Origin of the sequence: Dyella sp. S184 (assembly GCF_009766065.1) — a bacterium.
Classification (GTDB): domain Bacteria; phylum Pseudomonadota; class Gammaproteobacteria; order Xanthomonadales; family Rhodanobacteraceae; genus Rhodanobacter.
The window spans coordinates 287644-345314 of the sequence record NZ_LMUE01000012.1; the positions used below are offsets into that span (position 1 = coordinate 287644).

Below are 57671 nucleotides of genomic sequence, written 5' to 3' on the forward strand. Positions count from 1 at the left end.
TCGAGCATACCGGCGCCGGCCAGCCGACGGGCCGCCTCACGCCAGCCGGGCAGGCGTTCGGTCAGTTCCTGCGCGCTCATCGAGCCGGTGGCCAATTGCGCCAGCAGTGCCTTGCTGCCACCGCGGCGGCTGCCGGCATCGTGGGCGCTGAGACCGGTGCTGCTCAGCGACCAGTATTCGTCGCCAAGTACCGGCAGCGGCTTCGCTTCGCGTAGTGCCAGCGGCAATGCATTCGCGTACGCCTCGCCCGGTGCACCGAGCCAGTAGTCGGCGGCCCAGGCCAGCGACTGCATCAGTTCGTGGTCGAGCAGCGGTGTGTCGTCGAGCAGCCGGATCACCTGCTTCAGGCGGCTGCCACTGACCGCGGTTTCGGCCTCGACCGCCACCACCACGCCGACCTGTTTGCCGCGGCCGAATGGCACCAGCACCCGGCAGCCCGCGCGCGCCTCGCCAGCCGTGGGCGGCAGGTAGTCGAACAGGGTCGGCAGGGGAACTGGCAGGGCAACGCGAAGGACGGCGGGCATGGCTACCTCGTGAGCGGGCCAGTGTAACTGTGCGGCCTGCGGGGCCTGCATACAGATAGCTGCGCAGTCAGGCAAAGCCTTGCGCATGAGTTGCGCACACTTTCTCTTCGATTATCGAGAAACCGGGGGTAAGTAGCTCACCCCGGGAGGTTTTTATGCTTATCCACAAGAGCTGTGGATAAGTCTGTGGATGCAGAGGGGAGCGGGGGCTCCAAAGCGCGTCGTGGCGCCTTTCACGACAATCTGACGAAGTTTTGGTCAGGCAAAAATCATGTTGATTTTCAGCTATTTATAAATTTCGATCAGCAGGCATTCACACAATTGACAAATGTCCCCCGGTCGCCTTGACAGGCTGATGACGCTGTGCAAAACCCCACCGTACGGCCTGCCCGGAGCGGGCCTCAATGAGCCATACCCAGCAATGCCGCGACGGTCAGTGCGATGGTCAACAACCAGAAATAACACCAGCCGATGCACCAGAATTTCAGCACGGTCATTGGCCAGCCTTGGCGGTATATGCGTTTCTGCATGATCAGCAGGTAGATGGGTATCCACAGCATCAGCGCTCCCTGCAACAGGCCCAGCGCGTAGCCGGTCCAGGCGGCATGGGGGCGCAGCCAGGTCGACAGCATGCCTGTCACGGTGATCAACAGCAGGCTGAGGAACATGAATGCATGGCTGTGCAGGGCGACGATCAGGTGCTCCATGTACAGCCGCCGGCGGAATACGTAGAACAGCTTGAGCAGGATCGCGAACACCGGAATCAGCACGAACATGGTCGGTGGCAAGGTGCTGAAGGCCCCGCTGATCATCCGTTGCTGGGCCTCCTGGCGGGCCACGGGATCGCCTCGCTTGAGGGCGTGCATGTTGTCCTGGATGTGTTTGCCAAGCTCGGTCAGGCGGGCGTTGACCATGTCCGGCAGCCAGGCGATCTGCACGGGCGTCGATTCCTGCCCGCTGGCCTTGCCCCCGACATCGTCCGGCACGATGGCAGTCGCCCCCGTGGCGTCCGCGGGCTTCACCGTCACGCTGGGAAGGGGCTCCGCGATGGATGCGGCCGATATCGGTGCAGCACCGAGTTCGAGCAGGCGCCGACTGGCTTTCTGGCGCAGATCACGTGCGGCGACACTGGTCTGATCCAGCAGGCTCGGTGAAAGCAGGCCGGTTGCGCGGGCGGTCTGCAATCCGTCCAGCTGCTTCTGCAGCGCCTTCCGCACCTGCACCGGGCTGTGGGCATTCTCGATCGCGCTGCCATTTACGCTCACCAATGGAAAGCCGCCTGTGCCGATCTTGCCGCTGATCTGATCGATCGCCAGGTGGAACACGAAGAACGACAGCACACACAGCACGAACATCAGCCGGAACGGCGCGATGTAACGCACCCGCCGACCACTGAAGAATTCCAGCGTGAGGAAGCCGGGCTTGAGCAGCAGCGGCGGCAACGTATGCACGATGCGGCCGTCGATGTGCAGCACGGTCTCGAGCGTCTCCTCGGCCATCGCGTGCACCGGCTTCAGCACGCTATGGATCGACTGGCCGCACTCGTGGCAGAACTCGCCCTGCAATGGCGTGCCGCAATTGGCGCAATGCAGGCCTTCGTGGCTGGTCAACGACTTCATTGGCGATCCCCGTTCGGTGCAGCGAGCGATCTTCGCACAGAGCTACATAGAGCGGAGCGTGACGAATGGCTAAGAGCCTGCTCATGGTTTCCAAGTGGCCCGCGCCGGGATCTGTTTGCGCGCAGGCCAAGGAAGAACGAGGGAACGTACGTCCGTACACGACCGAGTGATGACGCGGCCTGCGCGCAAACAGATCCCGGCCCCAAGGGGTTGAGCCGTGGTGACCGTCATGCGGCAGCGCGCGGCTTGACCTGGCGGCCACCACGGCTCAACGCGAGCTACTTGGAAACCATGAGCAGGCTCTCGAGTAGAATGACCGGCCCTGGAGTCTGCTGTGTCGATGAAACCGTTCCGTCCCGAGCGCGCCCACCTGGCGCACGAGATGCGCGCCACCGTGCGTCTCGCGTTGCCGTTGATCTGCGCCCAGCTCGCGGCGATCGGCAGCAATGTGATCGATGCCGTCCTAGCCGGCCATGTCAGTGCGCACGTGCTCGGCGCGGTGGCGGTGGGTGCCAGCATCTGGTCGCTGGCGATCGTCAGTGGCATCGGCATGATGATGGCGGTACCGCCGTCGGTGGCGCAGCTCGACGGTGCGGGGCGCCGCCATGAGGTCGGTGCAGTGTTCCGTCAGGCGCTGTGGCTGGCATTGGGGATGGGCGTGGTGCTGTGGTTCGCGGTGCGCCATGCGGCGCCGCTGATCGACCTGATTGGGGTGACGCCGAGCCTGCGCGACGACGTGCAGAGATTCCTGCAGGCGATCAGCTGGGGTGCGCCAGCGCTGACCTGTTACTTCGCGCTGCGCGGCCTGTCCGAAGGACTGTCGCTGACCCGGCCCTCGATGTACTTCAGCCTGGGTGGACTGGTGTTGCTGGTGCCGCTCGGCTACGTGCTGATGTTCGGCAAGCTGGGCATTCCACCGCAGGGTGCGCACGGCTGCGGCGTCGCCACCGCCATCGTGCTGTGGCTGGAGATGCTGGCGTTCGGCATCTATGTGATCTTCCGGCGCAACTATCGCGGGCTGGGTCTGTTCGATCATTTTGAATGGCCGAACCTGCGCCGCATCGGTGCACTGGCGCATATTGGCCTGCCGATGGCGGTGACCCTGCTGGCCGAGGCGGGCCTGTTCGTGGCGACCGCGTTGATCATTGCCACGTTGGGCGAGGACGTGATCGCCAGTCATCAGGTGGCGATCAATATCGCCTCGCTGTTCTTCATGATCCCGCTCGGGCTGGCGATGGCGATCACCGTGCGTGTCGGCAATGCCGTGGGCCGTGGCGACGAGCGCGGCGTGCGCTACGCCGGTTTCTGCGGGATCGGCCTGACCCTGCTGACGCAGCTGTTGTCGGCCGGGCTGATGCTGGGCATGCCGTATTTCATCGCCAGGCTGTATACGCATGATCCCAAGGTGATCGCGCTGGCGGCGCAGCTGATCATGTTGGCCGGCCTGTTCCAGTTTTCCGATGGCATCCAGGTCGCGGCCAACGGCGCGCTGCGCGGCCTCAAGGACACCCGCGTGCCGATGGCGATCACCCTGTTCGCGTACTGGATCGTCGGCATGCCGGTGGGCTGGTGGCTGGCATTCCATCACGGCCTGGGTGCGCGTGGCATGTGGATGGGCCTGATCGCCGGCCTTACGGTGGCGGCGGTGATGTTGTTCACCCGTTTCTGGCGCAGTGCGTGGAAGCAGCGTTGGCGGCGTACGCCCATCAGCATGTCGGCACCGGCCTGACCGGTTACGCTAGCTACCATCACCCTGGAAGAACCACGCATGACACCACCGCTCCCGCCGCCTCGCCGCAATGGCTTCTGGGTCTTCCTGTGCACGTTTGGGCGTGGCATAAACGTGGTCAGGCTGATCATCCTCAACCTGGTGTTTTTCAGCCTGCTGTTCATGCTGTTGCTGCTGTTGACTGCTGGCATGGCTGGCAGCCGGATGCAGCGCACGCTGCAGAACGACAGCGTGCTGGTGATCAAGCCGCAAGGCCAGCTGGTCGAGCAGTACAGCATCGATCCGTTGCAGCGCGCGATGGCAAGCTTGTCCGGCGACGAACCGAAACAAGTGCAGCTGCGTGACCTCGTCCGTGCGATCGATGCGGCCGCAAATGACAAGCGGATCACCCGCATCCTGCTGTTGCCGGGTGATCTGCAGGGCGGAGGCTTTGCCGCGTTGCGCGAAGTGGGCGCGGCGCTGGACCGCTTCCGCGCCGCGGGCAAGCCGGTGATCGCGTGGGCCGCCAACCTGGATCAGGGCCAGTACTACCTGGCCGCGCATGCTGACCGCCTGCTGGTCGATCCGCAGGGTGGCGTGATGATTACCGGGTTGGCCAACTACCGCCTCTTCTACAAGGATCTGCTCGACAAGCTGGGTGTCGACGTGCACCTGTTCCGCGTCGGCGAATTCAAGAGCGCCGCCGAGCCATACATCCTCGAGCACGCCTCGCCGGAAGCCAAGGAAGCGGACAGCTACTGGATGGGTGGGTTGTGGGACAGTTATCTCACCGAGACCGCCAAACTGCGGAAACTCGACCCGGCCGCGCTGCGCGCCGACATCGACAACTTGCCGCAGACCATCGCCAGCACCCAGGGTGATCTGGCCCAGCTGGCTCTGAACGAACACCTCGTCGATGGCCTGGCGACCACGGCCGATCTGGTCACGATGATGCGCAAGGAAGGCGTGCCCGCTGACGACAAGGGCCACACTTTCCGCCAGGTCGATCTGACCCGTTATGTCGCCAGTATCCCGAGCGACGGCAAGCTGTTCGCGCCGGGTGTGGCGATCGTGGTGGCCGAGGGCGAGATTGCCAGCGGCAAGCAGTCGCCTGGTTCGATCGGTGGCGAATCCACCGCGGCGCTGATCCGCACCGCGCGCGAGGACCGCAAGACCAAGGCGCTGGTGTTGCGGGTCAATTCCCCTGGTGGCGAAGTGTATGCGGCCGAGCAGATCCGCCGCGAAGTGGAGCTGACCCGCGAAGCCGGTATCCCGGTGGTGGTGTCGATGGGCGACGTGGCAGCCAGTGGCGGTTACTGGATCTCGATGAATGCGAACAGCATCTTCGCCGAGCCGAATACCATTACCGGCTCGATCGGCATCTTCGGCATGTATTACTCGTTGCCGAACACGCTGGCCAAGTTCGGCATCCAGAGCGATGGTGTCGGCACCGGGCCGATGGCCGGTGCATTCGACATCACCCGCCCGCTGGATCCGAAAGTCGGCGCGGTAATCCAGGCGATCATCAACAAGGGTTACCGCGACTTCGTCGGCAACGTGGCCAAGGCGCGCGGCAAGAACTTCGATGCGATCGATGCGATTGCACAGGGTCGCGTATGGACCGGACAGCAGGCGCTCGATCGTGGTCTGGTCGACCAGCTGGGTGGTCTTGGCGATGCGGTTGCCGCCGCCGCCAACGTGGCCAAGCTGGGCAAGGACTATCCAGTGCGTTACCAGGAAGCCCCGCTGGGTGGTTTCGAGCGATTCCTGATCGGCCTCAACCAAAGCGCCAGTGTGCAGGTGATGCAGTCCTGGGGCATCCGCCTGCCGAGCTGGTTCGCCCAGTTGCCCGCGCTGGCACCGGAACTGCAGTTGCTGCGCAACGCGAAGGCAGGTACGCCCAACATCTATGCCGATTGCCTGTGCAGCCTGCACTAGGCGGCGATCAACGAACTCTATAGGACCACCCCCGGATCGAGTCCGGGGCAGGCCTGTGGGCGAGGGCTCTTCGGTATGTCACCACCGGAAAGCATCGCGCACACGGTGCGTTCCTACTGCGTCTGTGCCTCGACCTGCTTGCGCTGTTCCTCGGCCTGCTTGTCGACGACTTTCTGCACGTCTTTGGCGCGTTGTTCATCCGCTTTCATCGCATCCCATGGGGTGGTGACCTGGGACGGTTGGGCTATGGGTGGCGGCGGCTTGTCAGAGCAGGCGGCAAGGGCCAGGACGCAGAGCAGGATCGGCAGCGGCTTCATGGCGGTTCTCGCGCGTGGTGTAGTGGCGAGTGTCTCGCCACACATCGGCACAGGCAAGAACCGCGTCGGCCGATCTGCCATGCAAGCTATGCGTACCGTCAGGGACGTTTTAAGCTGCGCGGATGAACGCCCGCATCGATGCTTGGCAGCTGCAAGGCCATACCGCCCTGATCACCGGTGCCAGCAAGGGCATCGGTTACGCCACCGCACGCGAACTGGCCGCGCTGGGCGCCAACCTGCTGCTGGTGGCGCGCGACGAGGACAACCTCGAACAGGTGCGCACGGAACTGGCCGATGATTTCGCCGGGATCGAGGTACTGGCGTTCGGCGCGGATCTGACCGAGGCGGAGGAGCGCTTGGCGGTGTTCGACTGGATCGCCGACCTGGGCGCACCGCTGTCGTTGCTGGTCAACAACGCCGGCGGCAACCAGCCCAAGGCCACGCTCGACTATGCCGAGGACGAATACCGCGCGGTGTTCGAGCAGAACCTGTTCTCGGCGTTCGAGATGTGCCGGCTGGCGCATCCGAATCTGGCACAACATGCCAACGCCGCCATCGTTAACGTGGGCTCGGTTTCCGGCGTCACGCATGTGCGTACCGGTTCGCCGTACGGCATGAGCAAGGCCGCACTGCATCAACTCACCCGCAACCTGGCGGCAGAGTGGGCGGTGGACGGCATCCGCGTCAACGCGGTGGCGCCTTGGTACATCCGTACCCAACGTTCGGAGCCGGCGCTGGCGGACGACGACTATCTGGACGAAGTACTCGATCACACGCCGCTGCGGCGAATCGGCGAGCCGGAGGAAGTGGCGGCGGCGATCGCGTTCCTGTGCCTACCGGCGGCCAGCTATATCACTGGCCAGGTGCTGGCGGTGGATGGCGGATTCCTCAACTACGGCTTCTGAGCGGGTGACGCTCAGCAGTTGGCTAGTTGCGCACGCAACTCGTCTTCGCGCTGCTGCAGCGGCGGCTGGTCACTCTGGAATGCGCGCCGCAGCTTCTCGGCATTCTTTTCGTATTCGTCGCGCAATTCGTGGCAGATCTCCGGCACGCTCAGCGGGCGGCATTGATCCTGCACCTGGACATAGTTGCTGGCGATCAGCCCGGCGGTGACCTTGCCACGACTCACTTCCGGTGCCGAGACGCCGGCGCCCCCTGGCCCGTATGCTTGGGCCAATGGCGCCTGTATCGTGCCGAGCACGCCCATCGGCGCCATGAACGGTTGCGGATTGCCGTTGCTGCTGACATAGGCGCTGCCATCGATGGCATGCACACAGCCGTATAACTGGGGTAGCGGCACGTTTGGAACGAATGGCGGCGGTGCCGGCGCATTGTCGACCGCGGCGGTCGTACTGGCTGGGGTAGGGACGGCGGGCGATGGCGCAGCCGTGCTGTCCGACAGTTGCAGGGTTTCTTGCGTCTGCGTCTTTGGACAAAGTGCATCCTGATAAGTCACCTGTCCGCCCGCACTGCTGCACTTGTAGACCGTGCCGGCTGTGGCAGGCGCTGTGATGGCGAACAACAGCAGCAGGGCATCCAGGCGGCGCATGACAGGAGAGTCCCTCAGAATTCGGCGACGTGTTCCTCGGCGGCAAAACCCAGCGTCAAGGAGCCCTCGCCCACATTGACCATGCCGGTAATGCTCATCGGTGCTTCCATCAGCTCGACGTCGCATTCCTCGCAGGCCGCACGCAGGCCTGCATAGCCAGGCAGGTTCGACAGTACGGCCAGGTCACCGCCATAGCTGACGCACACCATCGGCACCAGCAAGCCCGCGCGTACTCGCTGCGCCGCATAGTTGAACAGCATCTCCGCACCGTGATCAAAGCCACGTACCTTCCCCACCGGGCCGGTTTCGCCGCGATAGCAGCGCAGCAGCGGCTTGATATCCAGCGCCGTGCCGACCATCGCACTGAAAAGGCTGACACTGCGATCTCCCCTTTTCTTGACGCGGTTGCGCAGGTGGATCAGGTCACGAGGCAACATGTAGCCATAACTGTTGTTGGCGATGTGGGTGAGGCGCTCGCGGATCGCTGCTGGTTGTGCATCGGTGGCGAGCAACCGTGTCGCTTCGTAAATGGTCGGGGCTGTTCCCGCAAAGACGTTGCGGGTGTCGACGACGCGCATCATGAACGGGCCGGGGATGTGGGCCTGTTCGCGCACCTGCCTGTAGTTCTTGAGTATCGCGAAGCTGGCGCGGTTCACGTGCTCGTTGATTGGACTGCGCGTGGCGGTGATGGTCAGGCAGAACACGCAGTCGTAGTCCAGCACCAGCTTGTCGAGAAACAGCTTCTGCACTTCTTCCACCGGGCACGGTTCGGTTTCCGCCGAGTGGCTGCGGCTGCCGAGCCGGCGGTCGACGTAGCGCTGGAGCTCCTCCGGTCGGCGGTCATCCAAGAAGGTTTCGCTATCGATCTTCACCGTGACCGGCATGATCGCGACTTTGTGTTTCTCCAGGAACGCCTGCGACAGGTCGCAGGAAGCATCAATCGCCAAGCCCATCCGCATCACGTTTCCCCCGTCATGAATGGCAAATCGAACATAACACGCAATAAGGGACTGCGGCGTCAACCGAAAGTTGCCTGGGCCGGGCCGTTTCGCTGACTGGTCGCCGATCCCGCGGACTGTCAACAGCCACTAATATGAGAGGCGACTATCTGGCATCCAGCCGGCGTGGCGTCGCCGGTAACGCAGCACGAGTACTACCTCACTCATGAAGAGCAAGCAGGAAATCGTCTCCAACTGGCTGCCGCGTTACACCGGCACGGCGCTCGAACAATTCGGCGAACACATCCTCCTGACCAATTTCGGTCATTACGTGGAACTGTTCGCGCAATGGCACGGAGTGGAAGTGCAGGGTCGCGACCGGCCGATGCCGAACGCCACAGCCGACGGCATCACCCTGATCAATTTCGGCATGGGCAGCCCCAACGCCGCCACAGTGATGGATCTACTGAGCGCGATCGAGCCGAAGGCCGCGCTGTTCCTGGGCAAATGCGGCGGCCTCAAGAAGAAGAACCAGCTCGGCGACCTGGTACTGCCGATCGCGGCGATCCGCGGTGAGGGCACCAGCAACGATTATTTGCCGCCGGAAGTGCCAGCGTTGCCGGCTTTTCAGCTGCAGCGCGCAGTCTCCACCATGATCCGCGACCTTGGCCACGACTACTGGACGGGTACGGTCTACACCACCAACCGCCGGGTGTGGGAGCACGACGACACGTTCAAGGAGTATCTGCGGCGCACCCGCTGCATGGCGGTGGACATGGAAACCGCCACCATCTTCGCCGCTGGCTTCGCCAACCGGATTCCCTGCGGCGCACTCTTGCTCGTCTCCGACCAGCCGATGATTCCGGAAGGGGTGAAGACTGAAGCCAGCGACCGCAGCGTTACCTCACAGTTTGTCGAGGCGCACATCCGGGTTGGCATCGAGGCGCTGAAACTGGTGCGCCGCAACGGTCGTAGCGTGAAGCACCTGCGCTTCGAGGAAGACGCGGAAGCGGAATGATCCGGCTCGAGGAAGTTTGAGTTCCGCGATCAAGCCGATCTCCCCAGGAGAGCTTTAAACGCAAGAACATGCCATAGCGTAAGGAAACACACACATCCTGCGCGGCCGTATACCAGCGCAGGCAACGGCATCGACCCGGTTTTCCGATTCCCTCTGGGTCAGAAGTAAGCCAGAATTCGTTCGGCATCGAAAGTTCTTGCTTGTACAAATTTTGTTGACAATATGTAAAAGAGGCATGATAAAGGGACATCGCGCTTGGAAGAGTTGCGTGTCTTGATGGCAGGGCGTGAACGCCACAGCACATTTCAATGGCATTGATACACCCGCCACGGAAAGTATGCTGCGTGTTCACGTCGCGTTATTTGCCTGTTAGTATCGGTTGGGATTCGGGAGTTCGTGGGTCTGAAGTTCATCGGCCTGGGAGATCGGGCCAAGTCGCAGTTTTTGGGCAGAACGTTTTCTGACCCATGGCAAAAATTAATCGGAGGGTGTCTTTATGAAACTTGGGGTCACAAAACTTTCTTCGGCAGTCCGCCTGGCGCTTTCGCTGGGTGCTGTCATTGGTGCTGGCGCATCGGGTACGGCATTTGCCCAGGACACCAGCAGCCAGTCCACAACAACAACCACCACAACCAATAGCAATCAGCCCGACCAGCAGAAGGCGAAATCGCTGCAGACGGTCGTGGTCACCGGCTCGCTGATCCGCCGCGTGGATCTGGAAACGTCCAATCCGGTGGTCACCATTGACCGCGCGCAGATTGAGGCGACCGGCAAGATGACGCTGGGCGACTTGGTCCAGCAGCTGCCGGCCATGACTGGCGGCAACGTCAACCCGCAGGTGAACAACGGCGGTGGTACCGGCGGCTCCAGCATCAACCTGCGCGGTCTGGGTTCGGTTCGCACCCTGATCCTGGTCGACGGTCAGCGCGTGCTGAACACTGACCCGAACTCGATCCCCGCCAACATGATTGAGCGCATCGAAGTTCTGACCGACGGCGCCTCGGCGACCTACGGTTCCGACGCGATCGGCGGCGTGGTGAACTTCATCCTGCGCAAGGACTACCAGGGCGCGCAGTTCACCACCAACGTCGGCGAATCCGACCACAACGACGGCGACCAGTCGGGCTACAGCTTCACTTTCGGACAGACGTCCGACAAGGGAAGCATCATGGGCGGCATCGAATACAACAAGCAGGATGGCGTGGAAGCCCAGAACCGCAAGTTCTCCAAGAACTCGGTTTCGGTCTACGGCACCAATGGCACTGGCCCATCCGCACCGCAGCCGGTCACGGCGAACGTCGGCGGCTCGTCCTCCTCGCCGTACGGTCACATCCAGCTGCCCGGTAGCACGACGGATCCAACAACCTTGGCCGGACAGTTCGGTTGCGGCTACGTGGCGCTGAACCCGGGTGCCAACAGCCAGGTGGTGAGCACGGCCAATTACCACTGCTACCAGAACAACGGCGCGCATAGCGACAAGTACAACTACGCGGCGGTCAATCTGATCATGACCCCGCAGGAACGCACCAACGGGTTCGTGATGGGCACCTACAACCTGAGCGACAACGTTCAGGCCTACATGAATGCCTACTTCAACAAGACCACCTCCGAATTCCAGCTGGCGCCGGCCGTGTACGGCAGCCCCTATGGCGCGGACATCTCGGCGAACAACTACTACAACCCGTTCGGCGTGGAATTCGCCCAGGGCGCGAACACCTTCAATGCGCGTCTTGCATCGCTGGGCAATCGCTCCTCGGCGTTCGGCGCCAACAACGGCCAGTTCAACACCGGTATCAAGGGCAGCTTCACGGTCCTCGACCAGAGCTGGAACTGGGATGTTGGCCTCGACTACGGCCATTCGGATACGGTCACCACCACCCGTGGCCTGCCCAACGGCAACAAGTTGTACACAGGCCCGTCGTACATGGGCACAGGCGGCCTGGCCTGCGTGCCGGGAGCCACGACCGCAGGTCAGGGTTGCCCGACCGGTGTGACGCCGGCCATGCTGCAGTTCAATCCATTCGACCTGTACTCGCCCGGTTCCGTGGCGGCGCTGCAGAATGCCGGCGTGCCCGCGGTCAGCGATTCGTACAGCCAGGAAAAGGTCTGGCATGCCGGCGTCAACGGTGGGCTGTTCGAGCTGCCGGCCGGCACGGTGCAGTTGGCCGCTGGTGCCGACTATCGCCAGGAACATGCCACCACGGTCGTCGACCCGCTGCTGAACATCGATCCGGCCACCGGCACCTGTACGCTGGGCAGCCAGTGCGGTTCCAGCCTGGCAGGCGGTTACAACGTGAAGGAAGTCTATGCGGAATCCTTCATTCCGGTGTTGTCCAACCTGCCTGGCGTGAAGTCGCTGAACGTCACGATCGGTGATCGTTACTCGCGCTTCAGCACCTTCGGCAGCACGAACGACTTCAAGTTCGCGCTGGAGTACAAGCCGATCGACGACCTGCTGCTGCGTGGCACGATGTCGCAGGTGTTCCGTGCCCCGAACATCGGTGAACTCTATGGCGCCCCGGCCAGTTCGGCGCCGCGAATCAGCTCCGATCCCTGCACGGGTTATACCGGTTCCCCGGTTGACCCGGCTTGCGTGAATGTGCCCACCAACGGCACCTTCGTGAACAACAACGTGGCCACGGGTACGCAGCTCAACGCGATCACTTCCGGTTCCCTCTACGCGGGCTTCCCGATCAAGCCGGAGCAGGGCAAGTCGTTCGACCTGGGCGCGGTGTACAGCCCGTCGTGGGCACCGGGCCTGTCGGCGACCGTCGACGTATGGCACCTGTACCTGAACAATGACATCACCAGCGTCAATGCGCAGGAAGTGCTGAACCTGTGCAGTTCGGGTCAGACCGAATACTGCCCCGATATCACCCGCGCGGCTTCCGGCACCAGTCAGGGTCAGATCATCTCGATCCTGCAGCCGACAGCCAACCTCGGTACCCTGAGCACCGGCGGCGTCGACTTCTCGCTGAACTACAAGCTGCCGCAGTTCGCGTTCGGCCAGTTCAACGTCGGCCTCCAATCCACCTACCTGAAGTACTACAACCAGGATACCGCGCCGGGTACGGTTGGCGATGTCACCTTCCACGATGCGGGTCACTTCCTGTCGTACGGTTCGGCGCCGGAAGCTTCGTGCCCGGGTGCCGGTACCTGCCTGTTCCCCCGTTGGCGTGCACAGGCCTTCCTGGACTGGCAGCTGGGTAACTGGAGCGCTTCGTGGCGTCTGCGTTACATCGGTCGCTTCCAGATGGGCTCGCAGTCGCCGACGCAGGACGTGCACCCGGATGGTTCGTGCTACTACCAGGGCCAGCCGAACCCGGCTGGTGGCACGTATGCGTGCACCATCCAAGGTGCCGTCTACAAGTATGGTGCGACCGTGTACAACGACGTGTCGTTCGGCTACAACATCGAGCCGCTCAACACGCGTATCGACTTCGGCGTCAACAACGCGTTCGACAAGCAGCCGCCGGTCATGTACGCGAACAACACGCTCAACGCCGATACCGATCCGAGCGATTTCGACCTGATGGGCCGCTACTTCTGGGCTCGCGTGACGGTCAAGTTCTAATCCATCGGAACCTGCGTTAACCTTAAAGGCCGCGTGACGTGATCACGCGGCCTTTTTTTCATGCCATGACCCCAGAATCTACCCAATTGATTGTCGCCTCGATCACGGCAGGTGATCCGCTCGAGGCGGAGCGCCTGTGTCGTGCACAGCTGCGCGCGCAGCCGCAGGATGAAAATGTACTGGTATTGCTGGCGCTGAGCCTGCAACACCAGGGTCGCCTGGGCGAGGCGTTAGCCATCTACGCCCGTTTGACCGAGTTGTTTCCGGACAGCAGCCTGCATTGCTGCAATTACGCCACGGCATTGCGGGCTGCCGGCTCGCTGCCGGAAGCGGAGGCTGCCTATGTGGCGGCGATCCAGCGGGAGCCACAAAACATCGAACCGAAAATCCAGCTGGGCTTGATGCTGCTGGATCGGCATGAATATCTGGCGGCTCGGGAGATGCTGCTCGACGCTTTCGAACTCGACCGCGATCTGCCACGGGCCCGTATCCATGCCGCGCGCGCCTGCAGTCTGTGCCAGGACTTCCAAGGTGCCACGGACCTGCTGAAGCCGTGGCCTAACTGGTTGCCGCTGAATGACGATACCCTGCAGCTGGAATTGGCCCGGCAGCTGAACCTCTTGAGCGACGCCCCGGCGTCGGGGGCGTTGCTGGAAGATCTGGTCGGTAGGAATCCGTCCCTGCCCGAGGCCCGATTGCTGCTGGCCGGCATATATGAGCGACTGAATCGGGTGGCCGATGCAGAGGCGATGTTGCAGTCGGTCGCCGCTGCCGCTGCGACGACATCCAGCAAGACACTTCACAACGAGGTCGATCACATGAGGGCCACGCTGGCCCTGCGCAGCGGTGATGTGGTTGCGGCACGGTCACTGCTGGAGTCTGGTGGCCCGCGGCATGCGAACGATTACACCCACTATTTCGACCTGGCCAAGGTTCACGACAAACTGGGCGAGACGCAACTCGCGATGCAGACCCTGCAGTGCGCGCATGCGATCCAGGTAGAGGAACTCAAGCACGCCTCGCCGGAACATTTCGAAGCCGGTGCCTTGGCCCTGCCAGCGGCGATACCCAGAACAAGTGCCGAAGACCGTGCTCGCTGGCCGCAGTTGATCGCGCCGGATGCGCGCAATTCGCCGGTATTCATTGTGGGATTTCCGCGTTCCGGCACGACCTTGCTCGAGCAGATGCTGGATGCGCATCCGGACCTGCAGTCGATGGACGAGAATCCGTTCTTCAACCGACTGGCCGACAAGCTGCGCAACCACCATCCGGGCATCCTGTCGAATCTCGACCTGCTCCAGCAGCGTGATTGCGACGAATTGCGCAAACGCTATCTGATCATGGTTTCCGAGACGATCCAACGACGCTGGAGTTCGCAGCTGGTCGACAAGAACCCGCTGAACATGATGTGGGTACCCTTGATCACCCGGCTCTTTCCCGAGGCGAAGTTCGTCCTGGCCTTGCGCCATCCGTGCGACGTGATCCTGAGCTGCTACATGCAGAATTTCCGCTCCAGCATCCTGGGGGCGGCATGTTCCAGTCTCGAGCGGCTGGCCGGGGCCTACGTGCAGGCGATGGAATGCTGGCTGGAGGACGAACGGATTTTCCGGCCGCAGGTGCTGGTATCGCGCTACGAGGAACTCGTGACGGATTTTCCCGAACAGACCCGGCGCATCGCGAACTTCCTCGAACTGGAGGACGCCATCCCGATGCTGCAGTTCGACCAGCGTGCACGTGACAAGGGCTATATCGCGACGCCTAGCTACAGCCAGGTCATCGAGCCGGTAAACCGGAAGGGCCTGAACCGCTGGACCCGCTACCGCCACGAATTCGAGCCAGTGCTGCCGATACTCGAGCCGATGCTGAGACATTGGGGGTATTCAGCGGATGCGGCGTCTTGATTAATATCACCTGCATTATCGCTACCTGTGGCACCGACGTCTTTGCCAAGTCATTCTCAGGTAGCGTGCCGTTTGCCACCATATGATGAAGAAGCCCGCGCCGGACCTAGCTCGATGAATGATTCCACCGTTCGCCGCTGGAGCCGGGCGCAGCGTTATCTTGCCGATGGGCAGATTGCAGCGGCACGGGTTGCCCTGGAATCCCTGTTGCAACGCGACCCGGGGCACACCCAGTCGTTGTTGGCGCTGAGCGGTGTCGCTCGGGCCGAGGGCCATGTTCGTGATGCCACGGAATACGCGCTGGCCGTAGCGCGGAACCTGCCGACTGATGGCAGCCTGATCGCGGAGGTGGCCGAAGTATTGCGACAGCTCGGCGAAACGGTGGCAGCGCGCCGCTGCCTGGATCATCCAGTGCTGGCGGAAACGAGCGATGGTTCCGTCCTGACGCAAATGGCCATCACGCGCAAGTTGCTTGGCGAGCATCCGGAGGCGTTGACGTTGCTCAATCGAGCCGCTGCCGTGGGCATGGGTACGGTCGACTTCCGGTTCGAGCGCGCGCAGGAGTTGATGTTCAATGGGCATATGGACGAGGCAGAAGCCGAGCTGCGTACGTGCCTGCGTTTGGCGCCATGTCACGGGCAGGCGGCGTTGACGCTGTCCCGCGCGCGCAGACAGACACTTCAGGGCAATCACCTGCATGACTTGAGACAACGCCTGCAGGAAGTTGAACAGGGCACGGAGGATCATGGTGCACTCGAGTTTGCGCTTTACAAGGAGCTGGAAGACCTTGCTCGTTATGACGAGGCTTGGAGCTCGTTGGCTCGCGCCAATGCCATCATGTATGCGCGACAGCAGCATGATCCGAGGCATGCGTGGCGTCTGTTCGATAGCCTGATCGATCGCTGCACACCAGAATTCCTGCAAGCCGGCGATATGGCCCATGACGGGCCCCAACCGATTTTCATCATCGGCATGCCTCGCTCGGGAACCACCTTGCTGGAGCGTGTGCTCAGCAATCATTCGCAGGTGACATCGGCCGGTGAGCTCAGCGAGTTCGGCCTGCAGTTGCGCTGGGTGGCCGATCACCGCATCACCCTGGATGAGCACATCGTGCAACGACTGCCCGATCTGGACTATGCCAAGATCGGGCGCCGTTATCTGGAGCAAACCCAGTGGCGCGCGCAAGGTGCGCGATTCTTCATCGACAAGATGCCACGCAACTGGATGGTCGCTGGGCTGATTCATCGTGCGTTGCCCCAGGCCCGCATCCTGAATCTGGTACGCGATCCGATGGATGTGTGCTTCTCCAACTTCCGTACGCTGGTGATGGGTGACCTGTTGCCATGGGGTTACGACTTGCACGCGCTGGCCGAGCATTATCTGCAGTATCGCCGCGTGCTTGATCATTGGCATGCGGCCATGCCCGGGCAGATTTTCGATGTGTCATACAGCGATTTGACGCGCGATCCGGAAGCGATGACACGCAAGGTGCTAGCCCACTGTGGACTGGAATGGGAAGCGGGTTGCGTCGACATAACCCGCAACGAGGCCGCGGTAGCCACACTCAGCCTGTCGCAGGTGCGCGAGCCCATTCATACGCGTTTCTTCGAGGAATGGCGGAATTACGAACAACAGCTGCAGCCGTTACGCCAGGCGATTACCAGATAGTGTATTTATGAAAGAAGACGGTCGTTTCATTCTTGAGTGGCTGGAGCGCGCATTCCAGCTGTGGTGATGAAATCGTCGACTACCATGCAGCTGCTACGACAAAGAAGCTCATTCAATTCCGCGCCTGTGGCGTGCGGCTCAATCAATTCGAGTGGATACAAAAAGTGAAACTGCCCGTCCCATTTATCCAGTTGCCACTGCAATTCGATGCCAAGGTGCTCGCGCAGGAGATCGCCGCGTTTGGCGAAGACGCCTGGCACGAGCATCCGCAGAAATATCCCGGCAATCTGTGGTTGCCCTTGATTGCGGCCAATGGCGACCCTGACAACGAATCCTTTTTGGGTGTGATGCGACCAACTCCGTATCTTTTGCAGTGTCCATACCTGATGCAGGTATTGTCGCGAATTGGTGCCGTATGGGGGCGGACTCGCCTGATGAAGCTTACGGGTCAGGCCGAGGTCACTCCGCATTTCGATATCAACTACTACTGGCGTGCACGCGCACGCGTGCACGTGCCCATTTTGACCAAGCCGACAGTGCGGTTCATCTGCGGAGAAGGCGAGGTGAATATGGGGCCGGGCGAGTGCTGGATTTTCGATACCTGGCGCCAGCATCAAGTGATCAATGGTGACGACGACGAACGGATTCATCTCGTGGCTGACACTGTCGGCAGCGATGAGTTCGGGGAGCTGGTAAGGGACGGGCAGATGCCGGGCAACCATGTGCCGGAGGGTTGGCAGGCAGAGGCCGTTGCACCGACTGACGAACTGCGACCCGCATTACGTTATGAATCGGTCAATCTGCCTGCGGTCATGACGCCCTGGGAGATGCGTGAGCACATCACCTTTCTCCTCAGCGAGGTGCGTCCGCATCCAGAACTTGAACCAGCGAAGCAGGTTACGTCGCGCTTTCTTGCCGCCTGGCAGGCGTTATGGTCGGAATATGGTACCGATCCGGCTGGTGTGCCTGCCTATCGCAAAGCGTTGAACTCATACGAACAGTGGCTGAAGAATTTTGCAGCGTCGCTGCAATTGATCAATGACTCGCCGTTTGTGGTCGCGCTGCGTCTGATGGTCCTGTCGGTGGCGATTGCCGACAACGATCGCGCCTCCAGTGGCGATGAATTACGCCAGAATGCCATCCACGGAATGCCGAGTGCGCGCTTGGAAGAGAGTGGTCGCGATCCACTCTATGATCGCCCGATATTCATCATTTCGCCACCCCGTTCCGGCTCCACCTTGTTGTTTGAGACCCTGGCGAAGGCTCGGGGGCTTTACACGATTGGCCGCGAAAGTCATGCACTGATCGAAGGTACACCTGGCCTCAGCGCAAGCGAGCTGGGTTATGACTCCAACAGACTTGATGCAACTGCAGCGACGCCAGGGCTGATCGAAGCATTGCGCAGCCGGTTTTTCGCGGAACTGGCGGACAGGGATGGCCACGCACCGGGGCAGCGCCCGATCCGGATGCTCGAGAAAACACCCAAGAACGCATTGCGCATACCTTTCCTGGCAAAGGTTTTCCCGGAGGCGCAGTTCATTTACCTGCATCGCGATCCGCGCGAAACCTTGAGTAGCATGATCGAGGCTTGGCAATCCGGCGGATTCCGCACTTATGCGAACCTTCCCGGCTGGACTGGTTTGCCGTGGTCCCTGTTGCTGGTGCCCGGTTGGCGCGAACTGATTGGGCGGCCGTTGCCTGAGATCGTGGCAGCACAGTGGGATACCACTACACGCATCCTGCTCGACGATCTTGCTGCGCTTCCGCCGGAACGTTGTCATGTTGTGCGCTATGACGCGTTCATTGCAGATCCAGAAACAGAGATGTCTCGACTGTGCGGTGTGCTCGGACTTGACTGGGATCGTTCACTCGACGCCGCGCTGCCACTTTCGCGTTACACCGTGACCGAGCCTGCTCCAGGCAAGTGGCGTCGGCATGCGGATCTGATCAACCAGGTTCTTCCCGGTTTGCAGGCTACCCTTGATCGCGCCGAACGGTTTATTCGCGTTGGATGACCCCCGAACGGTGGCCTGGCGTTTGATGCGTGGCCGTCAGCCGTGTGGTCACACGGCCCGTTCACGACACAACCCGGCACGGGGCGACGAGTCGGCCAGAAGGTGACTCAGAATCGCGTCAGCTCCGGCACGTAGGGGAAGTAATTCTTCCAGCGTCCCACCGACGAGTTGTATATCGGCTGGCGGGCCTGCCATACGCTGGCCGTGGTGATCGCCGCGGTCGAGATGGCGGTTGTCCCTGGTGCGACGACTGTTGGCAGGTCGACAAAAGCTCGCAGTGTTCCAAGGGTCGATTCGGGATCGGCAACCATCGCTTCGTAGTCGAGGCTGTGCACCGGCACGCGCAGACGTTGCTGCCAATGTTGCATCAGTCTGTCATGGCTGCGCATGAAGTCGGCGATGTCGTCGAGATCGCTGGCAAAACCGTACTGCGGATGCGCGAAACTCTGCGACCAGATGGACAACGCGGTATCGCGCGGGTCGCGTCGGCAGTGGATGATACGGGCCTGCGGGAACAGCGTTGCGATCAGGTCGAGGTAACGGAAGTTGTTCGGGTTCTTGTCGATGTACCAGCGCACGCGGGGATCATCCTGGACGGCGTGCACCCGGTACAGCTCAGCGGCCTGACGCAATGCGCCGGCATCGCGCATGAGGTTACCCGACTGCAGCTGTTCGGCGATGAAGCCGAGCATCGGCAGCTCGCCACGGTCGCGGACATCCGGATGCCCGGCGAGTCGCGTCGCCGCCAGGGTGGTGCCGCTGCGCGGCAGGCCGACGATGAAGATCGGCACGAAATCAGACGTCGACGGCAAGGGCGTCTCGAGCGTGCGCAGCTGCATGCGGGCGTCCAGCCATTGCGCCCATGCCTCGCGTGACCACGGTTGTGCCTGCCCCGATAGCTGGTTGGCGCCGCGCAGGGTCTGTGCGGCGTTGGCATAGTCCGCGATGTCGTCGTACGCCTTGGCGAGGCCGAAGCCGGTCACCGCGCGGGCATGCAGGGAATAGGCGGAGTTTCCGAAATGGGCGATGAGACGCGCAAAGTCCGGATCGGCGCGATCGGTGTAGCGCCGGGTGGCGGCCAGCGCACCAAGTACAAACCAGTTATCGAGGTCGACGCCGCCCTCCAGCGCTGTGTAGTAATGCGTGCGCGCGAGCTCGAACTCGCCCAGTTCGCGCGCCAGGTTGCCAGCCAGTACATGTAGTCCGGCGTCGGCGTGGCCGAGCGCGATGGATTCCTCGCAAAGGGCCGCGGCTAGCGCCTGGCGTTGGCATTGCTGGATGAACTGGGCGCATCGCATCGTGATCGCCGGCTGCAGGCCCGCGTGGCGGCACCAATCCGCCATCAACTGACTGGCGGCATTGAGCTGACCCTGGCTTTGCAGCAGCTGGGCGAGCAGCGGTGTCGCATCGGGGTGCATCGGATGATGCGCGAGGATGTCGTCCAGCAGCGTGCGGGCAGGTTCCACCAGCCCCTGCTGCCAGAGTGCCTGGGCGGTGCGAAAGCGCTCGGCTTCGTCGGGTGGGAACGTCGTCGGCGTCACGTCAGCGGAAGTCAGCCAGTGGTCAATGAGAGAGTATCGCGGCTGCAGCCCGTCGTGCGCCAGAGCGGTGTGTCGGCGGCCAAGGAATGCGGTGATCGCACGCTCACTTGTCTGGAATACGCAGCAGTTCCGGAACATGGGATGCGTAGAAACGCCAGCGCGCCACCGAGTGCTGATGGATCGGCTGGCGCGCCTGCCATGCGCTGGCGGTGCTGATTGCATGGTCGCGACTCGGGCTGCCGAGCAGGTCGTGCTCGGGCAGTCCGAGCCAGCGTGCCAGTTCGCCCAGACAGGAGGCCGGATCGGCGATGAGTTCCTCGTAACGTACGGTACGGATCGACGCGGCGTGGCGCACGCGTGAATGCGCATGCAGGCGCTCACAACCCTGGATGAGCGCTGCGATATCGCCGAAGTCGTAGGCGTAGTCGTGTGCGTGGTCATGAAACGACTGCGACCACAGCGAAAGTGCGGTGTCGCGCGGGTTACGTCGACAATGGATGATGCGCGCGTTCGGCCACAACGTGAGGATCAGATCGATATGCAGCAGGTTCAGTGGCTGCTTGTCGATGAACCAGCGTGCGCTGGAGTCGTCCTGGCGCAGCTGCGCCGCATAGGTGCTTGCGGCTTGCTCGAACGCGGCCGGCTCCCTGGTGCCGGTCTGTTCGAACCGTCGGGCCAGTGTCGCCAGCCAGCCCAACTCGCCGCGATTGCAGACCAGCGGATGGCGCGCGAGCAGCTCGGCCAGCAGCGTGGTGCCGGAGCGTGGCACGCCGACAATGAACAGCGGCGTCCATTCGCTCGTGGCGGCCAGTTGGAATGGGGACGGTCTGGCTGCCAGGCGTGCCTCGACGAGGCGCCGCCAGTGCTTGCGCGACCAGGTCGAGCGCACATGTGCGAGAGCGTTGGCCTGGTGCAGATAGTGTGCGGCCTGCGCATAGTCGGCGATGTCGTCGTGAGCCTTGCCCAGGGCGAATAGCGTCGTGATGCGTGTTTTCTCGCTCAAGTCCGGTCGTTGCAGCACGTCCCGGAACAACTGGAAATCCGGATGGCCGCCGTCCTTGTAACGCTGCAGACCCGACAGGCCGATCGGAATATTCCATTCCACGGCTTGCGAGCTGTGCGCGAGCGAGAAGGCATACCGCTCGCGCACGCGTTCGAATTGACCGAGCTGGATACCCAGCATGCCGGCATAGGCATGAATCCGCGGATCGGTGCAGCCTGCCATGATCTCTGCCTCGCAGATGGCCGCGGCATCCGATGTCCGCTGGATATCGTCGAGCATTTCCACGGCCTGGATGACCGTGTCGGCATCCAGTCGCGCATGTCCAAACAGATGGCGAATGGCACCGGCCGCACCATGCATGCGGCCTTGCTGGCACAGCAGAGTTGCCAGCAGGAAGGTAGCGGCCGCGTGCGTCGGCTGTTGTGCGAGCAACTCGTGCAGCAGCGCTTCGGCTGCCGCCGATTCACCGCGTTGCTGCAGGTTGCCCGCCAGCGCGAAACGCAGGTCGACCGAGCCGGGATGCGCGACGAGTGCTGCGGACAGCACGACCTGCGCCGTATCGGTGTCGGAGCGCAGCACCAGTGCGCGCGCGCAGGCCAGCCACTCCGCTTCGGACGCACCAGCGAGGGCATCCAGCAGTACGCGTCGAGCAGCCTGTGTGCGACCTTGCGCGCGCTGTAGTTCGTAGACGGCCAGATGGCGGCCGCTGGTATCGGGTGTCGGGGTGAAGGCCCCGTTCATGGACTGTCGCCTTGCTGCCACGGCAGCAGCCCGAGTGCCATCCGCAGCGGATCGAGCAGGGCGCCGTAGCGTGGTGCGCGCGCCGTGTCGTGCAGCGGCTGGCGCACTTGGGTGGCGCTGGGCGAACGCACTTCGCGCTGGTTCTCATGAAAGCTCAGACAGGCCGGCTCGAACGGCAGGCTGCAGAAATCCAGCAAGCGACGGATGTGGACTTCCGGATCGGCCAACAATTGCTCGTATTCGTGCTCGAACACCTGCGACGGATGCAGCGTATGCCAGTGGCAAACGCTGCGGTCGAAGTCGCGCCAGAAGGCCGCCAGATCGTCGAACGTGCGCGTGTACTCGTTGCCGGCCAGATACTGGCGATAGCACGAGAAGCAGGTCTCCAGCGGGTCACGCCGGCACGCGATGATGCGCGCCCCCGGCAGCATGGCGCGGATCGCGCCGATGTACATCCAGTTGTTCGGTAGCTTGTCGGTGAAGACAGGACGCTGCCGACGCCAGTGCGCGGTGCGCTCCAGATAGCGCCGTCCCAAGCGCTCCCAGTCAGCTGGCTGCATCGCGTGCACCCATTGCGGAAACGGTTGGCCGCGGCGACGCGATTCCTCGCCCAGCACCTGTGGCAGGTCAGGCAGTTCGCCGGCACCCTCGACCGAGCTATGCGAGGCGAGGATCTGTTCGACCAGGGTCGAACCGGATCGCGGCAGGCTGACGATGAAGACGACTTCCTTGCCAAGCGCTTCCGCAGCGGCTGCAAGCGGCGGCAGGAAAGCCTGGTTGGCCGCCGAGATTCCCTTGGAAAAGGCGTTTGCATCCCACTGCTGCCGGCGCCTGGCGATGGCGTTGGCCTGGGCGAGTGCAGCCAGTGATTCATCCAGGCGACCGTTATCGTCCAGTGCCTTGGCCAGCGCGAAACCCATCGCGATCAGGTCGTTTTCGCTGGCCCGCGGCTGTTGCATCGCCGCTTGCATGTGCGCGATGTCGTCATCGTTGAAGCGGGTGGTCCTGAGGTCGGCTAGCCCCCACCAGGCCTGGCCAGCCCAGGGCTGTTCCACGAGTACTTTGCGGTATTCCATCGTGGCTTCCACGGTCTGGCCGCGGGTACGTAGCATGTCAGCCAGCAGGGCGCGTGCGTCCACATGATCGGGCGCCAGCGCAACGGCGCGCTGCAAGGCAATCACGGCCTCGTCGTTGCGTACGCAGCGGGTCAGCATGACACCGAGGTTGTACCAGGCGATGGCCAGGCCGGGTTTCAGTTCGCAGCAGCGACGCAGTGCGGCAATCGCGGCATCGAATGCTCCTGCATTGCCCAGCAAGGTACCGAGAGTGTTGTGGTAAAGCGCGTCCTGCGGGCGTTGCGCCAAGGCCTGTTGCATCGTGCTTACGGCCTGTTGGGAACGACCGCGCAGACTGTGGATGCCGGCCTGCATCCGCAGGACTTCAGGGTGCTGCGGATCTGATGCGGAAGCGCTGGCCAGGTGGCTTTCGGCCACATCCACCCGGCCCGCTTCGAGTGCTTCGCCGGCGACCATGATGTGCATGCGGGTGTCGGGGCTCAATCCATGCAGGCGAGGAGTCATGTCTGCTCTTTTGGCATCAGGTGAATGGCGGCGTGCAACTTGCTGTATCTGATCTAACGCGGCGCGATGCAAGCCATGTTTCAAAACGACGCCTTGCCAGCCAAGGCAATCGAATGCGTCACCGCGTATTATGCCGGTTAGTTCAGCCTGCTGCGGCGTTGTATTGGGGCTCCCGCAGCCCATCCGGTAGTGAAGCCAGCAATGAAGAATGAGTCAGACCCGCGCTCTGCGGATTATCGTGAACAGGCCCGCGCAGGCTTGCGCCAGGGCGACTTGGCGCTTGCCGAGCAAGCCTATTCGGATTTGCTCGAGACCGATCCCGACGATCTCGAGGCGCTGCGGCAATTGGCCAACATCCAGCTTGCCCGCGGCGCGGCGAACCGGGCCGTCGAGCTGCTTGTTATCGCAGATCGTGCGCATCCCGGCGATGCCGTGACGCTGCATCAGTTGGGTGTGGCGCGGATGACGAGTGGCGATTTTCGGGGTGCGGTCGCCGATTTGCGGCGCGGGCTCGAGATTGCGCCGAACATGTTCGTGGCGCGCTTGCGCCTGGGAATGTTGCTGGATCAATTGGGAGAGAAGTACGAGGCCCTGGCCACCTCTTTCATGGCGATCAATGCGGCGCAGGCGCATGGGCGCTGGCTCAGTGACGAGACGACGGCGCCGGAATATCGGGATGCCGTGAAGAGTGCCATGCAATATGTCAATGTCGGCAGGCATGATCTTTTTGATGCCGTGCTTGAACCGCTGCGGCAGCGTTACGGAAAGTCCGAACTCGTGCGGGTGGAACGATGCATTGCCATCTACCTGGGCGAGCAAGAGGCCAACTTGCCTGATTCACGGCAGCAGCCCAAGTTTCTGTATTTCCCGGGTGTGCCGAGTCAGCCGTATTACCCGCGCGAGCGATTCCCGTGGCTGGCCGAGCTGGAGGCCAATACCGCGGTGATCCGCGAGGAGCTGCGCAGCGTACTTTCGCAGCCCCAGGACCTCGAATCATTCCTGCAGACGGATTCGCCACAGGATACGGCCGATCTGCTGCGATCCTCCGGTGCCCGGCAAGCTGCCTGGGATGCCTACTTTTTCCACCGGCATGGCGAGCGCTACGACGCACATGCCGCGCGTTGCCCGCAAACCGCGGCAATCCTCGATGCGCTTCCGCTTGCGCACGTCCGCGAGCATTCGCCGGAAACACTGTATTCGGTGCTGCAGCCTGGCACGCATATCCTCCCGCATCGCGGCGTCACCAATACCCGGCTGGTCACGCATCTGCCGCTTATCGTGCCGTCCGATTGCGCCCTGCGTGTCGGTGGGGAAATCCATGAATGGCAAGAAGGTCGCTGCGTCACCTTCGATGACACCTACGAACACGAGGCATGGAACAACAGCGCCGAGACCCGGGTGGTGTTGATCCTCGACAGCTGGAATCCGGATCTCAGCGAGGCCGAGCGGGCAGCGGTGGCCGATCTGGTCGGGGTGATCGGCGATTTCAATCGGGCCAGCGACGTAGTCACCCCGAAGGGCTGAGTCTCGATCGTCAATGGCTGAACAAAAACGCCCCTGTTGGGGCGTTTTTGTTCAAGGCTGTTGCATCGCCGGTCGGGTAGCAGCCGGTCTGGCTCAGTAGCGCGGCACGCTTGAGTCGATTTCGGCAGCCCATGCATCCATGCCACCTTCCACGTTGTGCACGTTGCTGAAGCCGTGCGTGGCGAAGCGCTCGGCCATGCCGCGGCTGGAGATGCCGTGGTGGCAGATGAAGGCCAGCGCTGTGTCTTTCGGCAGTGCGGCGAGGCTTTCGTAGCCTTCGTCCTCCAGCACCCGTGCCTGCGCCAACGGTGCGGCCTGGGCGCGGCCCGCGGCCGGGCGCACGTCGATCAGCGTGATGTCGTTCGCGGCCAGGCGCGCCTTGAGCTGCTGCACGCTGAGCGAGCCGATCTCCTGCGCGCCGGGAAACTTCAGGCTGAGACCTTCGCCCTGCACGGTAGAAACCCAGTCGATCACGATGCCCTTGGCACGCTGGGCACTGGCCGGATCGAAGTGAACTTCCAGGCCATTGGCGTGGGCGACGATGTCATGCTCGCCGGCCGGGGCGAGCTGGAAGCCGGCGCTGTGGTCGGGACCAATCTCCAGATGCAGCGCCACGCCATGCGCGTTGGCGGTGCCCTGGCGGATCGCCTCGGCGGCGGCGTCGGTGATGGTGATCTGCGGCGGGGTGCGATCCGGTGCGGCCACGCCGAACAGGGCATGCAGTTCACCGTTGCCGTACATCTGGCGGATGATGTCGGCGCCACCGACCAGTTCGCCTTCCACGTACAACTGCGGGATCGTCGGCCAGTCGCCGTAGGCCTTGATGCCTTCGCGGATTTCCGGGTCCTCCAGCACGTTGACCGTGTAGTAGTCCGGCAGCAGTTCGTTCAGCGTGTTGGTGGCGGCGGAGGAGAAGCCGCACATCGGCTGCTGGCGGTCGCCCTTCATGAACAGCACCACGCGGTGGTCCTTGAGCAGGGTTTCGATACGCTCGCGGGTAGTGTTGTCGAGGGACATGCAGGAACTCCGGTAAATGAAGGTAATGATACGCCGCCTGATATGCGGTGATCTCGCCGGCCTTCAAGGTATGCGTGGTTCAGGCGGCTCGATGCAGCTCATTCAGGTCGCGCCGACAGACGCCCAGCGGCGCCAGGGCGAGTGCGGCAGCCGGTGAGGGCCATACCAGCTCGCGGCTGGCCCGGCCCAGGGCGGCGGGCTGTTCGCTCCAATGGAGCAGTTCCATCGCGCCGGTGTGGTCCTCGATCAGGGCGGTGCAGTGCTCGACCCAGTCGCCGTCGTTGAGGTAGAGCACCCCATTCAACTCGCGCACGTGGCCGAAATGGATGTGTCCGCAGATATGGCCGTCGAAGCCGCGCTCGCGGGCGTCATCAACCACCCGTTCCTCGTAGGCGCAGATATAGGCCAGCGCCTTGCCGATATGCGATTTGACGATGATCGACAGCGGCAGGTAAGGCAGTTCCAGTCGTTGCCGCATCACGTGCAACCGGCGGTTGCTCCAGCAGATCAGGCGGTGCATGGCCTCACCGAAGTGCTGCATCCAGCCGCGGCCGATCTGCTCGGGATCGAACTCGTCGCCGTGGCTGACCCGATAGCGCCGACCGTCCGCGCCGACATGCACGGCATCCAGTTCGATCCGTACGCCACCGAATTCCTGCCCGTGCAGGCCACGCATCGGCGCATCGTGGTTGCCGGGGATATAGATCACCTCGACCCCGCGTTGTGCCAGGTCGAGTATTTCGGCGATCACGGCGGTGTGCTCGGTCGGCCACCAGGGTCGTCGGGCCAGTGCCTCCAGGTCGATGATGTCGCCAACCAGATAGAGCTTTTCACAGCGCAGCTTGCGCAGGAAGTCGAGCAGGTAGCCGGCCTTGCAGTCGGGCGTACCCAGGTGCACATCGGAGATGAAGGCACTGCGGCAGCGAAGGGTCGTCATGGCGCGTACTCCCGGTAGGATGCCGGGGCACCAGTCTGCCCACGCAAGGTCACCGTGCGATGGCGAACAGGTTGCAACCTGATTGCGGCGGAACGGAGCGGCTCAGCGTGACGCGCGCAGCGCGGCACGCGCCACTGGCAGGATCGCATCGACCCACAACGCATACTGCGCCGCCGAGGGATGCAGGCCATCGCTGGCGACGAGTACGGGATAGCGGCGCGAGATGCCGGTGATGTCCACGAAATGCGCGCCGGCGCGTGCAGTCTCGTCGCGGGCGATCGCGTTGTAGACGTCCAGCTCGCGGGCAATTTGCGCGCGATCGCGACCCTGTTCATGCGCGAAGTGGGTGACACCCCAATCGGGAATCGATACCACCACCACCCGCGCGGCGCGGCCACCGGCCAGCGCAACCGCACGTGCCAGCAGGCTGGCGAACTGGGTACGGTATTCACCGGCCGGACGGCCACGATATTGGTTGTTGACGCCGATCTGCAGGCTGACCAGGTTGTACGGCGGCGCCAGTGGCGTCGCGTCCATGCCTAGCGCCAGCTCGTCGGTGGTCCAACCGGTGACAGCGATGATGCTGGGATCGTCAATCACCACCCCGGCCCGGCGCAGCCGCTGCACCAGCACGGCCGGCCAGCGCTGCTGCGCGGGCACTGCCTCGCCGATGGTGTAGGAATCACCGAGGGCGAGATAATGCAGAGGCGGAGTGACTGGCACCATGGGTGGGTGAGTTCAGGCTACTGCGGCGGCAGAGCGTGGCGACTGCTCCCGTGCCATCCGCGCCAGCACCCGTTCGATCCGCACGAACACTTCGCGCAACTGCGCCGGAGGTGGCAGCAGGGTCAGCCGGAAGTGCCGGCTGCGTGGCACGTTGAAGCTGCTGCCGGGTACCACCAGTACCGATTCCTCCTCCAGCAGACGCAGGGCGAAAGCCTCGTCGTCGAAGCTGGCGAAGCGGTCGGCGCGCACCTGCGGGAACGCATACAGGGCACCATCCGGGACAACCAGTTCCAGGTATTCGCTGGCGGCGACAGCCTGCAGCACGACCCGGCGCGCCTCATGCAGGCGGCCACCGGGCGCGGTCAAGGCGCCGATCGTCGGGGTGTCCTGCAGGGCCGGCAGCACCGCCCATTGCGCGGTGACGTTGGCGCACAAGCGCAATGCGGCGAGCAGCTGTAGCGCATCGCGGTAGGCGGCACTGCGTGACGGATCGCCGGACAGGCTCATCCAGCCGACCCGGTAGCCGCAGGCACGATGCACCTTGGACAGGCCGCCGAAGCTGAGGCAGGGCAGTTCGCCGGCGACCTCGGCCAGCGGCTGGAAGCTCGCGCCGTCGTACAGGATCTCGTCGTAGATCTCATCGCTGAGCAGCAGCAGCCGGTGTCGCGCGGCAATCGCCACCAGCCGCTGCAGCAGCGCGCGCGGATACACCGCGCCGGTGGGGTTGTTCGGATTGATCAGCACCAGGGCGCGCGTACGCGGGGTGACCAGCGCCTCGATCTCGTCCGGATCAGGCAGGTGGCCATGGCTGGCGAGGCAGTGGTAATAGCGCGGCTGGCCGCCATTGAGGATGGTCGCCGCGCTCCAAAGTGGATAGTCCGGGCTCGGCAGCAGCACTTCGTCGCCGGGCTGCAGCAAGGCGCGCAGGCTGAGGTCGATCAGTTCGCTGACGCCGTTGCCGATGAAGATGCGTTCGGGTTCGACGCCGTGCGCGCCGCGGGAACGCTGCTGCGCGGCGATCGCCTCGCGGGCGAGTTCCAGCCCCTGCTCGTGTCCGTAGGCCTCGCTCTCGTGCAGGTGGCTGGCGATCGCCTCGCGCAGATGCGCCGGCGCTTCGAAGCCGTAGCGGCCGGGGTTGCCGATGTTGAGCTTGATGATGTCGAGGCCGGCAGCCTCCAGCTCGCGGGCGCGCCGGGTCAGCGCGCCACGGATTTCATAGCGCACGTCAGCGAGGTGCGCACTGGGTGTGATCGAAGCCAACGCCGGCATCCTTGGTTGTCTGGGGGTCAGGAGCCGGCGCCACCGCCGGCAGGCCGATGCTAGCAGCGTGATGCAGTGCAGCGCGAGCGCCAGCCGGGGCGGATTCCGGTTCATCGGCGGGCAATCCCCGGGCAGGGCATAATTGCCAGACCGTGCAGACCGACTTCCCCGAATGAGCGATGCCGAAACGATCGAGCGCCTGCGACACATAGGCTGGCGTGGTGATGTGCTGCCCGCCGCCGGCCTGCGACTGGCCCGGGTAGTCGCGCAGCATCGCGCCGGCTACGAGTTGCACGACGGCGAAACCCTGTTCGGGGCGCAGCCGGACGGGCGTTTCCTCAAGCGCGGCATCGATCCGGCCGAGCGGCCGGTGGTCGGTGATTTCGTCGAAGTGGAAAGCGGCTCGCCGCCGCATATCGTCACCGTAGCGCCACGGCGCACGGTGTTGTCGCGCGCGGCGGCGGGCGAGCGTTACGAACGCCAGCTGATCGCCACCAATATCGATTACGTGCTTGTGCTGACCGGGCTGGATGGCGATTTCAATCCGGCACGGATCGAGCGTTACCTGTCGCTGACCGAGGATTCCGGCGCGCAGCCGGTGGTGTTGCTGAGCAAGCTCGATACGCGTGACGACGCGGCCGAGCAGATCGCAGCGCTGCGTGCACGGTTGCCGGCGGGCATCCCGATCCATCCGTTGAACGGCAAGGATCCGTCCAGCGTAGATCTGCTGGCGCAGTACCTGCAGCCGGGCGACAGTGCCGTGCTGGTCGGTTCTTCCGGTGCTGGCAAATCCACCTTGACCAACACTTTGCTTGGCACGGCCACGATGGCCACGGCCGAAGTACGCAGCCATGACAGCCGTGGCCGCCACACCACCACCCATCGTGCCTTGCTGCAGCTGCCCAGCGGCGGTTGCCTGATCGACACGCCCGGCATGCGCGAGCTGAAACTCACCGGTGAGGAAAACCTCGACTTGTTCGCCGACATCGAGGTACTGGCCGAGCAATGCCGTTTCGCCGACTGCGGCCACGGCAGCGAACCGGGTTGTGCGGTGCAGGTGGCGCTGGACAATGGTGAACTGGCTCCGGGGCGCTGGCGCAATTATCTCAAGCTGCACGATGAGCGCGAAGAGCAGGCGGCGACGCTGGAAGCGCGCCTGCGCCGGCAGCGCGGTGGTCGCCCCATCGAGCGGCCGCATGGGCACCGCGGGCAGCGCGAGCGGGACTGATTTCCGCTGCGGATGATCGACGGCGCCGGGGCCTGTGCACGGCGCGCTGCAAAGCATCTAGTATCGCGACATCGTTGCTGCGGGGGTGCAGGTATGCGTCGGTTGTCATCGTCGCTCACGTTCTTCTACAAGCGGGTCTTTCCGGTGCTGTGGATCGGCTTTGTGCTGACCATCTTCGGCGTGCAGATCTGGGTAATGCAGCATGCCCGCGTGAACGCGCCATCGCCGCCATTTTTTCCGCTGGTGCTGGTGCCGCTGTTCATGGTTGGCGTGATGTTGCTGCTCTACCGCAAGCTGCTGTATGACTTGCTGGACGAAGTCTGGCTGGACGGCGACGACCTGGTGGTGAAGAATCGCGGCGAGAAGATCCGCGTGGCGCTGCGCGACGTGATGAACGTCAATGCCACCACGATGACCAACCCGCGTCGTGTCACGCTGATGCTGCGGACGGATTCCCGTTTCGGGCGCAATCTCACCTTCATGCCGGCCAGCCCGCGCGGCTTCATGAGCGCGTTCCAGCCCGATCCGATCGCCACCGAATTGATCGGACGGGTGGATGCCCTGCGTGGAACCTCGCGATGAGCGCGCCGGTCGGTGCCATCGCACCCGAACTGCAGCGCTACGCGGCACTTGACCAGCGCCTGCTGGCCGCAGTGCGCGGCATCCATATCCTGTCGACGGTGGCCTGGCCGGCCTCGCTGGAGGACCGCATGATTGCGGCCTACGGCAGCGGTCAGTTCACCTTGCCGGAGGTGACCTATACGCGACCGGATCTGGCTGTCGCACGTGCCGAGCTGGAGGCGATCGAGCGCGAGGCGGGTGATGACGATCCGCTGGGTGACTACCTGCGCCGCACGGCGGAGTCATGGCGGATCGCTGCGGAGATGCTGGAATCCGTGGGCACGGCGGGTGTCACCGCGCCGTCGATCGCGCTGTACGGCAAGCCGGGCGACCTGATTCCCGGCAGCCAGCGCAGCAATCTCGATGCCGCGCATTACTTCGTCGAACTGTCCGACGAGCTGGGCGCGGACCTGCTGGCCGACGACAGCAGCGTGGACATGTCGGCGACCGTGCTGCGCGACGAGCTGGCAAAGACGCTGGACGATTTCTTCGGTGCCGGCGTGATCAAGGTCGAGGTGGATTCCGAGCTGACCGCGAAGGCGGCGGCCGGTGCCACCCGCATTCGCCTGCGCGATGGCACCAGCTTCAGCGAGTACGACCGTCACCAATTGCTGGCACACGAGGCGTTCGTGCACTCGCTGACCGCGCTGAATGGCCGCCAGCAGCCGCTGTTGGCCTCGCTGGCGCGAACCTCGCCACGGGTGACCGCGACGCAGGAAGGGTTGGCGGTGTTCGCCGAGCTGATGTCCGGCGCGATCGATATCGCCCGGCTCAAGCGCATCAGCCTGCGCATCCTGGCGATCGACATGGCGCTGAACGGTGCCGATTTCGTCGAGGTCTACCGCTATTTCAGCGACTGCGGGCAGAGCGTGGCGGACAGTTTCCATTCGGCCCAACGGGTGTTCCGCGGCGTGCCGCTGACTGGCGGCGCGGCGTTCGCCAAGGACAATGTTTACCTGTCCGGCCTGCTTACCGTTCACACGTTCTTCCGCTGGGCGTTCAAGCAGCAGCGCATGGATCTGCTGCGCCACCTGTTTGCCGGCAAGCTGACCCTGCACGACGTGATCGCGCTGCAGCCGCATTTCGCCTCCGGCGCGATCCTGCCGCCGCGCTGGCTGCCGCCATGGATGCAGCATGTGCACGGGCTGGCCGGCAAGCTGGCGTTTTCGGTCTTCATCAACGGCATCCACATGAACCGGGTGCACGGCGACGAGCTGTTGCAGAGTGTGTAGCGGGGTTATCGGGGCGTAGCAGGGAATCGGTTCGGCTCGCCCCGGTGCTAACATCACAGGTGGTCAGCCGCTTCAGCGGGCGCCGCCCCTCCCTCAATAAAATCGCATCCATGGCCATCCCCGAAGACCTGCGCCACGCCGCTCTTGAATATCACCGCCTCCCGCGTCCGGGCAAGATCAAGGTCAGCCCGACCACCTCGCTGCTGACCCAGCGCGACCTGTCGCTGGCCTATTCGCCCGGCGTGGCCTATGCCTGCGAGGCGATCGTCGAGGACCCCAACGCGGCCAGCGAGATGACCGCGCGCGGCAACCTGGTCGCGGTGATCACCAACGGCACCGCCGTGCTGGGCCTGGGCAACATCGGGCCACTGGCGGCCAAGCCGGTGATGGAAGGCAAGGGCGTGCTGTTCCAGAAGTTCGCCGGTATCGACGTGTTCGATATCGAGATCAACGAGAACGATCCGGACAAGCTGGTCGACATCATTGCCAGCCTCGAACCGACCTTCGGCGGCATCAACCTGGAAGACATCAAGGCGCCGGAGTGCTTCATCGTCGAGCGCAAGTTGCGCGAGCGGATGAAGATCCCGGTGTTCCACGACGACCAGCATGGCACTGCGATCATCGTCGGTGCCGCGGTGATCAACGCGCTGGAAGTGGTCGGCAAGAAGATCGAGGACGTGAAGCTGGCCACAACCGGCGTCGGCGCGGCCGGCATCGCCTGTCTGGACATGTTGGTGGCGCTGGGCCTGAAGCCGGAGCACATCCTCGCCTATGACCGCGAGGGCGTGCTGTATACCGGTCGCGACCAGCTGGACCCGGACAAGCAGCGTTACGCGCGCGACACCGACAAGCGCACGCTGGCCGAGATCGTGGCCGGCGCCGATATTTTCCTCGGTCTCTCGGCCGGCGGTGTGCTGAAGCCGGAGATGGTCGCCACGATGGCGGACACGCCGGTCATCCTGGCGCTGGCCAACCCGAATCCGGAGATCTCGCCGGAAGACGCAAAGAAGGTGCGCCCCGACTGCATCATCGCCACCGGCCGCTCGGACTACCCGAACCAGGTCAACAACGCGCTGTGCTTCCCGTACATCTTCCGTGGTGCGCTGGATGTGGGCGCCACCGGCATCAATGAGGCGATGAAGCTCGCCTGCGTGCGTGCGATCGCCGAACTGGCGCGGATGGAGGCGGGCGATCTGGCCGCGGCTTATGGCGGCGACGTGCCGACGTTCGGCGCCGACTCGCTGATTCCGCGTCCATTCGATCCGCGCCTGCTGGTGATACTGGCGCCGGCGGTGGCGCAGGCGGCGATGGATTCCGGGGTCGCTACCCGGCCGATCACCGACATGGAGGTATACAAGGAGAAACTCGGCCAGTTCATCTATCGCACCGGTTTCCTGATGAAGCCCGTGTACGAGCGCGCGCGCGCCGACCGCAAGCGCGTGGTCTACGCCGAGGGCGAGGAGGAGACCGTATTGCGCGCGGTGCAGACGGTGATCGACGAGAAACTGGCATTCCCGATCCTGGTCGGCCGCCCCGACGTGATCGAGATGCGCATCCAGCGGCTCAGCTTGCGCATGCGTGCCGGCGTCGACTTCGAGCTGACCAATATCAACGACGATCCGCGCTTCAACGAGTACTGGCAGCAGTACCACGCGCTGACCGAGCGTCGCGGCGTGTCGCCGGCGGCGGCGAAGAACCTGCTGCGTTCGCGGCCGACACTGATTTCAGCGTTGATGGTCGAGCGTGGCGAGGCGGATGCGATGATCTGCGGCTTGGTCGGGCGTTTCCACAAGAAGCTCGGTTATATGCGCAGCGTGTTCGGCCTCGACCCGGGCGTGCAGTGCACTTCGGCGATGACCGGCGTGATCAACGACAAGGGCGCCTGGTTCTTCCTCGACACGCATGTGCAGGTCGACCCGACGGCGGAGCAGATTGCCGAGGCGACGATGCAGGCGTCGTATCGCCTCAAGCTGTTCGGCATCGAGCCGAAAGTGGCGTTGCTGTCGCATTCCAACTACGGCAGCCACGACAACCCGAGCGCGGCGAAGATGCGCAAGGTGTGGCAGATCCTCAGGGAACGCATGCCGAAGCTCGAGATGGATGGCGAGATGCAGGCCGACACCGCGTGGGACGAGGCCTTGCGCCATCGCATGTTCCCCAGCACCACCCTGAGCGGTCGCGCCAACCTTTACGTGTTGCCGAATCTCGACGCAGCCAACATCACCTACAACATGGTGCGGGTGATGACCGACGGTGTGGCGATCGGACCGATCCTGATGGGGCTCGACAAGCCGGCACACATCCTCACACCGGCTTCCACCGCGCGCCGCGTAGTCAACATGACTGCGATCGTCGCTGTGGATGCACAGATCCGCGCCGCGGCCAACCGCCAGCAGCGTTGATCACGGAGTCTGCATCTGATGAGTCATCTCATCAGATTCGGAAAGAGGATATTGCATCGTTCCACTTGTCGGGAACACCGTGGCTCCGCGAGCGTCCACAGGCGTGATGAGACGCAGCGGCGATAGGCGCGTACCAGACTACTCAGGGAGATTCAGGTGAAACAGGATTCAAGGCTTCGCAAGGCAGCAAAAGGTATTCCGCCGATCTATTGGCTTGCTGGGCTGGCGAAATATGCCAGGTTTCGAATGGAGCTGTCTCGCGAAAACAGGACGTATCGCAGCGGAAATTCGTCAAAAACGCCACCACCGATACTCCGGTATCGCGTGCATCGGGCATTCGACGAGGATAGCTATGTGCGCAATGGTCGCACTATCTCGCAATGTCTTGCCGGCGCGTTTGGTGCAAACGGCGTCCATCTGAAGAACTTGACGATTCTTGATTTCGCCTGCGGCCCGGGTCGGGTCATCAATGAATTTTCCGGGTTTACGGAGTCCTGCGCGCTGTACGGTTCGGACATTGATGCGGAGGCGATTGCTTGGGCTCAGTCGAATCTGTCGGACGTGGCTCTTTTCTCGACGAACACGGCGACCGCACGCACCCGCTATGCAAGCGATATGTTCGACGCAATCTACTGTGTCTCGCTCTTCACCCATCTGGATGAGCAGGCCCAGGACGAATGGCTGGGTGAAATGGCGCGGTTGCTGAAGCCGAACGGAGTGTTCATTACCACGACCCATGGTTGCTGTGCCATGGATAGCTGCACGCCGCGGGAATTGGCCGATCTGCAGCGTGACGGCATCGTCTATCGGGTGGATCGGAAGGGGAAATTCAAGGTCGATGGCCTCCCTGATTTCTATCAGACAACATTTCATGCCGTTGACTATGTAAAGAAGCATTGGGGGCGTTTTCTTTCAGTAGTCGATCACATCGAAGGTGGACTGAACGGTCATCAGGACATTGTGGTGATGCGGAAATCCCGCGTCGGTGCTGGTTACAACCCGCAGTGATATCCACTGTGGTCATGATGGTCGATGCGAGGAGCGGTCCCGCCTGACGCGAGCGATGTGATCTGTCACACGGACTGCCCGTTGCCTGTCCGGCATGGCCATGCGCTAGCGCATGGCTACAAATTGGCAGCCATGTGGTCCAGCGGCTAAACTTAGCCGTTGACCCGCTGCTTCCCCGACCGCGGGAGTCCCCCTCAAGCCTGGCACCGCAATGGCGCCGCGGAGAATCTTCATGGATCAGCTCGACGATATCCTCAACCAGGACATCGATCCCACCGAAACCCGCGAGTGGATCGATTCGCTCGATGCGGTGATCCATCACGACGGCACCGAGCGTGCGCACTTCCTGCTGGAACGGATGGTGGATACCACCCGTCGCTCCGGCGGCTACCTGCCGTTCGATCCGACCACCGAATACGTCAACACCATCGCGCCCGGCAACGAGGCAAAGATGTCCGGCGATGCCGCGATGGAATGGCGCATCCGCACGCTGATCCGCTGGAATGCGATGGCGATGGTAGTGCGTGCAAACCGCAAGCCGGGCGAACTGGGCGGCCATATTGCCAGCTTCGCTTCGAGCGCGACGCTGTACGACGTCGGCTTCAATCATTTCTGGCGTGCGCCGAGCGCTGACCATCCGGGCGACCTGGTATTCCACCAGGGCCACTCCAGCCCGGGCATTTATGCGCGCTCGTTCCTCGAAGGCCGTCTGGCCGAGGACCAGCTCGACCTGTTCCGCATGGAAGTTGTCGGCAAAGGTCGCGCGCTGTCGTCGTACCCGCATCCGTGGCTGATGCCGGATTACTGGCAGGTGCCGACGGTGTCGATGGGCCTGGGTCCGATCCAGGCGATCTACCAGGCGCAGTTCTTCAAGTACCTCGAGCATCGTGGCCTGGTGCCGAAGAGCGACCGCAAGATCTGGTGCTTCCTCGGTGACGGCGAGACGGACGAGCCGGAGTCGCTCGGTGCGATCTCGCTGGCCGGACGCGAAGGTCTGGACAACCTGATCTTCGTGGTCAACTGCAACCTGCAGCGTCTGGACGGCCCGGTGCGCGGCAACGGCAAGATCATCCAGGAACTGGAAGGCGTGTTCCGCGGCGCCGGCTGGAATGCACTCAAGCTGGTCTGGGGCAGCTACTGGGATCCACTTCTCGCGCGCGACACCAAGGGCGTGCTGCGCAAGCTGATGATGGAAACCGTCGACGGCGAATACCAGGCATGCAAAGCGTTCGGCGGCGCATATACGCGCGAGCATTTCTTCGGCAAGTATCCGGAGACGCGCGAGATGGTCGCCAACTTGAGCGACGACGACATCTGGCGGCTGAACCGCGGTGGCCACGATCCGCACAAGGTCTACGCGGCCTATCACGCGGCCTCGAACACCAAGGGTATGCCGACGGTGATCCTGGCCAAGACGGTGAAGGGTTACGGCATGGGCGCGGCCGGCGAGTCGCAGAACCCGACCCACCAGCAGAAGAAGCTGGACGAGGAGGCGGTGCGGCATTTCCGCGACCGTTTCCAGATTCCGATCAGCGACGACAAGCTGAAGGACGTGCCGTACTACCACCCGGGCAAGGAGTCGCCGGAAGTGCAGTACATGCTGGAGCGGCGCCAGGCGCTCGGCGGCTTCCTGCCGCAGCGCCGGCGCAAGGCCGAGGCGAAGCTGAAGACGCCGGAGCTGGCTGCGTTCGAGCAGATCACCAAGGGCACAGGTGAGCGTGAAATTTCCACCACGATGGCGCTGGTACGCGGCATCAACCTGTTGTTGCGCGACAAGCAGCTGAGCGAGCGCGTGGTACCGATCGTCGCCGACGAGGCGCGCACGTTCGGCATGGAAGGCATGTTCCGCCAGATCGGCATCTATGCGCCGTTCGGCCAGAAGTACAAGCCGCAGGATTCTGATCAGCTGCTGTACTACCGCGAGGACCAGAAGGGCCAGGTGTTGCAGCAGGGCATCAGCGAGGCCGGCGGCATGGCCTCGTGGATGGCCGCGGCGACCAGCTATTCGATCAGCAACCAGGCGATGCTGCCGTTCTTCATCTACTACTCGATGTTCGGCTTCCAGCGCATCGGCGACCTGTGCTGGGCCGCCGGTGACATGCGCTCGCGCGGTTTCCTGATTGGCGGTACGGCCGGCCGCACCACGCTCAATGGCGAAGGCCTGCAGCATGAGGACGGCCATTCGCACCTGATGTCCGGCACGATCCCGAACGTGAAGTCGTATGACCCGACGTTCTCCTATGAGGTTGCGGTAGTCCTGCAGGACGGCACGCGCCGGATGATGCAGGAGCAGGAGGACATCTACTACTACATCACCGTGATGAACGAGAACTATAGCCACCCTGATCTGCCGCAAGGCGTCGAGGACGGCATCATCAAGGGCATGTATTTGTTCAAGGATGGCGGCAAGCCGAAGAAGGGTGAGCCGCGCGTGCAGCTGCTCGGCTCGGGCACGATTTTGCGCGAGGTTATCGCCGCGGCCGAACTGCTGGAGAAGGACTTCGGCGTGAAATCGGACATCTGGTCGTGCCCCAGCTTCATCGAGCTGCGCCGCGACGGCTTCGATGCCGAGCGCTGGAACCGTCTGCACCCGGAAGCGGAGCAGCGCGTGCCGTATGTCACCGGCCTGCTTGAGGGTCGTCAGGGTCCGGCGATCGCCGCCACCGACTACGTGCGTGAATTCGCCGACCAGATCCGCGCCTTCATGCCCGATGGCATGCGTTACACCGTGCTCGGCACCGATGGTTTCGGTCGTTCGGACACGCGTGCGCACCTGCGCGAGTTCTTCGAGGTCGATCGCTACTGGATCGCGCATGCTGCGCTGGCCGCACTGGCGAAGGACGGCAAGGTCAACGCCAAGGACGTCAGCCGGGCGATCAAGGAATACCGGCTCGATCCGGACAAGCCGAATCCGCAGACGGTCTGAAATCAGCGAGCCCGTCGTTCGGGCGCATGGTGAGCCGATTCAAAAAACCGCCGAGTGGCGGTTTTTTGATGGATGCGGTTCGGCCAGCGCGTCCTGGTGGAGCGAATGTCACGGCACGATGGGCTGCGATGTCTTTCGTGGGCATGGCAGGTTGTTTGGTGCGCAAAAATTCAGCATGGCCGTCGCATTCTGTGGGGTGTCATCACTGCCAGCGATGCGCGGGACAAGCTTTGCGCCATGACAGCCATGGGTGTCGCCACGGATCGGTGGCGTCGGCGCAGCAGCGGTGTCCGTGCGGCTGTACGAGCGGTCATGTCATTGCGTGGAGCAGCGACTGCGCCCATGGCGGTCGCCGGTGTTTTCATCAGGTCATCTGACCATACGAAGGATGGAGACTATGAACAAGACCATACACATGAGCATGATCGCGTCTGCTGGCGCCGCCGTGCTGCTGGCGGGTTGCTGCCCCTGTCCCGTCTACCGAGCCAGGCCGGTGGTGGTGATGCAGGCCCCGCCAATGCAGCGAGAAATGCCGGCACCGGCACCGATGGTCGAAAACCGGCATGAGACGCTGGGGGCGGATGCGCTGTTCGCTTTTGGCCGATCCGACATCAACAGCCTGACTGGGCGGGGCCGCAGTCAACTGGATCGGCTGGTGGCGGAGTTGCATGAGGCCAGGAGCATTCATGCAGTGGGTCTGGTCGGCTACACCGACCGGATCGGTGACCGCGCACAGAACGATGACCTTTCACTGCGGCGCGCCAATGCGGTGCGCGATTACCTGGTCGGGCATGGCGTGGATGCTGGCCTGATCACCACCGAAGGCCGCGGCGACGCCGATCCGGTGGTCGCCTGCCCGGACCTCACGGGCCAGCGGCTGCGTGACTGCCTGGCGCCGAACCGGCGCGTGGAAGTGAATATCCAGGCGGTCAGGTAAATCGGCGGCGCAGAACTCCCACACTCAATGACCGGATGCGTGCATCCGGTCATTGAGTCACTTAGCTTCCTGACGATTCATTCGTCGTCGCGGCTGCGAAACACGTGACGCAGCAGCAGGAACGCACCGATGGTGCCGGCGACAATCGCCACGCTGGCCGTCGGATGGCGATTCACTTGGCGGCGCAGGCGGCGATAGTGATAGTTCGCTTCGTCGGCGAAGTCCTCGGCCGCATTCGTCAGCCGTTGGCTGTAATGATTGCCGCGCTTGCCAAAGCGTTCGCCAATGCTGCGGCCACGATCGAACAGGCTCTGCGCACTGCTGGCGGCGCCATCGGCGTAATGACGTACGCGCTCGCCAGCCTGTTCGCCGGCGTCGCGGATCTGTCGCTCGATATCACGATTACGCATCAGTCTTCTCCTCGCTATCTGAAATGACAGGTTGCCAGCGGGGTTGTGAGCAGTGTGTGGACAACGGCTGCGGATGCTGTTGTCCGTTCAGCTATGAAGTGCGCAATCAGCCACCAAGCTTGTATTCGCCGCCCTTCTGCAGCGCGCGCTGGTACGCCGGTCGCGCATGGATTCGCTGCAGGAATGCTGACAGCCGGGGGTAGCTGGCATCCAGCCCCCCACGTGCTGCGAAGGCTTCCAGCGGAAAACTCAGCTGAATATCGGCCGCACTGAACTCGTTGCCGGCAAACCATTCACTCTTGCCCAGTTCGCCTTCCAGGTAATCCAGATGCAGCTTCAGCTGCGGATCGACGAAGCTGTTCATCACTTTGTGTGCGATGCCTTTGGCGATCGGCTTCACGAAGAACGGTGCAGGTGCGGTTTCGACCCGACGGAATACCAGCTTCAGCAGCAGCGGTGGCATCGCTGAACCTTCGGCGTAATGCAGCCAGTAGTTGCAGCGCAGGCGCTCTGGCGTGCCGTGCGCGGGAATCAGCGTGCCGGCGCCATAGCGGTCGGCGAGGTATTCGATGATCGCGCCGGATTCGGCCAGGGTGAGCTCACCATCGGTGATCACCGGCGACTTGCCCAGCGGATGCACCGCGCGCAGTTCCGGCGGCGCCAGCATGGTCTTCGGATCGCGCTGGTAGCGCTTGATCTCGTATGGCACGCCGAGCTCTTCCAGCAGCCACAGGATGCGCTGGGAGCGCGAGTTGTTCAGATGGTGGACGGTGATCATGGTGGACTGCCGAGAAAGGTGGGTGATGCGGTCACCGGGCTGAATTCGCGTTGTACCGCGGGACTGCATAGGCGCTTGATGATCCAGCCGAACAACACGCTGAAGCCAATGGCCATGATCGTGCCGAAAATCTGCATCGCCAGCATGAAGCCATGCATGCCGTCGGCAAAGTGTGCAGGCGCGTTGGACGGCAGTTGCATCATCTGCTGCATCGAACCCATGAGCCACCACTGGAATATCAAGCCGAGCAATTGATAGGCGATGGCGAAACCCATCAGCCCGATGAAGAGCAGGCGGCCCCAGTTGCGTCGCAATAGAAGGCCGATGGCGGCGATCAAGGTGGTGATCGACAACAGCAGGAAGACGCGGAAAAACCAGATCATGTGGCCGAACACCCAGTCCATTGGTGCCGGCATATTCGGAGGCATAGGCTGAGTGGCCATCTGCTGCTGCATGGCCGGCAGGAATACCAGCTGAAGCATCAGGTTCTGCAGCAGGCCAATCAGCGTGGCGAAACCAGCGAGGCAGACGAAGATCCAACCCAGGATGGTGACGAAGCTGGAGCGGATCGGTGGTGGCAATGCGGACATCGGTATGCTCCTTCAACAAGATCCAGCATTGCAGATCGACCTGTGTTCCGTCTCGTTCGCGTGGCTGGTCAGTAAATCTCGCCCACGCAGCAGCGCAGGCTGCCGCCGGCTTTCTCGATCTCGCTCAAGTCCACCGCGCCGACGGCGAAGCCGTAGCCAGCCAGTGCCTCGTACTGTTCGGCGGTCAGCGATGCGGTGGCGCAGGCGCTCATCCATACCCGGTCGTCGGACAAGGCGATGGCGTTGGCAGCGAACGCCTGTTTCTGCGCGGGCGTCAGCCAGATCGCGCGGTCGCCATAGGCCTTTGCGATGGCCCTGGGTACTACCGGATCGCGGAAGCCGTCAGCGGCAATGATCGCGGCGCGGCTGGCCAGCAAGGTCAGCACCACATTGGTGTGGTACTCGGCTTCGGCCAGCTCGAAGCATAACGTCAGGCGTAGATCGAAGGCCTTGTGCATCGCCTGCGCGCCGGCCATGTCGCAGCGTTCGCTGAGGCCGCAATAGCCGATACCGCGCGCGCGATCGATGATCAGCGAGCCGGTGAGTTCGGCTACCAGGTCATCGCAACCGGACAGGTCGATTTCGTCGTAACCCAGCACGTCGCCGAAGAAGTCGCGGATGTCGGCGCGCTCCGCCTCGCGCTGGCGCACTGAATGGCGCATGCGGCCGACGATCAGCCGGCCCGGCGCGGTGGCGAACACATTGTTGGGAAACACCGCATCGGGCGTCGCCGGGTTGCCGGGAAACGTGATCACCGGAATATCCGCGCGCAGCGCTTGCGCCAAAGCGCTGTGCTGGGCGAGTGCCTTCAGCGGATCGACCGTGAGGCTCATGTCCATGTATTGGTTGTCGCGTGCCGATTCCGCCGCCAGCGTGAACTCCGCGGGTGCGACCAGATAGGCCGCGCGTGCAGTGGCTTCGGCGTCCGGCAACGGCGCCAGGGTGGCAAAAGCCTCGAGGAATTCGGTCGCTGAAGAGGTGATCACGTTACGGCTCCATGACTCTCTAGGTTCGGCGCTGGCATCACTGGCGGAGGTCCCCGCCGGGATCGAGTGTCAAAGAGTATCTGCTGCGGGCTCATCAGGTACGGTTGCCTCGACCTGCAGCCGCTGCCGCCGGCGCAGGGTCGGGAACATCGCCATCCACAACCCGACCACCAGCAAGGTGCCCACACCACCAAGTACGGTGGCGTGCACCGCCCCCATCCACGCGGCCAGCATGCCCGATTCGAACTCGCCGAGCTGGTTGGAGGTATTGATGAAGATGGCATTGACCGCGCTGACCCGCCCGCGCATGTCATCCGGCGTATCGAGCTGCACCAGCGAGCTGCGGATCACCATGCTGACCATGTCGAACGCACCCAGTGCGAACAAGGCGAGTAGCGACAGCCACAGCGTGGTGGAGAGTGCGAACACCAGAGTGGCCACGCCGAAGCCGGCGACGGCGGCGAACATGATCGGGCCGACCCGACGCTGCAGGTTGTGCCGCGCCAGCCACAGCGACATCAGCAGCGCACCGACCGCCGGCGCCGCGCGTAGCAGGCCGAGCCCCCACGGGCCGGTGTGCAGGATGTCCTTGGCGAAGATCGGCAGCAGCGCGGTGGCACCGCCGAGCAGCACGGCGAACAGGTCCAGCGAGATCACGCCAAGCACGTCCTTGCGCTCGCGGATGAAATGCACGCCGGCGAACAGGGTCTTCAGCGTGGCCGGCTCGCGTTTGGGCGGCGCCTGTTCGTAACGCAGCCGGCTCATCAGCGTGGCGGCGACCAGGTACAGAACGGCGGCCACCACGTAGACCACGCCAGGTCCGGCCACGTAGAGCAGGCCGCCCAACGCCGGGCCCATGATCATCGCCGCCTGGCCGGCCGAGGCATTCACCGCCATCGCACGCGGCAGGATCGACGCGGGCACCAGCGCCGGCAGCATCGATTGCAAGGAGGGAAACTCGAATGCCTTGGCCACGCCAATCACGAAGACCAGCGCAAGGATGCCGATCTCGTGGACGTGCCGGGTCAGGGTGAGCGCAGCGAGTACAACGATCGCCAGCCATTCGACGATTTGCCCGATCAGCACGATTCGCCGGCGCTCGAACTGGTCGGCGACATGCCCGGCCGGCAACGCCAGCACGACCGACGGCACGAACTGCACCAGCCCGATCAGGCCCAGGTCGAACGCGCGGCCGGTGATCGCGTAGATCTGCCAGCCGACTGCCACCGACAGCATCTGGAAACCGAAACTGGAGGCGATCCGGGCGAACCAGAACGCGACAAAGGCCGGGTGGCGGAACAGGGAGTCGTCGCGTTTTGACATGAATCGGCGTGGCTGAAAACGCCTAGTCTAGCCGGCTAGTTGCACACGGATACGATGTATCAGGAGCCTGTCACTATGCCGTACGCGTGAAGCCGTCGGCGCTCCATGCTTCGCTACCCACGCCGTGGTGCACGAAGAACAAGCCATCCGGATCGTACTTGCGTTTCACCGCGGCGAGCTTCGCGTAGTGGGGGCCCCAGAATCCCTGTCGCCAGTCGTGCAAGAAATAATCGCTCTCGGAAACGTACGAACCGGCGCCGGGCGCCACGGCGCGTAGCGCATCCATCGCCTTGTCGATGGTCGCCGCCTCGCGTCGCGCCTTGGCCAGTTCGGGGCGGGCGTTCGGCATGCCGGGAAAGGCCGGGTCGCCGCTGCTTCCGCAGATAGCCAGCGCAAAGGCATCCAGCACCTGCGGGTGGGTCGCAGTGTCGCGTGCGCGCTCAATCGCGTCGGCGGCACCGCCGGCCAGTCCCTTGTTGAAGTGCAGCGCGAAATCCCAGTGCCGCGAGGCGGCGAACAGGGCCTCCGCCAGTCGTGACTGCTGGCCCGGCTGCAGCAGTGCGGCCGGCAGCCATGCCGATTGATAGCTGTGGATGAACCAGCCGACCTGACCCTGGTCGTCAGCCCAGAGGGTATGGTGGGCCGGCGCACCGGGCCGGTCGTCCGCCACGATGAGCTTGGGCGCATGGGCGCGGAAAAACTCCGCGTCCCAGAAATGCCGCGCCGGCACCGCCAGCGCCTGCATCGGTTTGGCGAACCGGTAGTCGCTGTGGGCGCTGACCCAGTCGAGAAACGGCGCCCAGACCTGCTCCGCCTGCTGCTGGGTCAAGTCCTGGAACACCATCGATATGTTCAGCGTGTTGTCGCTGCGGAACGACATCTGTTCACCCCAGTGCGGGTTAAACAGTGCGCTGTGATAGAACTCCATTACCTTGACGATCAGCGCGCGGAACGCGTCGTCGGACGCTGCTTTGATGGCGGCGGATACCCCGCCGAACATCGCCGGCAGCTCGAACGTACGCAGGGTGAGGCGCGTGATCGTTCCGAGGCTACCGCCACCGCCGCCCTTGATGCCCCAGAACAGATCGGGATGGGTGCAGGTATTGGCGATGCGCACTTCGCCGTCAGCGGTGACGATTTCCGCCTCCAGCAGGTTGGCGGCCGCAGTGCCCCAGTTTTTCGAGAAATTGCCGAAGCCGCCGCTCTGCACCAGGCCGGCAACGCCCACCGTGGTGCAGCCGCCACCCTGCACGTAGCGGCCGCCCTTGGTGGTGACCGCGTCGTAGGCGTCGATCCACATTGCGCCGGCTTCGATCGTCACCGCCGGCTGCGGCGCCTCGGTAGAGCCTTGCGCGATAAAGGCGTCATGCAGGGTCACCTTGTTCATGTGCCGTGGCCATACCAGCAGCGAATCCGGCGCGTCCGAGGTGCCCTGATAACTGTGGCCACCGCCTTTCACCACCAGCCTCAGGCGGTGCTCCCGCGCGAAGTTGATCGCTGCCACCACGTCGGCGGTGTTCTCCGCTGCGACTGCGTAAGCACTGGGCTGCGATGTCCAAGCATCGGCCCAGCCGCTGGTTTGGGTCAGCGCGGGGTTGTCGCCCAGTGCGAAAGGGTTGTCGAGATGTTTCAGCGCCTCCGCGCAAATGCTGTCGGGGGGAGATGTGGCGCAGTGTGCGAAGGGTGATTCGAGCTTCAGCAGCCGGCCGCCGACGTCGCGCTTCAGCTGATCCCATTGCGCGGGCAGCGGCCAACCCGGATCGCCTGGCCGTACCCGTGCGCGGAGTTTCTTCGCGATGACGCTGGCGGCATTCTGCGCCGTGGTTACGCCACTGCGCATCAGCAGCGGTAACAGTGGCAGCGTTGCCATGGCTTTCAACAGTTCGCGTCTTTTCATCAAGCTGCTCCAGATCGGCTGCACGGAATCGCCACGACCGGTTCGGACAGGCCATGGCATGCGACCCATGATGGTCTGATGGAGCGGGTTGTCGATCCGCAAGTGATGGAACGTGCTTGAACAGGGATGAGCGGCGGTCCGGTGGGGCGAATAGCATGGGCGTTCTCGCGGCCACGTAGAATCGCCGACATGACGAAACAGACGGATTTCGAATATCGCGATTTTCAGCGCTGGCGACGCCCGGCCGAAGTTGGCTTCTGGGTCGTGCTGTCGATACTCAATACCGTGTTCAACAGCATGGTCGCGCGCATCGACCATGCCCGCACGGCGGCATGGGAGCCGTGGGTATGGGAGTGGACCAGCTCGATCCTGATCCTGGCCCTGATTCCGGCGGTGCTGGCGGTCGAACGGCGCTGGCCGTTTCGCTTCGATACCTGGCGGCGCAGCCTGCCGTGGCACTTGCTGGCCAGTGTGTCATTCAGCCTCATCCATGTCGCCGGCATGACCGTGCTGCGCAAGCTGGCTTATGCGGTTGTTGGTGAGCACTACGATGCAGGTGCCTGGCTGCCGAATTTCGGCTACGAGTTCCTCAAGGACTTCCGCACCTATTTTCTCATCATCGCGCTGATCTGCCTGTCGCGGTTATGGTTGATGCGCTGGCAGGGCGAGGCGCGGTTGCTGGTCGCACCGGAGGAAGGTCCACCGGTAGAGCCAGTAGATCGGCCGGAGCGCTTCCTGGTGCGCAAGCTGGGCAAGGAGTTCCTGATCAACGCCAGCGAGATCGAATGGCTGCAAGCGTCAGGCAACTATGTGAACCTGCATGTGCGCGGTCGCGACTACCCGCTGCGCGCGACCATGGCCGGGATCGAGGAACGGTTGGATCCTGCGCGCTTCGTGCGTGTGCACCGCAGCTATTTCATCAATCTCGATTACCTCGCCGAGATCGAGCCACTGGAGACCGGCGATGCCCGCCTGCAGATGCGCGACGGCGTGAAGGTTTCGTGCAGTCGGCGTTACCGGGCAGCCCTGCGCGAGCGCTTCGGGTCGCCGGACTGACGGTTGCGTTATCCGGCCACCTCGTTCCAAGCTAATAGCCTGTTCCCGATCGGTGTCTCGCTGATGAAGCCCGTTATCCATCGTTACGCCGCCGCGATCTTGTGCGTCGCCTTGTTGCTCGTCGGTTGTTCGCAACAGGGCGGCGCCGCGGCACCATCCGCAGCGCAGCAGCAGGCGCAGGCGCAGGCAGCCGATGCGGCGCGCGATCTCGATACCTACCGCCAGCTGTTGCGTATCGGCAACGACCAGATGGCGGTGTCAATGGGTCATGACATCATCAGCCACTATCCGGGCGGCGCCGCGGCGAAGGAAGTACAGCAGACCCTGCCGGCGATCGAGCAGCGCTATACCGCGGCCAGCGAGAAGAACCGGCTGGCGAGTTTGTGGCTGTATCAGGTGTCGCCGATGGCCGGCGGTACGCAGTCCACCGCCACCATCGTCAGCAGCCAGCCGTCTGGCAATGATCGGGTGCAATTGGTATTGCGTCGGCATACCAGCTGGGGCCAGAGCGTGTTCCTGTATGGCAGCAAGCCCGGTTTCGTCTGCCATGGCAACTGCGTGATGGCCATGACGGTGGATGGCAAGCCGGTACACATCAAGGTGTTCGCGCCGCCGACCGGCGAGCCGGCGTTGATGGTGGTCGACGACAAGGGCTTTATTGCCATGCTGCAGAAGGCAAAGAAAATCAGCATGGATGTGACTTTCGCCGACGGCGAGAAGAAGCAGACCCTTGTCTACGAAGTCGGTGGCTTTGATCCGGCCAAGTGGGCCAGTGTCGGCAAGGGAAAAAAGAAGTAAACCGGTGTATGCCTGCGGTCGAGTAGAGCGTTATCAACCTTATCCATGCAGGAGGGCGTCGCCATGAAATCCATCCAACTGTTGTCTGGGTTGCTCATCGCCGGATTGCTCGCGGGCTGCTCCAGCGTGCCTTATGCACAACGGCAGAGCCAGCGCCAGGCGGAGTATGCGGCAGCCGCCGGTGCGCCGGTGCGCAGCTTTCACTTTTTCAGCCCGATGTATTCGTGGGAGGCGCTGAGCAATCAGCAACTGGCGGTTTATACACGGCCCAACCAGGCGTGGCTGCTGGATGTGGACAGCTGCCCGAACCTGACGTTTGCGAACGTGATCGGACTGACCTCCAGCGTCCATGAGGTATCGGCGCGTTTCGACCGCGTGCTGACCGGGCGTGACCATTTCCCCTGCACCATCACGCAGATCCGCCCGATCGACGTTAGTCATCTGCGGGCCGCGCAGCAGGCGCAGCGCAAGATCGATGAACAGCCGCGCGTGGTGCCTGCCGGCGGCCAGTGATGAGGTTGCGCGGGTGATCTTGCATGATGACACGCACTGCCCGGTCCAGCGTGGCTACGGCTTCCAGGTGATAGCGATCGCTGCGTTGACAATCACGGTTCCGGTGGAGGGTGCGGTCATGTCCAAGTCTTGCCTGTCATTGATCGGCTGCATGCTGGCCGGGTTGCTCGCCGCCTGCTCCAGCATGCCGTCCGCGCAGGACGCACAGCAGCGGCAAGCCGCCTATGTGGCGGCGGCTGGCACGCCGGTACGCAGTTTTCGTCTGGTGCTGGGAGATGGGATTTATTCGTGGGAGCCGCTCGACGATACCCAGCTGGTGGTCTATACACGCCCCACGCGCGCGTACCTGCTGGATACATGGCCGTGCAGCGGCCTGAGCTTTACCAACCGGGTCGGCTTTACCTCCTTTGCCGGGGAGGTGTCGGTGGGCTTCGACAAAGTGCTAACGGCGCGCGGCTACCTGCCTTGCGCGATCAAGCAGATTCGACCAGTGGATCTGGCGCGCTTCAAGCTCGAGAAGGAAGCCCGGCGCCAAGCCGATGTCGTGGCCCGCGACAGCCCAGGTGCTGCGCCAGCCCCTGCTGCAAGCCACTAGTGCAGGAACAGCTTCCCGGTGATCCGCGCCAATGGTTTTTCCAGCGCGTTCTGCAGCATGGTCGGCAAGTCCAGTGGCTTGAGCAGCATCTTCACCGTCATCGCGGCGGGGATGTGCCGGCGCAGCAGGTTCTGTGCGCGGCCGCTGATGCGGCGAAACTCGGTCTCGTTGCCCTGGTGTTGCGGATAGCACTGGTTGAACACGTGGCGCAGCGCGATGTTGCTGTCCTCGCCCTTGATCTCGTTGACCCGCCGCAGGATCGCGCGGAACACCTTGTAGCGGCCGAAACCCTCGCGCTCCCGATATAGCCGGTAGTGCTGGTAGAAGTGTTTGTAGTGACGCACCTCATCGCTCTTGATGTGGTTGGTCAGCTGCTTCAGTACCGGCTCGTCAGTGATCTCATGCAGCGCGCGGTACAGGCTGGCGGTGCCGGTTTCCACCACGCAGCGGGCGGCCAGTTCCAGTCCGCGGCAGGGTTCGAGTTGCTCGGCGGTGCATACCGCGCCGTACTCGTTCCAGAACGCCGTAAAACCCTTGTCCCAGTCGAATTCCGGCCACACGGTTCTGACATAACCGGCCAGTGCGCGGCCATGTTGCAGTTCCTCATGTTCCCAATGTTGGCTCAGCCAGGTCTGCAGTTCCTGGTCGCCGGCAAAGTGATCGATCAGATTCTGCGTGTAGAGATCCGAGCCGCTCTCGACGAACGACGAACTGCACAGCAGGAAGAACAGATCCTCGTTGTGCCGAATGCGCGTCAGGTCGATACGGTTCAGATCGAGGCTGTCGAGTGTCCATGTGGGCGAATCGGTATAGCTCAACGTGATTTTCCTGTGCGTAGCGCAACGCTTGCCGAGTACGGGATAGTGATGACACGGTCATGAGCGCAGCATAAAGCTGGGTCCTCGACACCGTATCGGCGCCGCACGATCTCAACGTCTATCGGCAGATGCTCAGGCGCGACGGCACGATGGTCCTGGTCGGGCTGCCGCATATACCACCGACGATCCGTGGCGGCGCATTGATCTTCGGTTGCCATTCGCTGGCCGGCTCCCTGATCGGCTGCATTGCCGAGATGCAGGAGATGCTGGATTTCTGTGCCGAGCATGGCATCGTCTCGGACATCGAGAAAACCTGTATCCAGGACATCAATGAGGCCTACGAGCGGATGCTGAAGAGCGACGTGAAATACCGCTTCGTGATCGACATGGCTTCGTTGCGGGAAACCGCCTCAGCGACACGGTGGTGCACGCTTAGCGCACCACCGTCACCGGCACATGGGCCCGTGCCAGCACGTTGCCTGACACCGAGCCGAGTAGCCAGCGCGCCAGCGCGCCGCGCTCGGTGTGGCCGATCACGATGTGATCGACGCCATGCTGGTCAATCTGGCTCAACAGCACATCGCCGGGGCTGCCGTAGGTCATCTCGACGTCGACCAGACTGGCGGCATCGGGCACGATCGTGGTCAGTTCGTCCAGCAGCTCCTTGACGCGCTGGGTGCTGGAGTCGGTCATCATCAGGGCCGAGCAGTCGGCGCCGCCTTCGGTCACCTGTAATACCGACACCACACGCACCCGGCTGCTGCCGCAGCGAGCCAGGTCGATGGCGAATTGAAAGGCGCGGCGGGAAGCATCGGAGCCGTCGTAACCAACTAGTGAGTACTTGACCATGGATATCCTTTGCTGCGTTCTGGCCCAGAGTCTATGTAGTGTTTCAGCCGCGCCACAACCCGGGCACGGCTTCCGTACAACCGGCGCCTAGCACCTCCAGTCTGCGCGGCAGCCTGTTAGCTAAGCATCAAAGCCGGAAACCTGAACGGGCTGTCATCTTCTGCACACAGCTATCACGCGGCGGTGCACATTCTTGATCCACCACGCAGGGGCGTGCCGATTCCTTTGGGAAGCACGTTTGACCCTGTGCCGGGAAAATCTATTCAAGGAGATGACGATGATCAAGCGTACTTTTGGTATGGCCGCCCTGGTGCTGGCTTGCGCGACGGCAGCGACCGCGCTCCCCACTTCCAGCGCCCACGCTGACGAGGCCATGGTGAAGTGCCATCTCAGGTTCAACCTTTCCGGTTGGTCGCTGATCTACAAGCATGCCGAAGGCATCGGTACCATTCGATGCGACAACGGACAGCTCGCCAACGTCAAGATCAGTGTGATCGGCGGCGGCATTACCGCCGGCAAATACCGCATCAATGACGGAACGGGCGAGATCAGCAACGTGCATGGCATTCGCGAAGTCTTCGGCGACTATGCGCAGGCTGGTGCCGAGGCTGGCGTGGTCAGGAGTTCCCAGGCGCAGGTATTGACCAAGGGCACTACGTCACTGGCGCTGGCCGGTACCGGTGAAGGCGTCGATCTGGGTGTTTCGGTGGGCAGGTTCAGCATCAAGCCGCGTTGATGCATGAGGGTTGTCGGCTAGACAGGGTGTGACAACGAAGGGCGCCGCATGGCGCCCTTCGCTTTGGTGCGCGTAAACTGCGAAGGCTGTATCTCGCCACCATTGCCCAGCTGGAGATCCCTTCATGCGCCGTTTTTCCTGTTTGCTCGTGTTGGCCCTGTTATGTGGCTTGGCGGCGCCGGCTTTTGCCGCTGGCCCGCAGGCGGGTGATGTCGCCCCGACGTTCCATCTGCAGGATCAAAACGGCCACTGGCATACACCGGCAGATTTTCATGGCCACTGGCTGGTGATGTATTTCTATCCGAAGGATTTCACCCCGGGCTGCACGACCGAGGTATGCACGTTCCGCGACGATATTGCCAAGCTGCGCAAGGCGGGTGCCGATGTGGTCGGCGTGAGTCTCGATGACGTGAAATCGCATGCCGATTTCGCCGCGAAATACCACGTGCCTTTTCCGTTGCTGTCAGATGCCGATAGCTCGGTATCCGCCGCCTATGGTGTGCTGACTTCGCATCTGGGCATGCACTACGCCAAGCGCACCACCTTCCTGATCGACCCGCAGGGCAAGATCGCCAAGGTCTATGTGGATGTCGATCCGGAGAAGAATTCCGCCCAGGTGATGAGCGACCTGGCCACGCTCAAGGCGGCACCCTGATGCCCTTGGCGATACGTGTCGATCAGCCCGCGCCCCCGCGCGGACTGACCATCTGGCGTGTGCTGGTGTGGATGCTGCTGCTGTTTGCGGCACTTGGCTGCCTACAGTATGTGCGGCACGCGCAACTGGTATGGGGACAACTGCAGGCTCTGGCGCCGGCGCAGCCTGACGCGGTCGCGGCGCTGCATGGCATGCTGGCTTGGGATGTTGGTTACCTGGTGGCTGCGTTTGTCCTTATCGTGATCTGTGCGGGCTGCATCCTGCGGCAGGCTTGGGCGCGTCCTGTATTGCGCGTGGCTTCCTGTCTGCTGGCACTGTGGGCGCTGGTCAGCGGCGGCTTGCTGCTGGCGCAGTGGTCGTCGTTCAATCATGCCAGCGCAGATGCCATCGCCCAGCTCCAGAGCGACGCGGCACTGCAGCAGGCGCTATTGCATGCACGTCGCAGCTACCAGATGGCGCTGATACTGAAAGCGGTCGCTGTGCCTGTGCTGCTGTGGCTGGCGTGGCAGCTGGGACTGCCGGTGGTGAAGGTCCAGTTTCGACGACGGCCCTCGCGTTGAAAGTATGTTGGTCAGCATTGTCTGCGCTAGCTAGCGGGTATGATACAAATCGCTAGGGCGTCATCTGGGAAATAGGGGAGACACGGATGAAACGCTTGCTGTTGGGGTTGCTTGGCGTGTTTTGCAGCGGTGCGGTGATAGCAAATGGTGGGGTCGATGCAGTGCGCAAGCAGGTGCAGGCCAGCATGCTGGTGACCGGCTCGATTGTCGTGGCACAGGATGGCAGCGTGAACAGCTATACCCTGGATCAGCAGGACAAGCTGCCGCCGTTGGTGCTTGAAGTCATCAACAAGACCGTGCCGCATTGGAGGTTCGGTATCGACGTCAGCGACTTTCAGGAGTACATGCGCGCGAGCCAGGCAAGGCTACTCAAAGCAAAGATGAATCTGCGTGTGGTCGCTGTTCCTGTCGATAATCAAAATTACTCGGTGAGTATCAGTGAAGCGTCCTTCGGCGAGGACGCTTCCGCCCGGAAATCTTCAAGTGACACGCTCAGTGAAAAAGACATAGTCCAGCCGCGTTACCCATCGAGATCTTCGCAAGATGGCGTAGGTGGCACTGTCTATGTGTATGTCCGCATTGGTCGGGACGGCAAGGTCGAGGATCAGGTCGCTCGCCAGGTTAATCTGCATGTTGTTGCGCCCGAGACCGAGATGGCAGTTTTTCGGAAGGATCTTGCCAAGGCAGCCGTGGACGCAGTTCGGCGCTGGACCTTCAACCCGCCAACGTCGGGCAAGGAAGCCAGCTGGCAGCATTGGTATGCCATGGTTCCAGTCGAATTTTGCCAGAGTGCTCGTTGTGACGAAGAGGCGTATGGCAAGTGGGCGGGTTATATACCCGGACCCAACGTGCCAATTCCATGGCATGACGATCCCGAGGTGACCCCCCAAGATTCGGATGCTATGCCGTCGGGCGTAGCTTTCCAGCCAGATCAGCGATTGAAGTTGCTCACATCATTGGGCAAAAGCTGAGCAATCGGCGACGACTTCGGAACGTCCCGTGATGCGTGGCGTTTCGATGCTCCGGTTTAGGGTGTTCAGTAGGGGTTGCCGAGCGGTCATATATTGCTGGCCGACGCCATCTGCCCTGGAACCTCATCAATGCGCCGACTTATCCTATCCGTATTCCTGCTGCTGGCGACGGGCCTCCACGCACAGGACATGGAAACCACCTGCCATGCCAGCAGCAGCTATGACGTGACGTTGAAGACGGACAGCCTGCTGTTCGATCGTGCGTCGCCAGCGCCCTTCCACGTCGAACTGCAGCAGGGCACGTTGCGTACCGATGGCGTCGCGGTGCCTCTGAATGCGGAGGATCAGGATCGGCTGGCGCTGTTCGAGCGTGAGTTGCGTGCACTGGCTCCAAGGGTGCGCACGGTCGCTCAAAACGGGGTAGACATGGCGGTGCACGCAATGCGCGCCGAGGCTGCGGGCCTGGGTCTGAGTGCGGACACTCGCGCCGAACTCGATCGGCGCTTAAGCGCGCATGCCAGCGAGCTCAAGCAGCGCATCGCGGCCAGCCGCAGCACCCACGACTGGCAAGGTGATTTCGCCGAGCAGTACGGGAACCAGATCGCCGCCGACCTGGTGCCTTTGCTGGTGGCCGATCTCGGTCAGCAGGCGATCAACGCGGCCTTGGCCGGCGACATGCAGACTGCCGCCGACTTGCGTGATCGCGCCGCGTCGCTCGCCACCAACCTGCAGCCACGCCTGCAGCAGCGGATGCAGGCTTTGCGTCCGCAGATCGAGGCATTGTGCCCGTCGATCCAGCGGCTGGCCGAGCTGCAGCAAGGCGTGCGCGGCAGTGACGGGCGACCGTTGAACCTGCTGCAGATCGGCCAGTGAGCCCGTGGGCCCGGTGCAGCCTGCTGCCGGCTGACCGTGATCCGACAAATTTTCCCGGGTTAATCTCCGGCTAAGTCGCCGGGGGTGACGATGGTGTCGTGATCCACCCATCCTCCAGCAAGGAGGCGGCCATGGCGCCGCGCCCTCCCCGAGCTATTTGCAATGCCTTGCTCCGGCGCAGCATCGACCTGCAGCGGCTCTATCGGCACGCCGCCGCGGCCTGCGAGCCCGGATTGCGGATGGTGCTGGGCGAGAACGTGCACACGCTGGAACTGCTGATTGCCGACCTGCAGGCGCAGCTGCGCCTCAGCGGCGGCAAGTCGAGTAGACGCGGTAGCTTGTACGGCGTCGTGCACCGTCACGTGGCCGGGAAGCTGGTGCACGCGATTGCGCGTCGCGACAGCGCCTGGATCGGTGTACTGGCGCATCACGAGACTGCTCTGCTGCAGGCGTTCGAACAGGCGATCGCCAACGTGCCGGCCGAGTTGGCACTCGTCCTGCAGCGACAGCTGCCGCGCCTGCGCGGGATTCATCTGGACATGCACAACCTCGTCGGCAGTGCGCGCTACTGACGGAGTGGCGATGTCAGCAGCAGGGGACGTCCTCGATTTCTGGTTTGCCGAAGCGAACGCAGCACGCTGGTTCGTTACCGATGCAGCATTCGATGAGGAAATCCGCGAACACTTCGGCCACTCGGTGGATGCGGCTGCCGACGGCCGGCTGGATGGCTGGACGGAGACGCCATCGGGCTGGCTGGCGCTGCTGATCCTGCTCGACCAGTTTCCACGCAATCTGTATCGCGGTGATTCGCGTGCCTGGGCACAGGACGTCAAGGCACAGCGTGTGGTGCTGTCGGGGATTTCCCGTGGTGACGACCGACGGTTACCGCCATTACAGCGCGTATTCGCCTACATGCCGCTGGAACATGCTGAAAACATGGATCTGCAGCAGCTCGCGGTGGAGCGGTTCGGGGCGTTATGCCTGGAGGCGCTGCAGGGACAGCGTGAACGTTTCGAAGGATTTTTCGAATATGCTCGGCGGCATCGCGAGGTGATCGCGCGCTTCGGCCGCTTTCCGCATCGCAATGCTGCACTGGGTCGTGCCAGCACGCCGGAAGAGCTGCTTTACCTGGCCCAGCCGGGCGCAGGTTTCTGAAACGCATTCCATCGTGCGAAGGAGAGTGCCATGCGTCGTCTGTTGCTTATACCGCTGCTGACTTTGAGTCTGAGTGTCTGCGCCAGCGAAACCCTGCGCGTCGGCCAGCAGGTGCTGTCCGTCGGTGACACCGCTGCGCACGCGCTCGATCTGCTGGGTACGCCGGCCTACAAGGAGCCGGTGGAGAATACGTTCGGCGCGTTTCGCGGTGAACGCTGACAATTAATCCGCGAGGATGGCCACGTGATTACCGTGACGATCATCGCCGGCAAGGTTTCCTCGATCGAGGATCATCTGGATGAGCGTCGCGGCTGAGTCGACTCGACTTTGTCGAAGGGTAAAGGACTACCGAATTTCACCAGACCAGGGAGAAGGTCATGCGCATTTGTTTCATCATCGCTTTATTCGTATTCAGCGCCGCTGTGCAGGCGTCCAGCAGTTTGCGTGTGGGCAACCAGGTGCTGAGCATCGGCGACAGCGCCGTGCGTGTCACCGAGTTGCTGGGCAAGCCGTCGTACAAAGCCCATGGCCACAGTTCACGCAGCAGCAGTTCGCGCAGTAGCCGCTCCCGCCGCAGTCGCACGACTGCCAACGCGACGAGCAAAGCGGCCAGCGGCGAAAAATGGCAGTACCGGCGCGGTGACCACATCACCATCGTGACGATGGTCGACGGCAAGGTCAGTGATATCGAGGACGATCGGCGCTGAGTCGAGTTCGCATGGCGATGTCCGGCCTGTCGTGCGATAAATGCGCGGACATGCCGGAGGCCGCATCGTGAGCATTTCCCCATCAGTTAGTCATTCCGGCTCGGCGCGGGCCAGCCTGCTGCGTTCGCGAGGTGTCGGTGGCCATAGCAAGGTCACCAATATCGAGCTGTTCTTCGACCTGGTGTTCGTCTACGCAGTGACCCAGTTGTCGCACACACTTCTGCATGGTTTGAACATGGTGGGTGCGCTGCAGGTGCTGCTGCTGTTCCTGGCGGTGTGGTGGGTATGGGTGTTTACCGGCTGGGTGACCAACTGGCTGGATCCGGAACGTCCGTTGGTACGGCTGTTGCTGCTGGCGCTGATGCTGGCGGGATTGCTGCTTTCGATCGCTTTGCCCGAGGCGTTCGGCGCACGCGGTCTGCTGTTTGCCGGCGCCTACGTCTTCATGCAGGTGGGGCGCACGTTGTTCATGTTGTGGGCGCTGGGAAATGCGGCGCCTGCGAATAAGCGCAACTTCCAGCGCATCACGGTCTGGCTCGTCCTGTCGGGCGCGCTGTGGCTGGCAGGCGGATGGCTGGATGGCCAGTGGCGCTGGGCGTGGTGGACCGCTGCACTGGTACTGGAATACCTCGGGCCGGCGTTGGCCTTTCCGGTGCCTGGCCTGGGTCGATCGAGCACCGCTGACTGGGATATCGACGGCGGTCACCTGGCCGAGCGCTGCAGCCAGTTCGTGATCATCGCGCTGGGCGAGTCGGTACTGGTGACCGGGTCGAGTTTTGCTGACACCTTGTCGCAACCACAGGCGTTGCTTGCGTTCGTCAGCGCTTTCATCGGCAGTGTGGCGATGTGGTGGATCTATTTCGACCTGGCGGCAGAGCGTGGCAGCCGGGCGATCCGGCAGTCGGCCGATCCCGGCCGCACGGCACGGCTCGCCTATACCTATCTGCATCTGCTGATCGTCGCCGGCATCATCGTCAGTGCGGTGGCGGACGAACTGACCCTGCGTGACGCATCGCTGCGTGTCGACACGATCAGGGGCGCCGTGCTGCTGGGTGGTCCGGCGCTGTATCTATGCGGCAATGCGTGGTTCAAGAAGACGGTGAACAGCACCAACCTGCCGCTGTCGCATCTGCTCGGGCTCGGCTTGCTGGCAGCATTGGCGCTGACCCTTACGCACTGGTCGGTGGCGTCGCTGGGCATGGTGACGACGGCCGTGCTGGTACTGGTGGCGCTGTGGGAGGTGTGCTCATTGCGTTCGGTGCGCCATACGCTGCGTGGGTCGGCCACGGACTGAGCCATACGCTTGCCGCCGACGTCGAATTCTTCATGGCGGGTTTGCTAGGCTGGCGCCGGTTTTTCCGCGAGCCGTCAGCCATGCATGATTTTCTGGAACGCCTACTCGGGCACGATCTTGCCGAAGCCGTCATCACGAATGGACTGCACTTGCTGGAAGCCTTGCTGATTCTCTTGCTGGGCATCTGGCTGGCTGCACGGCTGGCCAATGTCACGCAGCGCGCGCTGCAGCGTGCGCGCGTGGACACCACACTGAGCGGCTTTCTGCGCAACCTGATCTACGGCGTGCTGGTTGCGGTGCTGATCGTGATGGCGCTGACCCAGGCCGGCATACCTTCAGCGCCGCTGGTCGCTGCATTGGGAACGGCCGGACTGGCGGTTGGGCTGGCGCTGCAAGGTTCGCTCAGCAACCTTGCCTGGGGCGTGCTGCTTGTCGTGTTCCAGCCCTTCCGTGTCGGTGACTACGTTGTCGCCGGTGGCGTCGAGGGCACGGTGGAAACCATCAACCTGATGCATACGCTGCTGATCCTGCCGGACAACCGCGAGGCGATCGTGCCGAACGCGAAAATTGGTGGAGACGCCATCCTCAATTTCAATCGTCGTGGCACGCGACGCTTTGAATTGAAGTTCGGTGTCAGCCATCGCGACGACATCGA

At 63.0% G+C, this 57671-nt stretch carries 51 protein-coding genes and 1 pseudogene (2 of these 52 only partly in view); 32 read left to right on the plus strand and 20 right to left on the minus strand.

What is annotated here, in order from left to right:
• Together GSQ75_RS16980 and GSQ75_RS16985 are read right to left on the minus strand one after the other, a co-directional pair.
• A protein-coding gene (locus tag GSQ75_RS16980; protein ID WP_158756060.1) for a primosomal protein N' crosses the window boundary here: on the minus strand, positions 1-524 show its 5' portion. 1651 nt of this gene lie to the left of the window's left edge; only the first 524 of its 2175 coding nucleotides appear in the window; it begins with the start codon at positions 522-524; its stop codon lies off the left edge, out of view.
• Between the two features lie 401 nt (positions 525-925).
• Entirely contained in the window at positions 926-2143 is a 1218-nt protein-coding gene (locus tag GSQ75_RS16985) for a DUF3667 domain-containing protein (protein WP_158756061.1), read from the minus strand.
• 340 nt (positions 2144-2483) lie between these two features.
• Here GSQ75_RS16985 and GSQ75_RS16990 point away from each other — a divergent pair, with 340 nt between their 5' ends.
• On the plus strand, positions 2484-3872 hold the full coding sequence (locus GSQ75_RS16990) for an MATE family efflux transporter (RefSeq protein WP_158756062.1): 1389 nt from the start codon (positions 2484-2486) through the stop codon (positions 3870-3872).
• 39 nt (positions 3873-3911) lie between these two features.
• Positions 3912-5789, plus strand: a complete 1878-nt coding sequence (gene sppA / locus GSQ75_RS16995) for a signal peptide peptidase SppA (protein ID WP_158756063.1) — start codon at positions 3912-3914, stop codon at positions 5787-5789.
• Between the two features lie 113 nt (positions 5790-5902).
• On the opposite strand, the gene GSQ75_RS17000 is transcribed toward sppA, so the two are convergent.
• Complete coding sequence (locus GSQ75_RS17000) at positions 5903-6106, minus strand: hypothetical protein (RefSeq protein WP_158756064.1); 204 nt, start codon at positions 6104-6106, stop codon at positions 5903-5905.
• Between the two features lie 122 nt (positions 6107-6228).
• Here GSQ75_RS17000 and GSQ75_RS17005 point away from each other — a divergent pair, with 122 nt between their 5' ends.
• A complete protein-coding gene (locus tag GSQ75_RS17005; protein WP_158756065.1) occupies positions 6229-7011 on the plus strand; it encodes an SDR family oxidoreductase in 783 nt (260 codons plus the stop codon).
• Between the two features lie 11 nt (positions 7012-7022).
• Here GSQ75_RS17005 and GSQ75_RS17010 read toward each other — a convergent pair whose 3' ends face one another.
• Entirely contained in the window at positions 7023-7655 is a 633-nt protein-coding gene (locus tag GSQ75_RS17010; RefSeq protein WP_158756066.1) for a DUF4124 domain-containing protein, read from the minus strand.
• Between the two features lie 14 nt (positions 7656-7669).
• Positions 7670-8608 (minus strand): DegV family protein, encoded by a 939-nt coding sequence (locus tag GSQ75_RS17015; RefSeq protein WP_158756177.1) that lies wholly within the window; start codon positions 8606-8608, stop codon positions 7670-7672.
• 211 nt (positions 8609-8819) lie between these two features.
• Between GSQ75_RS17015 and GSQ75_RS17020 the strand changes: the two genes are divergently transcribed.
• The 5 genes from GSQ75_RS17020 (at position 8820) to GSQ75_RS17040 (ending at position 18769) form a co-directional block, all read left to right on the plus strand.
• Positions 8820-9611, plus strand: coding sequence for an AMP nucleosidase (locus GSQ75_RS17020; protein ID WP_158756067.1), 792 nt, complete (start codon positions 8820-8822; stop codon positions 9609-9611).
• Between the two features lie 496 nt (positions 9612-10107).
• Entirely contained in the window at positions 10108-13185 is a 3078-nt protein-coding gene (locus tag GSQ75_RS17025; RefSeq protein ID WP_158756068.1) for a TonB-dependent receptor, read from the plus strand.
• A gap of 65 nt (positions 13186-13250) precedes the next feature.
• The gene (locus GSQ75_RS17030; RefSeq protein ID WP_158756069.1) at positions 13251-15086 is read left to right on the plus strand and encodes a tetratricopeptide repeat-containing sulfotransferase family protein; all 1836 of its coding nucleotides are present in this window, start codon (positions 13251-13253) and stop codon (positions 15084-15086) included.
• Between the two features lie 114 nt (positions 15087-15200).
• Positions 15201-16754, plus strand: a complete 1554-nt coding sequence (locus GSQ75_RS17035; protein WP_158756070.1) for a tetratricopeptide repeat-containing sulfotransferase family protein — start codon at positions 15201-15203, stop codon at positions 16752-16754.
• Positions 16755-16786: 32 nt separating this feature from the next.
• The gene (locus GSQ75_RS17040; protein WP_158756071.1) at positions 16787-18769 is read left to right on the plus strand and encodes a sulfotransferase; all 1983 of its coding nucleotides are present in this window, start codon (positions 16787-16789) and stop codon (positions 18767-18769) included.
• 107 nt (positions 18770-18876) lie between these two features.
• Here GSQ75_RS17040 and GSQ75_RS17045 read toward each other — a convergent pair whose 3' ends face one another.
• Genes GSQ75_RS17045 through GSQ75_RS17055 form a run of 3 tightly spaced genes read right to left on the minus strand, consistent with a single transcriptional unit; the run spans position 18877 to position 23634 of the window.
• Positions 18877-20448, minus strand: a complete 1572-nt coding sequence (locus GSQ75_RS17045) for a sulfotransferase (RefSeq protein ID WP_158756072.1) — start codon at positions 20446-20448, stop codon at positions 18877-18879.
• Positions 20414-22054, minus strand: coding sequence for a sulfotransferase (locus tag GSQ75_RS17050; RefSeq protein ID WP_158756073.1), 1641 nt, complete (start codon positions 22052-22054; stop codon positions 20414-20416). The genes GSQ75_RS17045 and GSQ75_RS17050 overlap by 35 nt, the downstream gene beginning before the upstream one ends.
• The gene (locus GSQ75_RS17055) at positions 22051-23634 is read right to left on the minus strand and encodes a sulfotransferase (RefSeq protein ID WP_158756074.1); all 1584 of its coding nucleotides are present in this window, start codon (positions 23632-23634) and stop codon (positions 22051-22053) included. Before GSQ75_RS17055 ends, GSQ75_RS17050 begins: the two co-directional genes overlap by 4 nt.
• A 201-nt stretch (positions 23635-23835) precedes the next feature.
• On the opposite strand from GSQ75_RS17055, the gene GSQ75_RS17060 reads away from it, so the two are divergent.
• Positions 23836-25158: an aspartyl/asparaginyl beta-hydroxylase domain-containing protein gene (locus GSQ75_RS17060; RefSeq protein WP_158756075.1), complete on the plus strand. Its 1323-nt coding sequence runs from the start codon at positions 23836-23838 to the stop codon at positions 25156-25158.
• 93 nt (positions 25159-25251) lie between these two features.
• Here GSQ75_RS17060 and grxD read toward each other — a convergent pair whose 3' ends face one another.
• The 4 genes from grxD to GSQ75_RS17080 form a co-directional block, all read right to left on the minus strand.
• On the minus strand, positions 25252-26175 hold the full coding sequence (gene grxD, locus GSQ75_RS17065; RefSeq protein ID WP_158756076.1) for a Grx4 family monothiol glutaredoxin: 924 nt from the start codon (positions 26173-26175) through the stop codon (positions 25252-25254).
• A gap of 79 nt (positions 26176-26254) precedes the next feature.
• Entirely contained in the window at positions 26255-27112 is an 858-nt protein-coding gene (locus GSQ75_RS17070; RefSeq protein WP_158756077.1) for a UDP-2,3-diacylglucosamine diphosphatase, read from the minus strand.
• Positions 27113-27214: 102 nt separating this feature from the next.
• Complete coding sequence (locus tag GSQ75_RS17075) at positions 27215-27838, minus strand: SGNH/GDSL hydrolase family protein (RefSeq protein ID WP_158756078.1); 624 nt, start codon at positions 27836-27838, stop codon at positions 27215-27217.
• Between the two features lie 12 nt (positions 27839-27850).
• Positions 27851-29098 (minus strand): aminotransferase class I/II-fold pyridoxal phosphate-dependent enzyme, encoded by a 1248-nt coding sequence (locus tag GSQ75_RS17080; protein ID WP_158756079.1) that lies wholly within the window; start codon positions 29096-29098, stop codon positions 27851-27853.
• A 172-nt stretch (positions 29099-29270) separates the two neighbouring features.
• On the opposite strand from GSQ75_RS17080, the gene rsgA reads away from it, so the two are divergent.
• The 7 genes from rsgA to GSQ75_RS17115 all read left to right on the plus strand — a co-directional run bounded on the left by rsgA (position 29271) and on the right by GSQ75_RS17115 (position 39452).
• Positions 29271-30326: a ribosome small subunit-dependent GTPase A gene (gene rsgA, locus GSQ75_RS17085; protein ID WP_158756080.1), complete on the plus strand. Its 1056-nt coding sequence runs from the start codon at positions 29271-29273 to the stop codon at positions 30324-30326.
• Positions 30327-30419: 93 nt separating this feature from the next.
• Positions 30420-30908: a hypothetical protein gene (locus tag GSQ75_RS17090; protein WP_158756081.1), complete on the plus strand. Its 489-nt coding sequence runs from the start codon at positions 30420-30422 to the stop codon at positions 30906-30908.
• Positions 30905-32179 (plus strand): flavohemoglobin expression-modulating QEGLA motif protein, encoded by a 1275-nt coding sequence (locus GSQ75_RS17095; protein WP_158756082.1) that lies wholly within the window; start codon positions 30905-30907, stop codon positions 32177-32179. Before GSQ75_RS17090 ends, GSQ75_RS17095 begins: the two co-directional genes overlap by 4 nt.
• 110 nt (positions 32180-32289) lie before the next feature.
• The gene (locus GSQ75_RS17100) at positions 32290-34581 is read left to right on the plus strand and encodes an NADP-dependent malic enzyme (RefSeq protein WP_158756083.1); all 2292 of its coding nucleotides are present in this window, start codon (positions 32290-32292) and stop codon (positions 34579-34581) included.
• Positions 34582-34737: 156 nt separating this feature from the next.
• Positions 34738-35589, plus strand: coding sequence for a class I SAM-dependent methyltransferase (locus tag GSQ75_RS17105; protein ID WP_158756084.1), 852 nt, complete (start codon positions 34738-34740; stop codon positions 35587-35589).
• Positions 35590-35821: 232 nt separating this feature from the next.
• Positions 35822-38515 carry a pyruvate dehydrogenase (acetyl-transferring), homodimeric type gene (gene aceE, locus GSQ75_RS17110; RefSeq protein ID WP_158756085.1) on the plus strand — a complete coding sequence of 898 codons (2694 nt, stop codon included), beginning with the start codon at positions 35822-35824 and terminating at the stop codon, positions 38513-38515.
• A gap of 397 nt (positions 38516-38912) precedes the next feature.
• Complete coding sequence (locus GSQ75_RS17115) at positions 38913-39452, plus strand: OmpA family protein (protein ID WP_158756086.1); 540 nt, start codon at positions 38913-38915, stop codon at positions 39450-39452.
• Positions 39453-39529: 77 nt separating this feature from the next.
• Here GSQ75_RS17115 and GSQ75_RS17120 read toward each other — a convergent pair whose 3' ends face one another.
• The 6 genes from GSQ75_RS17120 to GSQ75_RS17145 all read right to left on the minus strand — a co-directional run bounded on the left by GSQ75_RS17120 (position 39530) and on the right by GSQ75_RS17145 (position 45436).
• The gene (locus GSQ75_RS17120) at positions 39530-39862 is read right to left on the minus strand and encodes a hypothetical protein (protein ID WP_158756087.1); all 333 of its coding nucleotides are present in this window, start codon (positions 39860-39862) and stop codon (positions 39530-39532) included.
• Positions 39863-39968: 106 nt separating this feature from the next.
• Positions 39969-40640, minus strand: coding sequence for a glutathione S-transferase (locus GSQ75_RS17125; protein ID WP_158756088.1), 672 nt, complete (start codon positions 40638-40640; stop codon positions 39969-39971).
• Positions 40637-41230, minus strand: coding sequence for a hypothetical protein (locus tag GSQ75_RS17130; RefSeq protein WP_158756089.1), 594 nt, complete (start codon positions 41228-41230; stop codon positions 40637-40639). The genes GSQ75_RS17125 and GSQ75_RS17130 overlap by 4 nt, the downstream gene beginning before the upstream one ends.
• Positions 41231-41298: 68 nt before the next feature.
• On the minus strand, positions 41299-42216 hold the full coding sequence (locus GSQ75_RS17135; protein ID WP_158756090.1) for an arginine deiminase-related protein: 918 nt from the start codon (positions 42214-42216) through the stop codon (positions 41299-41301).
• A 69-nt stretch (positions 42217-42285) separates the two neighbouring features.
• Positions 42286-43539, minus strand: coding sequence for an MFS transporter (locus GSQ75_RS17140; RefSeq protein ID WP_158756091.1), 1254 nt, complete (start codon positions 43537-43539; stop codon positions 42286-42288).
• Between the two features lie 73 nt (positions 43540-43612).
• Positions 43613-45436: an FAD-binding oxidoreductase gene (locus tag GSQ75_RS17145; protein WP_158756092.1), complete on the minus strand. Its 1824-nt coding sequence runs from the start codon at positions 45434-45436 to the stop codon at positions 43613-43615.
• Positions 45437-45625: 189 nt separating this feature from the next.
• Here GSQ75_RS17145 and GSQ75_RS17150 point away from each other — a divergent pair, with 189 nt between their 5' ends.
• The 4 genes from GSQ75_RS17150 (at position 45626) to GSQ75_RS17165 (ending at position 48398) form a co-directional block, all read left to right on the plus strand.
• Positions 45626-46492, plus strand: coding sequence for a LytTR family DNA-binding domain-containing protein (locus GSQ75_RS17150; protein WP_158756093.1), 867 nt, complete (start codon positions 45626-45628; stop codon positions 46490-46492).
• A gap of 63 nt (positions 46493-46555) precedes the next feature.
• Entirely contained in the window at positions 46556-47290 is a 735-nt protein-coding gene (locus GSQ75_RS17155; RefSeq protein WP_158756094.1) for a hypothetical protein, read from the plus strand.
• A gap of 63 nt (positions 47291-47353) precedes the next feature.
• The gene (locus GSQ75_RS17160; protein ID WP_158756095.1) at positions 47354-47803 is read left to right on the plus strand and encodes a DUF6491 family protein; all 450 of its coding nucleotides are present in this window, start codon (positions 47354-47356) and stop codon (positions 47801-47803) included.
• Positions 47766-48398 carry a DUF6491 family protein gene (locus GSQ75_RS17165; RefSeq protein WP_254058627.1) on the plus strand — a complete coding sequence of 211 codons (633 nt, stop codon included), beginning with the start codon at positions 47766-47768 and terminating at the stop codon, positions 48396-48398. Before GSQ75_RS17160 ends, GSQ75_RS17165 begins: the two co-directional genes overlap by 38 nt.
• Here GSQ75_RS17165 and GSQ75_RS17170 read toward each other — a convergent pair.
• Complete coding sequence (locus GSQ75_RS17170) at positions 48395-49216, minus strand: ferritin-like domain-containing protein (protein WP_158756096.1); 822 nt, start codon at positions 49214-49216, stop codon at positions 48395-48397. The two genes, GSQ75_RS17165 and GSQ75_RS17170, sit on opposite strands and share 4 nt — an antisense overlap.
• Before the next feature lie 92 nt (positions 49217-49308).
• Between GSQ75_RS17170 and GSQ75_RS19345 the strand changes: the two are divergent.
• Positions 49309-49485: pseudogene (locus GSQ75_RS19345) on the plus strand (NAD(P)-dependent alcohol dehydrogenase); the annotation flags it as partial.
• Positions 49486-49648: 163 nt separating this feature from the next.
• On the opposite strand, the gene GSQ75_RS17175 reads toward GSQ75_RS19345, so the two are convergent.
• Complete coding sequence (locus tag GSQ75_RS17175; RefSeq protein WP_158756097.1) at positions 49649-50065, minus strand: universal stress protein; 417 nt, start codon at positions 50063-50065, stop codon at positions 49649-49651.
• A gap of 373 nt (positions 50066-50438) precedes the next feature.
• On the opposite strand from GSQ75_RS17175, the gene GSQ75_RS17180 reads away from it, so the two are divergent.
• From GSQ75_RS17180 to GSQ75_RS17230, 11 genes are all read left to right on the plus strand, one after another.
• Entirely contained in the window at positions 50439-50801 is a 363-nt protein-coding gene (locus GSQ75_RS17180; RefSeq protein WP_254058640.1) for a hypothetical protein, read from the plus strand.
• Between the two features lie 124 nt (positions 50802-50925).
• Complete coding sequence (locus GSQ75_RS17185; protein ID WP_158756099.1) at positions 50926-51456, plus strand: peroxiredoxin; 531 nt, start codon at positions 50926-50928, stop codon at positions 51454-51456.
• Positions 51456-52016, plus strand: coding sequence for a hypothetical protein (locus GSQ75_RS17190; RefSeq protein WP_158756100.1), 561 nt, complete (start codon positions 51456-51458; stop codon positions 52014-52016). The genes GSQ75_RS17185 and GSQ75_RS17190 overlap by 1 nt, the downstream gene beginning before the upstream one ends.
• Before the next feature lie 86 nt (positions 52017-52102).
• On the plus strand, positions 52103-52987 hold the full coding sequence (locus tag GSQ75_RS17195; RefSeq protein WP_158756101.1) for an energy transducer TonB: 885 nt from the start codon (positions 52103-52105) through the stop codon (positions 52985-52987).
• Between the two features lie 129 nt (positions 52988-53116).
• A complete protein-coding gene (locus GSQ75_RS17200; protein WP_158756102.1) occupies positions 53117-53860 on the plus strand; it encodes a DUF2884 family protein in 744 nt (247 codons plus the stop codon).
• Between the two features lie 131 nt (positions 53861-53991).
• On the plus strand, positions 53992-54432 hold the full coding sequence (locus GSQ75_RS17205) for a DUF2383 domain-containing protein (protein WP_158756103.1): 441 nt from the start codon (positions 53992-53994) through the stop codon (positions 54430-54432).
• A 10-nt stretch (positions 54433-54442) separates the two neighbouring features.
• Positions 54443-55015 carry a DUF924 family protein gene (locus GSQ75_RS17210; RefSeq protein WP_158756104.1) on the plus strand — a complete coding sequence of 191 codons (573 nt, stop codon included), beginning with the start codon at positions 54443-54445 and terminating at the stop codon, positions 55013-55015.
• A 30-nt stretch (positions 55016-55045) separates the two neighbouring features.
• A complete protein-coding gene (locus GSQ75_RS17215) occupies positions 55046-55234 on the plus strand; it encodes a hypothetical protein (RefSeq protein ID WP_254058628.1) in 189 nt (62 codons plus the stop codon).
• 158 nt (positions 55235-55392) lie between these two features.
• Positions 55393-55722 carry a DUF2845 domain-containing protein gene (locus GSQ75_RS17220; protein WP_158756105.1) on the plus strand — a complete coding sequence of 110 codons (330 nt, stop codon included), beginning with the start codon at positions 55393-55395 and terminating at the stop codon, positions 55720-55722.
• Positions 55723-55789: 67 nt separating this feature from the next.
• Positions 55790-57016: a low temperature requirement protein A gene (locus GSQ75_RS17225; protein ID WP_254058629.1), complete on the plus strand. Its 1227-nt coding sequence runs from the start codon at positions 55790-55792 to the stop codon at positions 57014-57016.
• Between the two features lie 80 nt (positions 57017-57096).
• Positions 57097-57671 carry the 5' portion of a mechanosensitive ion channel domain-containing protein gene (locus tag GSQ75_RS17230; protein WP_158756107.1) on the plus strand. The gene runs 274 nt beyond the window's last position, so the window shows 575 of its 849 coding nt (coding positions 1-575); the start codon lies at positions 57097-57099; its stop codon lies beyond the right edge, outside the window.

What these genes read in the sequence shown, in the direction of transcription:
- GSQ75_RS16985 (WP_158756061.1), bottom strand. Translation starts at nt 2,143, where the DNA reads ATGAAGTCGTTGACCAGCCACGAAGGCCTGCATTGCGCCAATTGCGGC.
- GSQ75_RS16990 (WP_158756062.1), top strand. Translation starts at nt 2,484, where the DNA reads ATGAAACCGTTCCGTCCCGAGCGCGCCCACCTGGCGCACGAGATGCGC.
- sppA (WP_158756063.1), top strand. Translation starts at nt 3,912, where the DNA reads ATGACACCACCGCTCCCGCCGCCTCGCCGCAATGGCTTCTGGGTCTTC.
- GSQ75_RS17000 (WP_158756064.1), bottom strand. Translation starts at nt 6,106, where the DNA reads ATGAAGCCGCTGCCGATCCTGCTCTGCGTCCTGGCCCTTGCCGCCTGC.
- GSQ75_RS17005 (WP_158756065.1), top strand. Translation starts at nt 6,229, where the DNA reads ATGAACGCCCGCATCGATGCTTGGCAGCTGCAAGGCCATACCGCCCTG.
- GSQ75_RS17010 (WP_158756066.1), bottom strand. Translation starts at nt 7,655, where the DNA reads ATGCGCCGCCTGGATGCCCTGCTGCTGTTGTTCGCCATCACAGCGCCT.
- GSQ75_RS17015 (WP_158756177.1), bottom strand. Translation starts at nt 8,608, where the DNA reads ATGGGCTTGGCGATTGATGCTTCCTGCGACCTGTCGCAGGCGTTCCTG.
- GSQ75_RS17020 (WP_158756067.1), top strand. Translation starts at nt 8,820, where the DNA reads ATGAAGAGCAAGCAGGAAATCGTCTCCAACTGGCTGCCGCGTTACACC.
- GSQ75_RS17025 (WP_158756068.1), top strand. Translation starts at nt 10,108, where the DNA reads ATGAAACTTGGGGTCACAAAACTTTCTTCGGCAGTCCGCCTGGCGCTT.
- GSQ75_RS17030 (WP_158756069.1), top strand. Translation starts at nt 13,251, where the DNA reads ATGACCCCAGAATCTACCCAATTGATTGTCGCCTCGATCACGGCAGGT.
- GSQ75_RS17035 (WP_158756070.1), top strand. Translation starts at nt 15,201, where the DNA reads ATGAATGATTCCACCGTTCGCCGCTGGAGCCGGGCGCAGCGTTATCTT.
- GSQ75_RS17045 (WP_158756072.1), bottom strand. Translation starts at nt 20,448, where the DNA reads ATGTTCCGGAACTGCTGCGTATTCCAGACAAGTGAGCGTGCGATCACC.
- GSQ75_RS17050 (WP_158756073.1), bottom strand. Translation starts at nt 22,054, where the DNA reads ATGAACGGGGCCTTCACCCCGACACCCGATACCAGCGGCCGCCATCTG.
- GSQ75_RS17055 (WP_158756074.1), bottom strand. Translation starts at nt 23,634, where the DNA reads ATGACTCCTCGCCTGCATGGATTGAGCCCCGACACCCGCATGCACATC.
- GSQ75_RS17060 (WP_158756075.1), top strand. Translation starts at nt 23,836, where the DNA reads ATGAAGAATGAGTCAGACCCGCGCTCTGCGGATTATCGTGAACAGGCC.
- grxD (WP_158756076.1), bottom strand. Translation starts at nt 26,175, where the DNA reads ATGTCCCTCGACAACACTACCCGCGAGCGTATCGAAACCCTGCTCAAG.
- GSQ75_RS17070 (WP_158756077.1), bottom strand. Translation starts at nt 27,112, where the DNA reads ATGACGACCCTTCGCTGCCGCAGTGCCTTCATCTCCGATGTGCACCTG.
- GSQ75_RS17075 (WP_158756078.1), bottom strand. Translation starts at nt 27,838, where the DNA reads ATGGTGCCAGTCACTCCGCCTCTGCATTATCTCGCCCTCGGTGATTCC.
- rsgA (WP_158756080.1), top strand. Translation starts at nt 29,271, where the DNA reads ATGAGCGATGCCGAAACGATCGAGCGCCTGCGACACATAGGCTGGCGT.
- GSQ75_RS17090 (WP_158756081.1), top strand. Translation starts at nt 30,420, where the DNA reads ATGCGTCGGTTGTCATCGTCGCTCACGTTCTTCTACAAGCGGGTCTTT.
- GSQ75_RS17095 (WP_158756082.1), top strand. Translation starts at nt 30,905, where the DNA reads ATGAGCGCGCCGGTCGGTGCCATCGCACCCGAACTGCAGCGCTACGCG.
- GSQ75_RS17100 (WP_158756083.1), top strand. Translation starts at nt 32,290, where the DNA reads ATGGCCATCCCCGAAGACCTGCGCCACGCCGCTCTTGAATATCACCGC.
- aceE (WP_158756085.1), top strand. Translation starts at nt 35,822, where the DNA reads ATGGATCAGCTCGACGATATCCTCAACCAGGACATCGATCCCACCGAA.
- GSQ75_RS17115 (WP_158756086.1), top strand. Translation starts at nt 38,913, where the DNA reads ATGAACAAGACCATACACATGAGCATGATCGCGTCTGCTGGCGCCGCC.
- GSQ75_RS17120 (WP_158756087.1), bottom strand. Translation starts at nt 39,862, where the DNA reads ATGCGTAATCGTGATATCGAGCGACAGATCCGCGACGCCGGCGAACAG.
- GSQ75_RS17125 (WP_158756088.1), bottom strand. Translation starts at nt 40,640, where the DNA reads ATGATCACCGTCCACCATCTGAACAACTCGCGCTCCCAGCGCATCCTG.
- GSQ75_RS17130 (WP_158756089.1), bottom strand. Translation starts at nt 41,230, where the DNA reads ATGTCCGCATTGCCACCACCGATCCGCTCCAGCTTCGTCACCATCCTG.
- GSQ75_RS17140 (WP_158756091.1), bottom strand. Translation starts at nt 43,539, where the DNA reads ATGTCAAAACGCGACGACTCCCTGTTCCGCCACCCGGCCTTTGTCGCG.
- GSQ75_RS17145 (WP_158756092.1), bottom strand. Translation starts at nt 45,436, where the DNA reads ATGAAAAGACGCGAACTGTTGAAAGCCATGGCAACGCTGCCACTGTTA.
- GSQ75_RS17150 (WP_158756093.1), top strand. Translation starts at nt 45,626, where the DNA reads ATGACGAAACAGACGGATTTCGAATATCGCGATTTTCAGCGCTGGCGA.
- GSQ75_RS17155 (WP_158756094.1), top strand. Translation starts at nt 46,556, where the DNA reads ATGAAGCCCGTTATCCATCGTTACGCCGCCGCGATCTTGTGCGTCGCC.
- GSQ75_RS17160 (WP_158756095.1), top strand. Translation starts at nt 47,354, where the DNA reads ATGAAATCCATCCAACTGTTGTCTGGGTTGCTCATCGCCGGATTGCTC.
- GSQ75_RS17165 (WP_254058627.1), top strand. Translation starts at nt 47,766, where the DNA reads ATGAACAGCCGCGCGTGGTGCCTGCCGGCGGCCAGTGATGAGGTTGCG.
- GSQ75_RS17175 (WP_158756097.1), bottom strand. Translation starts at nt 50,065, where the DNA reads ATGGTCAAGTACTCACTAGTTGGTTACGACGGCTCCGATGCTTCCCGC.
- GSQ75_RS17180 (WP_254058640.1), top strand. Translation starts at nt 50,439, where the DNA reads ATGGTGAAGTGCCATCTCAGGTTCAACCTTTCCGGTTGGTCGCTGATC.
- GSQ75_RS17185 (WP_158756099.1), top strand. Translation starts at nt 50,926, where the DNA reads ATGCGCCGTTTTTCCTGTTTGCTCGTGTTGGCCCTGTTATGTGGCTTG.
- GSQ75_RS17190 (WP_158756100.1), top strand. Translation starts at nt 51,456, where the DNA reads ATGCCCTTGGCGATACGTGTCGATCAGCCCGCGCCCCCGCGCGGACTG.
- GSQ75_RS17195 (WP_158756101.1), top strand. Translation starts at nt 52,103, where the DNA reads ATGAAACGCTTGCTGTTGGGGTTGCTTGGCGTGTTTTGCAGCGGTGCG.
- GSQ75_RS17200 (WP_158756102.1), top strand. Translation starts at nt 53,117, where the DNA reads ATGCGCCGACTTATCCTATCCGTATTCCTGCTGCTGGCGACGGGCCTC.
- GSQ75_RS17205 (WP_158756103.1), top strand. Translation starts at nt 53,992, where the DNA reads ATGGCGCCGCGCCCTCCCCGAGCTATTTGCAATGCCTTGCTCCGGCGC.
- GSQ75_RS17210 (WP_158756104.1), top strand. Translation starts at nt 54,443, where the DNA reads ATGTCAGCAGCAGGGGACGTCCTCGATTTCTGGTTTGCCGAAGCGAAC.
- GSQ75_RS17215 (WP_254058628.1), top strand. Translation starts at nt 55,046, where the DNA reads ATGCGTCGTCTGTTGCTTATACCGCTGCTGACTTTGAGTCTGAGTGTC.
- GSQ75_RS17220 (WP_158756105.1), top strand. Translation starts at nt 55,393, where the DNA reads ATGCGCATTTGTTTCATCATCGCTTTATTCGTATTCAGCGCCGCTGTG.